At 69.9% G+C, this 55,793-nt stretch carries 50 protein-coding genes (2 of these 50 only partly in view); 31 read left to right on the top strand and 19 right to left on the bottom strand.

Annotated elements, in window-relative coordinates; genetic code table 11:
* The 4 genes in view from ACZ63D_RS02015 to ACZ63D_RS02000 are tightly spaced (at most 57 nt apart) and all read left to right on the top strand, a layout consistent with a single transcriptional unit that may run on beyond the window.
* Positions 1-322, top strand: the 3' portion of a protein-coding gene (locus ACZ63D_RS02015; protein WP_465352423.1) for an isochorismatase family protein. 338 nt of this gene lie to the left of the window's left edge; only the last 322 of its 660 coding nucleotides appear in the window; its start codon lies beyond the left edge, outside the window; its stop codon occupies positions 320-322.
* A gap of 20 nt (positions 323-342) precedes the next feature.
* Positions 343-1,185, top strand: coding sequence for an alpha/beta fold hydrolase (locus ACZ63D_RS02010; protein WP_465352422.1), 843 nt, complete (start codon positions 343-345; stop codon positions 1,183-1,185).
* A 57-nt stretch (positions 1,186-1,242) separates the two neighbouring features.
* The gene (locus ACZ63D_RS02005; RefSeq protein ID WP_465352421.1) at positions 1,243-2,289 is read left to right on the top strand and encodes a 2,5-dihydroxypyridine 5,6-dioxygenase NicX family protein; all 1,047 of its coding nucleotides are present in this window, start codon (positions 1,243-1,245) and stop codon (positions 2,287-2,289) included.
* Positions 2,286-3,044: a maleate cis-trans isomerase family protein gene (locus ACZ63D_RS02000; protein WP_465352420.1), complete on the top strand. Its 759-nt coding sequence runs from the start codon at positions 2,286-2,288 to the stop codon at positions 3,042-3,044. The genes ACZ63D_RS02005 and ACZ63D_RS02000 overlap by 4 nt, the downstream gene beginning before the upstream one ends.
* Before the next feature lie 48 nt (positions 3,045-3,092).
* On the opposite strand, the gene ACZ63D_RS01995 is transcribed toward ACZ63D_RS02000, so the two are convergent.
* Entirely contained in the window at positions 3,093-3,950 is an 858-nt protein-coding gene (locus ACZ63D_RS01995; RefSeq protein WP_465352419.1) for an LLM class flavin-dependent oxidoreductase, read from the bottom strand.
* Positions 3,951-4,037: 87 nt separating this feature from the next.
* On the opposite strand from ACZ63D_RS01995, the gene ACZ63D_RS01990 reads away from it, so the two are divergent.
* Both ACZ63D_RS01990 and ACZ63D_RS01985 read left to right on the top strand, forming a co-directional pair.
* Positions 4,038-4,511: a MarR family winged helix-turn-helix transcriptional regulator gene (locus ACZ63D_RS01990; RefSeq protein WP_465352418.1), complete on the top strand. Its 474-nt coding sequence runs from the start codon at positions 4,038-4,040 to the stop codon at positions 4,509-4,511.
* A gap of 122 nt (positions 4,512-4,633) precedes the next feature.
* Entirely contained in the window at positions 4,634-5,794 is a 1,161-nt protein-coding gene (locus ACZ63D_RS01985) for a toll/interleukin-1 receptor domain-containing protein (protein ID WP_465352417.1), read from the top strand.
* On the opposite strand, the gene ACZ63D_RS01980 is transcribed toward ACZ63D_RS01985, so the two are convergent.
* Genes ACZ63D_RS01980 through ACZ63D_RS01965 form a run of 4 tightly spaced genes read right to left on the bottom strand, consistent with a single transcriptional unit; the run spans position 5,791 to position 14,087 of the window.
* Positions 5,791-8,274, bottom strand: coding sequence for an RNaseH domain-containing protein (locus ACZ63D_RS01980; protein WP_465352416.1), 2,484 nt, complete (start codon positions 8,272-8,274; stop codon positions 5,791-5,793). The genes ACZ63D_RS01985 and ACZ63D_RS01980 overlap by 4 nt on opposite strands.
* Positions 8,275-8,287: 13 nt before the next feature.
* Positions 8,288-11,485 (bottom strand): hypothetical protein, encoded by a 3,198-nt coding sequence (locus ACZ63D_RS01975; RefSeq protein ID WP_465352415.1) that lies wholly within the window; start codon positions 11,483-11,485, stop codon positions 8,288-8,290.
* A complete protein-coding gene (locus ACZ63D_RS01970) occupies positions 11,482-12,639 on the bottom strand; it encodes a pPIWI_RE_Y domain-containing protein (protein ID WP_465352414.1) in 1,158 nt (385 codons plus the stop codon). The genes ACZ63D_RS01975 and ACZ63D_RS01970 overlap by 4 nt, the downstream gene beginning before the upstream one ends.
* Complete coding sequence (locus ACZ63D_RS01965; RefSeq protein WP_465352413.1) at positions 12,636-14,087, bottom strand: PD-(D/E)XK nuclease family protein; 1,452 nt, start codon at positions 14,085-14,087, stop codon at positions 12,636-12,638. Before ACZ63D_RS01965 ends, ACZ63D_RS01970 begins: the two co-directional genes overlap by 4 nt.
* Positions 14,088-14,379: 292 nt before the next feature.
* Between ACZ63D_RS01965 and ACZ63D_RS01960 the strand changes: the two genes are divergently transcribed.
* The 4 genes from ACZ63D_RS01960 (at position 14,380) to ACZ63D_RS01945 (ending at position 19,926) form a co-directional block, all read left to right on the top strand.
* Positions 14,380-17,541: a DEAD/DEAH box helicase gene (locus ACZ63D_RS01960; RefSeq protein WP_465352412.1), complete on the top strand. Its 3,162-nt coding sequence runs from the start codon at positions 14,380-14,382 to the stop codon at positions 17,539-17,541.
* A gap of 269 nt (positions 17,542-17,810) precedes the next feature.
* Complete coding sequence (locus ACZ63D_RS01955) at positions 17,811-18,371, top strand: hemerythrin domain-containing protein (protein ID WP_465352411.1); 561 nt, start codon at positions 17,811-17,813, stop codon at positions 18,369-18,371.
* A gap of 38 nt (positions 18,372-18,409) precedes the next feature.
* Positions 18,410-19,681, top strand: a complete 1,272-nt coding sequence (locus ACZ63D_RS01950; protein ID WP_465352410.1) for an ATP-grasp domain-containing protein — start codon at positions 18,410-18,412, stop codon at positions 19,679-19,681.
* Between the two features lie 14 nt (positions 19,682-19,695).
* On the top strand, positions 19,696-19,926 hold the full coding sequence (locus ACZ63D_RS01945; protein WP_465352409.1) for a DUF2188 domain-containing protein: 231 nt from the start codon (positions 19,696-19,698) through the stop codon (positions 19,924-19,926).
* 7 nt (positions 19,927-19,933) lie between these two features.
* On the opposite strand, the gene ACZ63D_RS01940 is transcribed toward ACZ63D_RS01945, so the two are convergent.
* Complete coding sequence (locus tag ACZ63D_RS01940; protein WP_465352408.1) at positions 19,934-20,824, bottom strand: alpha/beta hydrolase fold domain-containing protein; 891 nt, start codon at positions 20,822-20,824, stop codon at positions 19,934-19,936.
* A 74-nt stretch (positions 20,825-20,898) separates the two neighbouring features.
* Between ACZ63D_RS01940 and ACZ63D_RS01935 the strand changes: the two genes are divergently transcribed.
* Positions 20,899-22,929, top strand: a complete 2,031-nt coding sequence (locus tag ACZ63D_RS01935; protein WP_465352407.1) for a CocE/NonD family hydrolase — start codon at positions 20,899-20,901, stop codon at positions 22,927-22,929.
* A 4-nt stretch (positions 22,930-22,933) separates the two neighbouring features.
* On the opposite strand, the gene ACZ63D_RS01930 is transcribed toward ACZ63D_RS01935, so the two are convergent.
* Entirely contained in the window at positions 22,934-25,318 is a 2,385-nt protein-coding gene (locus tag ACZ63D_RS01930) for a molybdopterin oxidoreductase family protein (RefSeq protein ID WP_465352406.1), read from the bottom strand.
* 121 nt (positions 25,319-25,439) lie between these two features.
* Here ACZ63D_RS01930 and ACZ63D_RS01925 point away from each other — a divergent pair, with 121 nt between their 5' ends.
* Genes ACZ63D_RS01925 through ACZ63D_RS01905 form a run of 5 tightly spaced genes read left to right on the top strand, consistent with a single transcriptional unit; the run spans position 25,440 to position 29,491 of the window.
* Positions 25,440-25,892: a hypothetical protein gene (locus ACZ63D_RS01925; protein ID WP_465352405.1), complete on the top strand. Its 453-nt coding sequence runs from the start codon at positions 25,440-25,442 to the stop codon at positions 25,890-25,892.
* Positions 25,893-25,912: 20 nt separating this feature from the next.
* The gene (locus ACZ63D_RS01920) at positions 25,913-27,115 is read left to right on the top strand and encodes a zinc-dependent alcohol dehydrogenase (protein ID WP_465352404.1); all 1,203 of its coding nucleotides are present in this window, start codon (positions 25,913-25,915) and stop codon (positions 27,113-27,115) included.
* Positions 27,112-27,288, top strand: a complete 177-nt coding sequence (locus ACZ63D_RS01915; protein ID WP_465352403.1) for a hypothetical protein — start codon at positions 27,112-27,114, stop codon at positions 27,286-27,288. The genes ACZ63D_RS01920 and ACZ63D_RS01915 overlap by 4 nt, the downstream gene beginning before the upstream one ends.
* A 59-nt stretch (positions 27,289-27,347) precedes the next feature.
* On the top strand, positions 27,348-28,280 hold the full coding sequence (locus ACZ63D_RS01910; RefSeq protein WP_465352402.1) for a glycosyltransferase: 933 nt from the start codon (positions 27,348-27,350) through the stop codon (positions 28,278-28,280).
* Positions 28,280-29,491, top strand: a complete 1,212-nt coding sequence (locus ACZ63D_RS01905; RefSeq protein ID WP_465352401.1) for a glycosyltransferase — start codon at positions 28,280-28,282, stop codon at positions 29,489-29,491. Before ACZ63D_RS01910 ends, ACZ63D_RS01905 begins: the two co-directional genes overlap by 1 nt.
* A gap of 65 nt (positions 29,492-29,556) precedes the next feature.
* On the opposite strand, the gene ACZ63D_RS01900 is transcribed toward ACZ63D_RS01905, so the two are convergent.
* Genes ACZ63D_RS01900 through ACZ63D_RS01890 form a run of 3 tightly spaced genes read right to left on the bottom strand, consistent with a single transcriptional unit; the run spans position 29,557 to position 32,170 of the window.
* On the bottom strand, positions 29,557-30,447 hold the full coding sequence (locus tag ACZ63D_RS01900; protein ID WP_465352400.1) for a glycosyltransferase family 2 protein: 891 nt from the start codon (positions 30,445-30,447) through the stop codon (positions 29,557-29,559).
* 2 nt (positions 30,448-30,449) lie between these two features.
* Positions 30,450-31,304: a glycosyltransferase family 2 protein gene (locus ACZ63D_RS01895; protein WP_465352399.1), complete on the bottom strand. Its 855-nt coding sequence runs from the start codon at positions 31,302-31,304 to the stop codon at positions 30,450-30,452.
* Complete coding sequence (locus ACZ63D_RS01890) at positions 31,301-32,170, bottom strand: polysaccharide pyruvyl transferase family protein (protein ID WP_465352398.1); 870 nt, start codon at positions 32,168-32,170, stop codon at positions 31,301-31,303. The genes ACZ63D_RS01895 and ACZ63D_RS01890 overlap by 4 nt, the downstream gene beginning before the upstream one ends.
* A gap of 62 nt (positions 32,171-32,232) precedes the next feature.
* Here ACZ63D_RS01890 and ACZ63D_RS01885 point away from each other — a divergent pair, with 62 nt between their 5' ends.
* The 8 genes from ACZ63D_RS01885 (at position 32,233) to ACZ63D_RS01850 (ending at position 40,772) form a co-directional block, all read left to right on the top strand.
* Entirely contained in the window at positions 32,233-33,177 is a 945-nt protein-coding gene (locus tag ACZ63D_RS01885; RefSeq protein ID WP_465352397.1) for an NAD-dependent epimerase/dehydratase family protein, read from the top strand.
* Between the two features lie 435 nt (positions 33,178-33,612).
* Positions 33,613-35,247 carry a carbamoyltransferase family protein gene (locus tag ACZ63D_RS01880; protein ID WP_465352396.1) on the top strand — a complete coding sequence of 545 codons (1,635 nt, stop codon included), beginning with the start codon at positions 33,613-33,615 and terminating at the stop codon, positions 35,245-35,247.
* 21 nt (positions 35,248-35,268) lie between these two features.
* On the top strand, positions 35,269-35,829 hold the full coding sequence (locus ACZ63D_RS01875) for a D-sedoheptulose-7-phosphate isomerase (RefSeq protein WP_465352395.1): 561 nt from the start codon (positions 35,269-35,271) through the stop codon (positions 35,827-35,829).
* Complete coding sequence (rfaE2, locus tag ACZ63D_RS01870; protein ID WP_465352394.1) at positions 35,826-37,199, top strand: D-glycero-beta-D-manno-heptose 1-phosphate adenylyltransferase; 1,374 nt, start codon at positions 35,826-35,828, stop codon at positions 37,197-37,199. The genes ACZ63D_RS01875 and rfaE2 overlap by 4 nt, the downstream gene beginning before the upstream one ends.
* Before the next feature lie 18 nt (positions 37,200-37,217).
* Positions 37,218-37,904, top strand: a complete 687-nt coding sequence (locus tag ACZ63D_RS01865) for an SDR family oxidoreductase (protein WP_465352393.1) — start codon at positions 37,218-37,220, stop codon at positions 37,902-37,904.
* 37 nt (positions 37,905-37,941) lie between these two features.
* Positions 37,942-38,880: a glycosyltransferase family 9 protein gene (locus tag ACZ63D_RS01860; protein ID WP_465352392.1), complete on the top strand. Its 939-nt coding sequence runs from the start codon at positions 37,942-37,944 to the stop codon at positions 38,878-38,880.
* Positions 38,873-40,309 (top strand): UDP-glucose dehydrogenase family protein, encoded by a 1,437-nt coding sequence (locus ACZ63D_RS01855; RefSeq protein ID WP_465352391.1) that lies wholly within the window; start codon positions 38,873-38,875, stop codon positions 40,307-40,309. The genes ACZ63D_RS01860 and ACZ63D_RS01855 overlap by 8 nt, the downstream gene beginning before the upstream one ends.
* Positions 40,209-40,772: a flavodoxin family protein gene (locus tag ACZ63D_RS01850; protein ID WP_465352390.1), complete on the top strand. Its 564-nt coding sequence runs from the start codon at positions 40,209-40,211 to the stop codon at positions 40,770-40,772. Before ACZ63D_RS01855 ends, ACZ63D_RS01850 begins: the two co-directional genes overlap by 101 nt.
* A 375-nt stretch (positions 40,773-41,147) precedes the next feature.
* Here ACZ63D_RS01850 and ACZ63D_RS01845 read toward each other — a convergent pair whose 3' ends face one another.
* Genes ACZ63D_RS01845 through ACZ63D_RS01835 form a run of 3 tightly spaced genes read right to left on the bottom strand, consistent with a single transcriptional unit; the run spans position 41,148 to position 44,673 of the window.
* Positions 41,148-42,197 carry an NAD-dependent epimerase/dehydratase family protein gene (locus ACZ63D_RS01845; protein ID WP_465352389.1) on the bottom strand — a complete coding sequence of 350 codons (1,050 nt, stop codon included), beginning with the start codon at positions 42,195-42,197 and terminating at the stop codon, positions 41,148-41,150.
* A gap of 32 nt (positions 42,198-42,229) precedes the next feature.
* Entirely contained in the window at positions 42,230-43,306 is a 1,077-nt protein-coding gene (locus tag ACZ63D_RS01840) for an FUSC family protein (RefSeq protein ID WP_465352388.1), read from the bottom strand.
* Positions 43,303-44,673 (bottom strand): aldehyde dehydrogenase family protein, encoded by a 1,371-nt coding sequence (locus tag ACZ63D_RS01835; RefSeq protein WP_465352387.1) that lies wholly within the window; start codon positions 44,671-44,673, stop codon positions 43,303-43,305. The genes ACZ63D_RS01840 and ACZ63D_RS01835 overlap by 4 nt, the downstream gene beginning before the upstream one ends.
* Positions 44,674-44,773: 100 nt before the next feature.
* On the opposite strand from ACZ63D_RS01835, the gene ACZ63D_RS01830 reads away from it, so the two are divergent.
* From ACZ63D_RS01830 to ACZ63D_RS01820, 3 genes are read left to right on the top strand one after another with little or no spacing between them, the layout of a single operon-like run.
* Positions 44,774-46,234, top strand: coding sequence for an HAD-IIIA family hydrolase (locus ACZ63D_RS01830; RefSeq protein WP_465352386.1), 1,461 nt, complete (start codon positions 44,774-44,776; stop codon positions 46,232-46,234).
* Entirely contained in the window at positions 46,231-47,232 is a 1,002-nt protein-coding gene (locus tag ACZ63D_RS01825) for a glycosyltransferase family 9 protein (RefSeq protein ID WP_465352385.1), read from the top strand. Before ACZ63D_RS01830 ends, ACZ63D_RS01825 begins: the two co-directional genes overlap by 4 nt.
* A gap of 21 nt (positions 47,233-47,253) precedes the next feature.
* Positions 47,254-48,078 (top strand): SDR family oxidoreductase, encoded by an 825-nt coding sequence (locus tag ACZ63D_RS01820; protein WP_465352384.1) that lies wholly within the window; start codon positions 47,254-47,256, stop codon positions 48,076-48,078.
* Here ACZ63D_RS01820 and ACZ63D_RS01815 read toward each other — a convergent pair.
* From ACZ63D_RS01815 to ACZ63D_RS01805, 3 genes are read right to left on the bottom strand one after another with little or no spacing between them, the layout of a single operon-like run.
* Positions 48,075-48,488 (bottom strand): DUF4383 domain-containing protein, encoded by a 414-nt coding sequence (locus ACZ63D_RS01815; RefSeq protein WP_465352383.1) that lies wholly within the window; start codon positions 48,486-48,488, stop codon positions 48,075-48,077. The two genes, ACZ63D_RS01820 and ACZ63D_RS01815, sit on opposite strands and share 4 nt — an antisense overlap.
* A 27-nt stretch (positions 48,489-48,515) precedes the next feature.
* The gene (locus ACZ63D_RS01810; protein ID WP_465352382.1) at positions 48,516-48,887 is read right to left on the bottom strand and encodes a hypothetical protein; all 372 of its coding nucleotides are present in this window, start codon (positions 48,885-48,887) and stop codon (positions 48,516-48,518) included.
* Between the two features lie 60 nt (positions 48,888-48,947).
* The gene (locus tag ACZ63D_RS01805; protein ID WP_465352381.1) at positions 48,948-49,304 is read right to left on the bottom strand and encodes a hypothetical protein; all 357 of its coding nucleotides are present in this window, start codon (positions 49,302-49,304) and stop codon (positions 48,948-48,950) included.
* A 74-nt stretch (positions 49,305-49,378) separates the two neighbouring features.
* On the opposite strand from ACZ63D_RS01805, the gene ACZ63D_RS01800 reads away from it, so the two are divergent.
* Positions 49,379-49,762 carry a DUF2267 domain-containing protein gene (locus ACZ63D_RS01800; protein ID WP_465352380.1) on the top strand — a complete coding sequence of 128 codons (384 nt, stop codon included), beginning with the start codon at positions 49,379-49,381 and terminating at the stop codon, positions 49,760-49,762.
* Between the two features lie 516 nt (positions 49,763-50,278).
* On the opposite strand, the gene ACZ63D_RS01795 is transcribed toward ACZ63D_RS01800, so the two are convergent.
* Positions 50,279-50,659: an ArsR/SmtB family transcription factor gene (locus tag ACZ63D_RS01795; protein ID WP_354746552.1), complete on the bottom strand. Its 381-nt coding sequence runs from the start codon at positions 50,657-50,659 to the stop codon at positions 50,279-50,281.
* A 113-nt stretch (positions 50,660-50,772) separates the two neighbouring features.
* On the opposite strand from ACZ63D_RS01795, the gene ACZ63D_RS01790 reads away from it, so the two are divergent.
* Positions 50,773-51,864, top strand: a complete 1,092-nt coding sequence (locus ACZ63D_RS01790; RefSeq protein WP_465352379.1) for a cation diffusion facilitator family transporter — start codon at positions 50,773-50,775, stop codon at positions 51,862-51,864.
* Here ACZ63D_RS01790 and ACZ63D_RS01785 read toward each other — a convergent pair.
* Together ACZ63D_RS01785 and ACZ63D_RS01780 are read right to left on the bottom strand one after the other, a co-directional pair.
* Complete coding sequence (locus ACZ63D_RS01785) at positions 51,852-52,346, bottom strand: GNAT family N-acetyltransferase (RefSeq protein ID WP_465352378.1); 495 nt, start codon at positions 52,344-52,346, stop codon at positions 51,852-51,854. The genes ACZ63D_RS01790 and ACZ63D_RS01785 overlap by 13 nt on opposite strands.
* A gap of 60 nt (positions 52,347-52,406) precedes the next feature.
* Positions 52,407-54,017 (bottom strand): amidohydrolase, encoded by a 1,611-nt coding sequence (locus ACZ63D_RS01780; RefSeq protein ID WP_465352377.1) that lies wholly within the window; start codon positions 54,015-54,017, stop codon positions 52,407-52,409.
* A gap of 247 nt (positions 54,018-54,264) precedes the next feature.
* Between ACZ63D_RS01780 and ACZ63D_RS01775 the strand changes: the two genes are divergently transcribed.
* Entirely contained in the window at positions 54,265-55,170 is a 906-nt protein-coding gene (locus tag ACZ63D_RS01775; RefSeq protein ID WP_465352376.1) for a hypothetical protein, read from the top strand.
* 116 nt (positions 55,171-55,286) lie between these two features.
* Positions 55,287-55,793, top strand: partial view of an MBL fold metallo-hydrolase gene (locus ACZ63D_RS01770; protein ID WP_465352375.1) — the 5' portion only. Its footprint extends 393 nt past the window's final position; the window shows 507 of its 900 coding nt (coding positions 1-507); its start codon is at positions 55,287-55,289; its stop codon lies off the right edge, out of view.

Raw genomic sequence — 55,793 nt, 5'->3', positions numbered from 1 at the left:
CGATCCGCGGCTGGAACGGCACGACAGCGACCACCTGATCGTCAAGAAAGGCGCGTCCGCCTTCCACGGAACGGGCCTGGCCGCGCTGCTCGCCGGTCTAGGGGCGGACACGGTGCTGATCTGCGGCGCGACGACCTCAGGCTGTGTGCGGGCCACGGCGGTCGACTCCGTGCAGTCCGGTTTCAACACGCTCGTCGTCCGGGAAGCCTGCGGCGACCGCGCCCGCGGACCGCACGACGCCGCTCTCTTCGACCTGCAAGCCAAATACGCCGACGTGATCGGTCTCGACGAGGGCGTCGCGCTGCTCGCCAAAGCCCGCTGAACCCCGGAAGGAGTTCCCGCATGTCTTCTGTTTCCGACCGGGTGCTGACCCAGTCCGCGCTCGCCGAACTGGCGGACGTTCCGGCGACGAGCGTCTGGGTGCGGTCCGGTTCCGTCCGGCTGCATGTGCTCGACTACGGCCCGGCCGACGGCGTCCCGCTCGTGGTGCTGCCCGGAATCACCAGCCCGGCGATCACCATGGACTTCGTCGCGCGCGAACTGACCGACCTGGTCCGCCCGCTGGTGCTCGACATCCGCGGCCGCGGCCTGTCCGACGACGGGCCGAGCTACGACCTCGACGCTTACGCCGCCGACGTCGAAGCGGTCATCGGCCAGCTGAACCTGTCCGCGCCACTGCTGTTCGGCCATTCGATGGGCGCGCGGATCGCCGCCAAGGCCGCGCGGTCCGCTCGGGGCACGATCCTGGCGGATCCGCCGATGAGTCACGCGAACCGGCCGTATCCGACCACTTTGGACACTTTCGCCGCCCAGCTGGACCAGGCCCAGCGCGGAACCGACGCGGACGAGGTCGCCGCCTCGTGGCCGCGATGGCCGCGCAGGGAACAGGAACTGCGCGCCGGATGGCTGGCGTCGTGCTCCCGGACCGCGATCGCCGCGACGCACGCGGGCTTCGAGTCCGAGGAATTCCTTCCCCTGTGGGAGAAACTCGCCGGACCGGCGGTGCTGCTGTACGGAATGGACAGTCCCGTGGTGACGCCGGAGGACGTCGCCGCGCTGCGGGAAGCCAACCCCGCGCATCCGCTCGTGGGCGTCGAGAACGCCGGGCACATGATCTTCTGGGACGAACCGGAGGCCGCCCTTCGGACGCTGCGTTCGGCGCTGGAAGGCCTGCTCTCGCGCTGAGCCCGGCATGTTTTTCGTACTCGGATAATCCGTATTCGGACAATCAAGGAGGTCGCCATGGACCAGAACCTGTTCAACGACATCTGCTTGCGCCAGCTGACTTTTTCCGGCGTGCACGAGGGGGAGACGGTCGTCGTGCTGACGCGCGGCGCCGAGCGCGCGGAGTACGCGGACGCCTTCCTCTGGGCCGCCCAGCAGCTCGGCGCGGCGACGTATCACATGCGGCTGCCGTCGCCGTCGAGCGCGTCCGGCGCGTGGGCGGTCGGGGACTCCGGCCTTGACCAGCTGCCGCTCGCGGTGGAGGCGCTCAAGGCCGCGGACATGGTCGTGGACTGCACGTTCCTGCTGTTCAGCGAAGAGCAGTTCGCGATCCAGGCCGCCGGCACCCGGATCCTGACCGCCGTCGAACCGCCCGAGCTGCTGGCCCGGCTGATGCCGACGAAGGAACTGCGCGAGCGCGTAGAGATCGGCGCGGAACTGCTGGCCAAGGCCAAGACCATGCGGATCACCAGTCCACACGGGACGGACGTGACCTACCAGCTGGGCGTGTACCCGACGATGAGCGAGTACGGCTACACCGACCAGCCCGGCCGCTGGGACCACTGGCCGGCGGCGTTCGTGTTCACCGGCGGTTCCGACGACGGCGTGGACGGCAAGATCGTGCTCGCGCCCGGCGACGTGCTGCTGCCGTTCAACACCTACGTGCAGACGCCGGTCGAGCTGACCATCGAAAAGGGCTTCATCCAGGACATCCGCGGCGGCGCGGGCTCGTCCGGCCTCGACGCCGACCTGCTGCGCAGCTACATCGAGTCCTTCCACGACCCGCGCGGCTACGGCATGTCGCACGTCGGCTGGGGCCTCGACGAGCGGGCGCACTGGCACGGGCTGACGCAGTTCCCCGGCGGCATGGGCATGGAGCTGCGCAGCTTCTACGGCAACGTGATGTTCTCGATCGGCCCGAACAACGAACTCGGCGGCCCGAACGACACGGCCTGCCACTTCGACATCCCCATGCGCGGCAACAGTCTGTACCTCGACGACGAGCTCATCGTCGACGCGGGCGAGCTGACCGTGAAGGAAATGCGCCCGGCGGCGAAACGATGACCGACCACCACATCGGGATGATCGTCCCGAGCTCCAACCTGACCATGGAAACCGAACTGCCGCGGATGCTGCGCGCCCGCGAGGAGCTGTACCCGGAGGACCGGTTCGTCTTCCATTCCGCCCGCGCGCGGATGCAGCACGTGACGCCGGAGCAGCTGCGCGCGATGAACGCCCAAGCCGAACGCGCCGCCGCCGAACTGGCCGACGCGCGGCCCGGCGTCGTGGCGACCGCCTGCCTGGTCGCGATCATGGCGCAGGGGCCGGGTTATCACTGCACCGCCGAGGATTCGATCACTTCGGCGTTGCGCGCGGAAGGCTCGGACGCGCCGGTGGTCTCGTCGGCGGGCGCGCTGCTGTCCGGCATCGCCGCCCTGGAGGCGAAGCGGGTCGCGATCGTGACGCCGTATATGAAGCCGTTGACGCAGGCGGTTGTCGAGTACCTGGAGGACGCGGGTATCGAGGTGGTCGACGCGCTCTCGCTGGAGGTGCCGGACAACCTGGCGGTAGCGCGGCTGGACCCGGCGGATCTTCTTGCGCACTACCGGAAACTGGACCTATCGCGGGCGGACGCGCTGGTGCTGTCGGCGTGCGTGCAGATGCCGTCGCTGCCGTCGATCCAGCCGGTCCAGGACGCCGTGGGAATCCCGGTGCTGTCGGCGGCCACGGCTACGACGTTCCGGATTCTCAGCGAGCTCGGGGTACGGCCGGAGGTGCCGGGGGCGGGGCATCTGCTGAGCGGGAAGGTGGCTGCCTAGCCGCGGAACCCCGAGGACAAAGCCGGTCCTCGGGGTCCTCTGCGTCGGCTAACGGCGGGCAGCCACCAGTTCGCGAACCCGCGGCGCGACCTCCCGCGCGAACAGCCGGATGGCGTCCGCGGAGTCCACGGACAGGAGGAACGCGCTCATCCCCTGCGTGAGCGCGAGTTCGGCGAGCTGACCGGCCCATTCGGCAGTGCTGCTCGACGGAATTCCCGGCAGGTTGTACAACCGCCGGATTTCGCCGGGGGAGCGGCTTGCCTTGCGGGCGGCCTCGTCGATGAGCGCGTTCGCGGCGGGCAGCCGGTCCGGCGGGACGCGGGTCATGCTCGGCAGCCAGCCGTCCGCGGTGCGGCCGATCAGGCGCAGCATCCGGGGGCCGAGCGCGCCGAGCCAGATTTCCATCCGGTGCGCGGGGAAGGGGCCGGGCGGAGTGCCGGTGAGCCGGTGATGGGTGCCGGAGAAGTGAGTCGGCGGCCCGGATGTCCACAGTGCACGGATGACCTGGATCGCTTCCGTGAGCGCGTCGAAGGCTTCGCCAGGGGTGTACCGCGGACCGCCCTGGGCCGCGATGTCGTCCCAATACGCGCCAGCGCCGAGGGCGAGTTCGGTGCGGCCGCCGCTGAGCAGGTCGAGGCTTGCCGCCGAGCGGGCGAGCACGGCGGGCGGGCGGAGCGGCAGGTTGGCGACGTTGGGGAACACGCGCAGCCGCTCGGTGCGCGCCGCGATGACGCTCAGGACCGTCCACGCGTCGAGAAGATCCGGACGGTACGGGTGGTCGGGGACGCTGAGCAGGTCGAGCCCGGCCGTGTCCGCGGCTGCGGCGAGCCTGGTCACCGCGCCGGGCTCGGCGGTTTCGGGCAGGAGGATGACGCCGAACTGGAGGTCGTGGCCGTAGTCAGGCATGGGTCGCTGGGCCGATGGGGAGAAATCGTGTCATGGCGACATGATTACCTGACGGAATTATATCTGTCCAGCGGGTAGGATCCCGGCATGGACGAACTGCGCCCGCCGACCCTGCTCGCGCTGCCGTCGTACCTGGCCGGGCACGTCGCGCGGATCGGGCGCCGGGAACTGGCCGGCGCGCTCGAGACGCACGGTCTCCGGCTGCCGCACTTCGCCGTGCTCGCCGGGCTTTCCGACTTCGGGCCGCTGGCGCAGCACGCGCTCGCCGACCGGCTGGGTCTCAACCGGAGTCATCTGGTGGGCTATCTGGACGAGCTGGAGCGCCGCGAGCTGGTCGGGCGGGAACGGGACCCGGAGGACCGGCGCCGTCAGCGGGTCGCGCTCACGGAGGCGGGGAAGGCGCTGGCGGGGGAGCTGGGGGCGGAAGCCAGGCGTTCGCAGGACGTGCTTCTTTCGGAGCTGTCCGCGAAGGAGCGCGAGACGCTGATTTCGCTGCTTCGGCGGGTGGTGGTCGCGGACGACCGGGCGCGGTCCGGAGTTGTCGGCTGGCGCGGCCAGTAGGCGGACGCACTCGCACGCGCTCGAATGTATATCGGCGAAGCGTGGCGGTCATCCGCTGCGGTGCGGGCCGACAGTAGTCTGCCAGTGGCGCCATCGCGAAGGTTTGGGAGGAACCTCAGCACATGACGGACAGGAACATCGCGGTCAAGCTCGCGGTAGTCGAGGACAATGGGCGAAGAATCGACACAGCTCCGGAAGAAGCCGCCATTGGCGCGCTGCGCCTCCTTCCGTGGCAGATCCATCCGGTGGAGAAGGCAGCGGACGATTTCGCCGGGTCGGCTGTCTATCTCGTGAAGGTTAGCTACGAACTGGAGCTCGAGCAGGATCTGCCGCCGATTCGGTGGTACGAATTGGGGCTGAAGTTCGGCGACGACGCATCGGTGACCGTTGTGGACGCTGTGCCCCGCACTTCACGAGTTCCGCAACCTGCCGCTGCGTACGATCTCACTCGTTATCTCGAATTTGCTCCGGCGGGCAAGCCGGGACAGGTGCACTTGAGCGAAACGAACGGCGCGGTCTACCGCCACGGGGTGCCCGGTTCGTCGGTTCGGTGGCGGCACGCGTCCGAGCATCGCGACGGGGTCGAACCGGGCTCCAGGTCCGGATGGCTGGCGCTGGTGGTCCCTGACGGCTGCGAGCGCCTGCCTGTCACCCTCTCCGCACGCTTTGACCTGCGAGCCGACTCCGATTCGCCTTATTGGCCGGTGCAGGAGCCGGTTCGCTTCGACTTGACACTGCGCGACGAGCAGCTCAGGCCGCCGCTGACCCCGGCGGCGCCCGGCGGGCGAAGGGCCTTCGACACCGGTGAACCGTCTGCCTTCATCTGCTACGCGCATGATGACGCAGAGCACAAGGAGAACGTGCGGCGATTTGCCGACGTCTTGCTTGCCGAAGGAATCGACGTTCACATCGACCAATACGCAGACGTTCGGCGAAAAGACTGGGGGCACTGGGCGTATCGGAATCTTCGGCACCGGGATTTCGTGCTCGTCATCGCTTCGCCTATGTGCCGGGCCGTGGGTGACGGCGACGCCGCGCTTGAAAAGCATCCCGGTCTGAGAGCCGAGTTCGATGCGCTTCGCACGCTCTACCAGCGCAACCCGGATTGGCGGCCTTATGTGCTCCCGGTCGTGTTGCCGGGGAATTCGGAATACGAGATCCCGCTGTTTCTCGGTCCTGCACCCAACGACTACTACCGCATTGCGGACTACACACCGGAGTGCGTCGCGAATCTGCTGCTGGTCATGCGCAGCACAGAGCGGCGGACCTGGAGCCTCCGCTAGTCGTCCTCTTCGGAGGAGCGGTGCTCCGGGTGGTCGCGATCCGCAGCGAGGCCGAGGTGCAGAGGGCCCGGGGCAAGGGTGCGCCCGTCCCAGGCGATCGGCTGCTCGCACAGCCGTGCGGCAAGCGCGGCCAGTTCGGCCGGGTCCCGGCCGCCGGCGTGGACGACCGCGAATTCTCGTGCGGTGTAGGCGTGCCATGCCGTGCCCAGTTCCTTTTGCAGGTCGTGCGGGAGCGTCCAGCGCGTGTATTTCGTGCCGATCCTGCCGAACGGCGCGGCGAGGGTTATCGATGTTCCGGCCAGCAGCCAGGAGGGAACGCTGGTGTCTTTAAGCCGATAGACTTTTCTGCCCGGGGCAGCGGGCTGTTCTTTGTCCGAGAGAGGTTGCCCCTCGTTTTCGCGGGTGACCGGCCGGCCGAGGTCCTCCATGTCCGAATGCGAGCGGACGACGGAAATTTCTGCGCCGCGGGCCCGCAGCGTGTCGCCAGGCAGTTCGGCTTCTCCTGCCTGAGCGTTGAGCAGGCCCGGCCACACAGACCGGGTCGCCTGAGCATCCACGAAGACGACAACCGGAACCGCTGCGAGGTCACCGGTCACAAGCATCTGAAGCCGACGTTCGACCTCGTCGCGAGTCGCTGCTCCCTTGTTCCCGTACCTTCCGAGGCCAAGCGAGCCGATAGCGCCGGCATGGAAGTCGGTGACGCCGTCGGCAGCGCGCACCCACTTCCGTTGCTTCTCGCTGTAAGCCAGCACCCGCCAGTGCTCAAGATGGTCCGGGTCGGCGAGGACAGCGGTGAGGACCAGGACCAGCGCGGCGGAACCTTCTCCGGTCCGCTGCGTCCTGGCGCTGATGCCGACCAGCAGGTTTCTGCGAGTCAGCCGGACCTTCAGATCGGGGCGCGCGATCGCGGTCCGCATGCGTTCGTCGAGCACGCCGGCGGAGCGCAAGAGATCCCGCAGCGCGGCTCTGGCGGCGTGCTCTTTGGTCGAGGTCGTGCTTGCCCGCGCGCCTTTGGGCAGCACAGCCGGTTCTGTCGCCAGGAACTGAGTAGGGATCCCGCGGTGCGCGAACAGCCGGCGCAGATGCGGTTTCGCGTCCAGCGCGGGCTTCTCGTACTCGCGATGAGCGAGATACTCGGTCTCCACCCATGCGGCGACAAGGGTTTCCGGGTCGGAGGGCAGCCCTAGCTCGTCGAGCGCCTCGGCACGATTGGGCGTCGAATGGTCGAGCAGCTTCGGGCAGTACCGGGCCGCGATCTCGAAGCGCTCGTGCACCGCGGTCGGCGCGTCGCCGCCGCGCGGGCGGACGCCGGTGAGCTTCTCCAGTTCGTCGAACATCCGGTCTCTGGCTTCGGTCGTCCGGTAGAGGCAGACGATGACGAGTTTCTTCGCTCCGGTCGGTCCCACCGCGGCCGCAGTGATGCCTTCCGCGGGGTATTTCTTCACGCGTGGCGGCAATTTGATCGCCGGGTCGGGCTCGTAGACGAGTGGTGTCAGCAAGGGCAAGTGGCCGGTGATGTGCTCGTGCAGACGCGCCATGAACCGCGGGCCGAGGCCACTGCCCAAGGCGTGGAAGTTCGCTGCTCGCAGCTTCGGCCTGAACTGAGACGGCCACTCGCCGCCGGGTTGCGGCACTTCCAGGGGCGCCAGCTCGCACTCGGCGAGGATCGTGGCTATCGCGGGGTCGAAATGGCGGATCCAACGCCGCTCGCCGTTCGCCTGCTCCCAGTGCCCGGTGACCGGCAGGTAGGGGACCGGTGCCTCCCCAAAGTCCCGTTCGACCCATGCTGCCCGGAAATACCTCAGGTCCGGGTCCAGCCGGGAGAGGTGCGCGTCGAAGGCAAGGACGAGGTCTTCGAGACCCGGCCGGGTGGCTAGCCGGACCGTCACGTTGGCCATCGACCACGCAGTGCCGTCCGGGCTCTTGATCAGGTCGTCGCGGTGCCACGCGACAAGCCTGCCGGCAGTGTCCATTCGCAGCTGGATCGAGTGGGCGGGGCCCAGAGCGAGAGGCGCAGCGGCGAGGAAACGCGCAGCCTGCCACGCTGCCACGCGGAAGACCCACGGCGGTGCTTCTGGCGCATGTCCCGGGCGCAGCTCCAGAAAATCGCTGAAAGGGCGGGAGGGTTCCGGCTCGGGGATAAGCCCGGCAAGAATGGGGGCCGCGCCGTTGCGCTCATGGCGTTCCCACGCGCGGACAGCAATGCGGAGACGGCTGTCCAGCGCGTCATCGGGCGTCAGCAGGAGGGCTTTGGCACCGGCCTCGGTGTCGCGGCCGCGGAGCTTGCGCTCGCCGAACAGCCGAACGGGTTTGCCGGTGGCGGCGACCAGACCCGCTGCCAGCGCACCGTAGGTCGGCCGGTCGCCGGGCAGCGTATTCCAGGCTGCCACGAACTCCGAGGTGAGCGGATAGGCGGTCACCGTGCCGAGGAGTTCGTCGACGTGTTTGCGCGGTATGCGGTAGGCCAGCGTGGTCAGCACAGAACTCTCCCCATCAGACATTCTTTGCCGCGTAGTCGAGAAACGCCTGAAGCGTGTCGCCGTAGAACTCGTTCATCCAATGGCGTTGGTCCGGAGTCCAGGCGCGTTCGAGCCGGGTGACGAGCGAGGCGAACCCCGACCCGCGCTTGTCGTGGAAGGCGCCGTCCACAAGGTGCAGAACAGCCGGTGTCCCGCCGCGCCGGGCTCTCCCGACGAGCTGGATGGCTCCCACGATCATCTCCGCGGTCACTGCGAGCTTGACCCGTTCCGGTTGCGCTTGGAAGTACGGGAGGCAGTGGACGATCTTGTCGAGGAACATGCCCGCCGTGCTGCGGCGGTCTTCCATCAGCTTGACCGGTGTCGTGGAAGGTCCCGGATGGTCGGCGAGCGCGGCGGCTTGGATGTGCGCGACGAGTTCGGCGGGTTCGTCGATCACCGGCACGGGGCGCACGATCAGCCAGACCGAGCCGAGGGCCGACCGCGAGCCGGCGCCGATGATGTTGACGCCGCGCTCCACTCGGGCGAGTGGAGCGATCAGGATGTCGGCGTCAGGCAGACTCGGAAACTTCTCCAAACGATCGGCATGCAGTTCCTGCCAGAGCCGGCCGTCGGCGAGTTCGCCGCGCGGCGGGATGGCGAGGCAGATCCTCGGCGGGTGGACGCCTGCCTCCGCTAGCCCTTCGGCAACTTCGCGTCCTGCCGCGTAGGACGTGGTCGCGAGAAGCACCCGGCGCCGATCCGGATCCTCCCTGTCGAGGCGGTCGAACTCGGCGCTGAGGTAGCTGGTCCAGAGCCCGGCGGAGATCTGCCTCACGGCGGCCGACCTTGCCGGCCCCTCGACACCGGAAATCCGCACCGGTGTCCGGGCAGGGCCGGGCACGATCGCCGCGTGCACGCTGACGCGCGCTGAGGAGTCGTCCCGTACCCACCACTTCGGCTTCGTGTGGAGGTGGTGACGCGGGGCCCGGGGAAAATACGACGTCGCCGAAAGGCCCAGGACGATCCGGCGGGTGCCTGCGTGCGCGAGGGCAGTGAGATCGCCTAGCGTGACCACATAGGTGTGCGGATCGCCGCCGAACGCGGCAGTCGAGAGCTTGGCAGGCTGAACGCCCGTGTCGTCGAAGTGTTCGGTGAATGCGAACACAAGACGGCCCAGAGGACCGGTCGGAGTCGCTCGCCACCGGCCGTAGGTGCCGAGCGCGTCCGCGACGGCTTGCGCCGACTCGATCCCCGCGTCGACGAGCTGCGAGTTGTTCGACATCAGCCGGTGCAAGAACAGGCGAAGGCGTTCCAGCATGGTGCGTCGGATGATCCAGTCGGCAAACTCGCGTTGGTCGTCCGCGGACAAGTGCGTCACCAATGCGAGGGCGGCGCTGCGCGCGTCGGCGATCGCGGCTCCCGCGGTGCCGCTGCCGATCAGGCGATCGAGCTGGCGACGGGCCGCTCTGAACTTGGCAGACGCGTCGCGGGGCGGTTCCGGCTCGCCAGGGAACAACGTCGTGAAGGCTGTCTGCTGCTCGTCGGTGAGGTTTGCTGCGTCGGTCGCGAAAAGCTTTTCCATGAGCCAGCTGTCGTGCCGGCGAGGCACGATCCACGCGCGCCCGGGCCCGTACTTGCGTTTGCCTTTGCGAGACCGGGCGGGCCCGAGCCGCTGGTAGGTCAGATGGCTGACGTAGTTCTCGGACAGGTACCGCAGCCCGAAGAAAGCGTCGCGCACGTTTGCGTCTACGTCGTCGTGAAGCGCCCCGTGCGCGCCGGCGAAATCCGTGTCGAGTCGTCGCAGCGGCGTGGCGGTCTGCCTCGCTTCGTCCAAGACCAAGCCCCGTCCGGAGTGCTCGATGGCTTGTTGCTGGAACTCGTCCACCTCGTCGATCACCACGATCTGGCACCGGCGCAGCAGCAGTTCCTCCACACTCAGCCGGTCGTTGCCGCCGTACCCGTCGTCGACGGGTGTCTGGAGAACGCCGAGCAGCAGGTTGGCGTGCGACGTTACGATGACGTCTGCGGTGCAGGCTGCCCGGGAGGCGCTGAAACGGCCGCAGCTGGAACGCCACGGGCAGGCGTACGTCTTGGTGGTCGCGTCGGGACGCGGATCGTGAAGCGACGCACAGGGTTCCCTTCCCGGCACCCACGAGTCGACTGCCTCCGAGCTCGTGGCTACGGCGGCGAGCGCGCATCCGTAGCCGAACCGATCCCACACCCAGTCGCGGTCCGGTCCGCTGGCATCCGGGTGTGCAGTAACCGTCTCGGCCACGTCGATCCGGGAACGCGGTGACGTCAGGGCAATCACTTCACCCTTCTTCTGGAGGGCAGTCGCGGCTGTCTCGATCTGGTGTGCGGCTTTGACGACGTCGGAATTGGTCGGCAGCACGAATGCGACCACGCAGCCAGCGTCGATAGCCCAGCAGGCGAAAACCTCGATGAGCACCACTGACTTCCCGAAACCGGTGTAGGCAAGGAGTTCATTGATCGACCCCGCGGTGAGCTCGAGCCCGGAAACCGCCTCTGGTCCGGCCCCAGAGCGAACCGACCGTTCAAAACGCTCAACGACCTCGACACGGTGATTGCCCGCGACATCGGGGCTGTGGTCCAGGTCCGCGGCCAGCTTTTTGAGCTCTGCGAACGGCACGGTGACCTGGTCGGCTGCCGGTGCATCAACGACGACCGGCATCGGCCGTCCTTTGTCCCGGTGATGTGGCAGCAGGTCGAAACGGAAATTGGTGTACCTGTCCCGGGAAGCCGAGAGGGGCACGCGCACCGTCGAGGTGTAATGGCCAGGCGGTGCTGGACGAAGGCTGCGGGGCCGGGCTGCGAAGAGCTTGTCGAGCTCGCCGAGAGCATTGTCGACGAATGCGGCCAGAGGCATACCGGGATCGAGGAGGACGATGTCGCCGTCGCCGCGTCTGCAGCCGCTGATCTCTCCGGCGGCGAGCATGCGGTCGAGCGACTCTCCCGCTCGGTGTGCGTTGGCGTAGTCGTTGGTGCGTCGCTTGAGCAGCCTGGCGATGCGGAGCCGTTCGGAGACGTCGAGATCGTCCCAACCTGCCCACGAGGTGATGTGGCCGTCCAGCAGATACAGGATGTCGGCGCGGGCGGCTGCCGCCGCGCCGTCGCCGGTTTCGTGAGGAAACAGCCTGGCGGCGAGCCCGACTGCGGCCTTGAACAAGTGCGGGCCTACGCGGGCCTGCCCCGGATCGCCTCGCTCGGTCACGCGTTCGCCCTCCTGCGAAGATTGAGGATCCTGGTGCGAAATCTCGTCTCGGTGGTGACTCGCACGCCGGGCGGCACGGCTTTTTCCAGAGCGTCCAGTTGGTGCTCGTGGGTGACCGGAAGCACGATATCGGCGGTGGGGCGGGTCGCCGCGAGATGATCGACGAGCCGCCCGATCGATTGGTATTCCTTGAGATCCGCCTGGTACTCGTGGTTGCCGACTTTGACGTGCAGGTCGTAGCTGTCGGCTCCCGGCCACAGCTCCACGTCGATCCCCGGTTTGTCGAGTGCTCGGTACAGACGCAGTTCTGCCGCCCCGGGAACCACCACGAAGCGCCAGACTCCGGCGTTGACGCAACGGGCGCCGGCTGCCGGCGCGGCCTTCGGAGTCGCAATGCGAGGGCCGGTGTCGATGCGATCGAGCACAGGCTTGGTGCCGACCGGCTTCCGCCTGATCCGGTACGACGCAGAATGCGGCCGGTACCGGCACCGAACGCGGTCGCCGGCTACGGCCATCGGCCATCGGCACATCGGGCACGGGAACCACCATGCCTCGCTGTTCCGGTCTCGGTGCAGCTGGTCTTCCGAAATTTCTTCGTATCCGTACGGAGCCAGCTTCGCGCCTTCTTCGCTCAGCTGCTCCCGCAGTGCGTCAAACTGCCCGGCTGGGTGCTCGATGAGGAACTTCCGGGAAGCCACATAGTCTTCCTGTCGTCCGGTCGCAGTCATCGCCGCATAGGCTTCCTGCCGGATCTGGTCGGCCCGCATCCGCGTCCAGGTCGGCAACCACGCGGCCCGCCCGATCGCCTCTCCGAGCGGTGCCGAGTACTCGCAGGCCAGATCGTAGACGGCTGCGGTGAGCTGGCCGTTCTCCAGCAAAATCATCTCGGCTGCTTCCGCTTCCGGGCAGTCCTGGAGAAAGGGGAGGTCGCCGAGGCGACGGTGCAGAGCCTTGGCGAGTTCCGAGGGAGTCGACGGGCCTCTTCCTGGCCCGTGCGCGGCCATCACCACGCCGGTCATCCTCGCCACCTCGCGCAGTGCCCCAGGCTGTTCGTGCCGCTTCGACCAAGCGTAAGCCGCACGCACCGCGGCAGCGACGACTGCGCGCCAGGGCGGCAAGGGATCGAACTGGTGGTCGTGCGTCGTGCCGTTCATGCGAGCGGTTTGCGCGCCGACGGGCACCAACGGACGAAACCGCAGTTCCGGCAGGCATTTCCGGGGCGCGCGTGCGGAGCGGTTCCGTCGAACATGGGAGTCGCGAGTTTTGCCAGCTCTGCGCGGGCAGCTGCGAGGACGACCGGGGCGGTCACGTCGAGTTCGGTCAGCACCGGACCGCGGCCGGTCAGTTCTTCCAGCTCGACACGCAGCGGCACGCCGGCGTCGGTGAGGAATCCGGCTGCGGAGAGACAGACAGCCAAAGCCAGTTGCGGGTACTTTCCGAACAGGTTGCCCTGGTGCGGCGATCGGGTGGTCTTCGTTTCGCGGAGTGTCCAGCCCATGCCGTCGTGGTAGAGCAGATCGGTTTTGGCCACGATCAGCGCGCCGGCTTCCGGGTCGGAAACCGCTACAGTCTGCTCGCTGCGCACCTGGGCGTCAGGAGGCAGTCCCGCCAGCGGGCAGACCACAGCGTGGTCGCCGATCATCTGGATCGCCAGGCGGGCTTGAAAGCCGTCGGGGCCCGCCCATTCCGCTGCCCATTGGCCGGGGTCGTCGGGAACCTCCGCGGCCCGGCATTTCCGGCGGGGGACCCGGCCGTGCTGTTCCTCGAGCCATTCGTGCACGTCGCGGCCGCGCCGGGCCTCGTCATTGTCCTCAGCTGCTCGGTCCCGAGGAAAGCGGAGTTCGCTGAACCGGGTGCGCGCGGGGCATTGTGCGTGTTCTCTGCCATCGGTCACTGACCATTGCCGGCGCGTGCTCCCCGAATGTGCCGAGACGCCCAGAATCCCGGGCACGACCGGCACAGCGGGGCAGTCGCCCAGGAGCGAGCAGCTGGTGCAATCGCTCCCGGGACGATAGACGCCGCCCGCGGCGAGCGCGGTCGCTTCGCCGGCGGCGTATTCCTGGTAATGGTGCAGTGCTTCTTCCCGGGAACCGTCGAAGAGGGGCTGAAAAGTTCCGTCTTCGCAGCCGATCTCCACGATCCTGATCCGGGCCGGTGCGGTGAACCGCGAGAGGGTGTACGGCTTCTGGGAGTTCCACCTGTTGCCGAGTACCTCGCTGGCACCGGCGAGGACACCGGCCGCGAAGGCGACCTCCGGGTCCGTTTTCCGGAGCGCGAGCTCGTCGTCCGGCAGTTTGCGCACCTTCGCGCGGAGGACGCGCAGTTCCCGGAGGCCCGCGCCTTCGTACCGCCGACCGGTCACGGTCTCTTCGTAGACCAAGCCATCCGGGAATCGGTGCTGCCTCGCCCACTCCCGGGACACGGGCTCCAGCGCGCCGGCTTCTGTGCCCGGCTCGGCCGCCAACGACGCATTCGCAGCGAGCGCTTGATCGACTGCGTGCTCAGTCCAGCGGGCGAGCTCCGGAGCAGGCTCGGCTCGTCGGTTCCATTTCTGCAGCGCCGCGTTGAGCGGAAGCTGGTCGAATTCAACGAAGTCGAGCACTGTCTTCACCGACGACATCGCCGACGGGCTGGCTGCGGCCCGCGCCGCCCCTCTGGAAATCCGCTCCGGGCATCTGTGCGCGATCCCGCGAACTTCCCAGGAATGAATTCGAACCAATGTTCGAGCATTGCCAGATTCCTGCATTTCAGCTGATCTCGTCATTTCCTTGTCCTCCCCTGACCCGCAACCGAACGGGGCGCCTCGTCGATTCCTGAGTCAGCCCGCACGCTATCGTGAGTCGCCCGCAGATCGCCAGCATTGCTTTCAAGCCGGAAGCCAGGAGGAAACCGCGTTGGTCGAGGCACCCTCTTTCCGCGGCTTGTTCATCGGCCTCGACCACTACCGCGACCCCGCATTCGGCGAGCTGCGTTTCGCCCGCCGGGACGCGGAGGTGCTGGATGCGCTGTTCCGCGACACCTTCGGTGACGACACTGCCACGCTAGTGACCGACGCCGAGGCGACGAAGGCCAGAATGTGGACAGAAATGGGACGGTTGGCACGCGAGTCGACAGACTCGGACGTCGTGCTCGTCTCTTTCTCTGGACACGGCACCCCGACGCGCGAACTCGCCACTCACGATGCCGACGGGGAACGCCTTGCCGAGACCGCGGTGCCGCTCGCGGAGTTCGCCCGGCTGGTCGACCGGATCCCCGTCCGCTTGCTGATCGTGGTGCTCGACTGCTGCTTCTCCGGCGGTGCGTGGAACGAGCGCCTCACCGATGCGACAGCCGTCGGGCACCAGCCCAAGTCCCTCCGGCTGCCTCCGGACGAGTGGGTCGCGCGGACCTCGGGGGGCCAGGAGCGGCTGGATCTCGTCCGCGGGCGCGGAAAGGTCATCCTGGCCGCGTCCGGCGCGGACGAGCGGGCCTATGAAAAAGCAGAATTCGGGCACGGCGTGCTGACGCATCATTTCCTCGAAGCGTTGCTGGGCCGGAACGGGGCCGCGGACGGAGACCGAGTCTCGGTGCTCAGGCTGGTGGACCGCGTGCTGCAGGGCGTGGTGTCGCATCGGAACGGTGTCCTCGGCGTCCGGCAGAATGCCGGGTTCGAAGGGTCGGTCGGCGACGCCCACCTGCCAGTCCTCACCCCGGGACCGCGGTACGAGGCGCTCGGCGGCGTAGCCCCGCGGCGTGCAGCTCCCGCATTGTCCTCGCTCGAATCGCACGGAATTTCCGCCCCGTTCATCGAGCTGTGGCGGGAGCAGGTCGGCATGCTCAACGAAGTGCAGCTGGCCGCCGTCAACGCTGCAGGGATCCTCCGCGGCGAATCGGCACTGGTGAGCGCGCCGACCGGAAGCGGCAAGACGCTGGTCGGCGAGATGGCCGGGATAGCTGCCAAGCACGCGGGCAGACGGACAGTTTTCCTTTTGCCCACCCGTGCGCTGGTCAATGAGCAATACGACCGCTTCCGAGACCAGTACGGACCGCGCGGGATCACCGTGATCCGGGCGACCGGAGACCTGCGCGACCATCTCCCGCAATTCGTCCGGGGCAAATACGACTTCGCCGTGATGACCTACGAGAAGTTCACCGGCCTGGTCGCCGCCGATCCGGGCCTTCTCTCCCGTGTCGGACTCGTGGTCGTCGACGAGATCCACGCTCTTTTCGATCCGAATCGGGGTCCCGGGCTGGAGGCCTTCTTCACGCGGTTGCGGGCAAGCCGGAGCGGGAGCACGATGCCGCAGCTGATCGGATTGTCTGCTGTGCTCGGCGACCCGGAGGGCCTTGCCGACTGGCTGGGCGTGACACCGGTGGTGAGCACCTACCGGGCGACGCCGCTCGTAGAGGGAGTTCTCGGGCCGGACGGCCGGCTGCGGGGCAGCCGGGTCGCCGCCGGTGTCGTGTCGGACGTGGACGAACCGGGATGGCTGGATCCGCCGGTGTCCGAGTCCCGCGAGGAGCTGCTGATCAGCGTCGTCTCCGCGCTGGTAGCCGAGGGGCGTCAAGTGATTGTCTTCCGCGGCACCCGGGACAGTGTGCGATCGACGGCGGCACGGTTGGCTCGAACGGTGCCATCGCGGTCGGCGGACGAAGAGATCGCGGCGCTGCCTCGCGGCGATGCTGGCGTCTTGCACGATCATCTTGTGCAGTGCTTGACCGGAGGCGTGGCATTTCACCTCGCGGATCTGTCCGACGAGCAGCGCCGGGTGATCGAAACGTCTTTCCGCCGCCGGGACAGCGCTATCCGGGCAGTCGTCGCGACCACGACTTTGGCGCAAGGCTTGAACCTGCCCGCCGACGTCGTCCTGATCAACGAGTTGAAGCATCCGACGGATGTCGCCTACTCGGTGGCCGAGTACAAGAACATGGCGGGCCGAGCGGGACGGGCCGGGCACGGCTCGGGCGAGGGGCGAGCGGTCATCCTGACCGAAGGCGGCGCCGACTCCGAGGAAAAACTCCGGCGGTATGTGCGAGCCTCGCCCGAGCCGGGCCGATCGGTCCTTCTCGACGCCCGGATTGACCTCCCCACGCTTGTGGTCACTGCGCTCGCGGCAGAGACCGCAGAACGTGGTCACGCCGACGAGGACGCGGTGGCGGACTTCCTCCGCCGTACTCTTGCGTACCGCCAGGGGCGCATGGCGGGTCGAGCGGAGGTGTTTCCGCGGGCGCGCGTGCATCAGGTGGTTTCGCATCTCGTCGATCGCGGTTTCGTTCAGCGGAGTGCGGACGCTCTCGTGCTGAGCCGGCTCGGCGAGATAGTCGTCCAGAGCGGGATCTCGGCGGCATCGGTGACCGCGATCGCCGATGCGCTCAGTGAGGTGCCTGCCGGCGAGATCAAGGGGCCAGCGTTGTTGTGCGCGGCGCAGCTCGCCGAAGAACTTCAGGACGTCCGGTTTGCGGTTTCCTCCCGCGGCAGGCCGGCAGCCGTTGAGGAGATGCGTGCCTGGCTGGAAGCCGCCGGTGCACCGGGCACGATAGTCCAGCGGCTCTTTTCCCTCCCCGCCGAGCGGGCGCAAGCGGCTGCCAGACGCGCGATCGCGTCCGTGCTGTGGATCAGGGGAAGTGGTTTGCCTGACATCGAACGTGCCCTTCAGACGACGTTGCCGCAGCAACGACGAAATGATCCTGGTCCGGTGATCCAGGCTATGCGCCGGGCGGCCGGAGTGACGGGCGCGGTCATGGAGATCGCGGAGTGCGTCGTGCCGGTCGGGAGGCTCGGCGACCTGCCTGCCGTCCTTCCGGCGCAAGTCGAGTTCGGCGTGGTCGCCGGTCACGTGCCGATCGCGAAGTGGGCTGAGCCCGAGCTGCCGCGGGACGTGTTCGTTTCGCTGCGGAAAGCTGGGCTGACCACGGTCACGGCCGTCGTGGCAGCTGAGGAGCAGGAAGGGGTCAGAATCCTGGGCGGGAACGCCGCGCTCTGGGAGGCTGTGCGTGCGGCGGCTGGCGCGGCCGAGGCGGAAGCAGCTGAGCCAGGGTTGTTCGACGTCGCGTCGCCGACAGAAGAACCTGTCTAGTGCGCAACCGTGCTGACGGCTTGGGACTGTTCATGAGTCTGCGCACCCACACTCTCTGAGTTTTGCGGCAATGATCCCGGCTATTTGTCGGGGATCGTGATGCCTATGTCTGCTCCTGGCGTTGCTGATGGGTGGGTTCCGGCGGGGTTGTGCCGGGCCAGGCCGTCTGCCAGGCGGACCCGTCTCTTCGCGCCTCTACCGGACGCTCCGGTGATTGCCCTGCCGCGCAACGGGTAACCGGAGGTTTCCCGACACCCGAAGGAGGCAGCATGGCCGCACCCACCCGGAGCGATCTCGTCACCGTGATCACCGACGACCATCGCGACGTCGAGCGGGTGTTCGCCGAGCTCGAGAGCGAACCCGCGGCGGGCAACCGGAAAGACCTGGTCGACCACGTGATCGCCGAGCTGGTCCGGCATTCGGTCGCGGAAGAGCAGCTGATGTACCCGGCCGCGCGCGAGCACCTCGACGACGGCGACGAGATCGCCGACCACGAGATCGAGGAGCACGCCGAAGCGGAAAAGCTGATGAAGCGGCTGGAGGGCGGGAAGCCCGGCGAGCCGGAGTACGAGGAGCTGCTGGCCCAGCTTATCGCGGACGTCCGCCACCACATCAAGGAAGAGGAAACCGATCTCCTGCCGCGGCTGCGGGACGCGTGTTCGGCCGAGGAACTGGACCGGCTGGGCGAGCGGGTGCTGGCGGCGAAGAAGATCGCGCCGACCCGGCCGCATCCGCACGCGCCGAGCAAGCCGCCGGCGAATCTGGTCCTCGCGCCCGGCGCGGCGTTCGTCGACAAGATCCGCGACGCGCTGACCGGGCGGAAGAGCTGAGCAGGCGGAAGAAGCAGACTGGACGGAAGAACGCAACGATGACAGACGACGTGTTCGTGCTCGGCCTCGACGACAAGAACGAGCGCATCCTGAAAAGACTCCCGTCGGCGGCCGGGCTGCGGTTCCGCCCGTTGCTCAGCCCGGACGAGCTGCAGCACGGCGAGATCGATTTCCCGGACCTGATGAAGAAGGCCCGCCAGCAGCTGGACGATTTCGACGGCGAGCCCGCCGCGATCGTGAGCTACTGGGACTTCCCGGCCGCCACCATGGCGCCGCTGCTGTGCGAGGAGCACGGCCTCCCGCACGTGCCGCTCCCCGCGGTGCTCAAATGCGAGCACAAGTACTGGAGCAGGCTCGAACAGCGGAAGGCGATCGACGAACTGCCGTCGTTCGGCATCGTCGACCTGGACGGGGATCCGCAGCCGCCGCCGGGGGTGGACTTCCCGATGTGGCTCAAACCGGTCAAGGGATTCTCGTCGGAACTGGCGTTTCACGTGCGGGACAAGCAGGGTTTCGCGGAGTCCGTCGAAAAACTGCGGGAGGGCGTCGGACGGGTCGGCGACCCGTTCGAGGACGTGTTGCGCCAGGTCGAGCTGCCGCTCGAGATCGCCGAGGTCGGCGGGGCCGCGTGCCTGGCGGAGGCCGAGCTGCACGGCGTGCAGGCGGCGGTCGAGGGATACGTCTGGAAGGGCGAGGTGCACGTCTACGCCGCGCTGGACTCGGTCGATTTCCCCGGCCGGTCTTCGTTTCTGCGGCACCAGTACCCGTCGCAGCTGCCGGACGAGACGGTCCGGCGGATGTTCGACATCGCTGAGCGCGTGATGCGCCAGGTCGGCTTCGAGAACGGCACGTTCAGCATCGAGTTCTTCTGCGACCTGCAGTCCGGGCAAGTGTGCCTGCTGGAGATCAACCCGCGGCACTCGCAGTCGCACGCGGAGCTGTTCGAGCTGGTCGACGGCGTGGCCAACCACGAAATCATGGTGCGGCTCGGGCTGGGCCAGGAACCGCGATTCCCGCGCGGCCGCGGCGAGTACCGCATCGCCGGACGCTGCTACCTGCGTCGTTTCGACGGTGACGCGGTGGTGACGCGGATCCCGACCGAGAGCGAGATCGCCGCGCTGTGCGAGGAACTCGGCGGCACGACGATCGCGATCACGCCGGAGGAAGGCCAGCGTCTTTCGGAGCTGCCGGAGCAGGACAGCTACTCCTATGAGCTCGCGGAACTGATCATCGGCGCGGGCACCGAGGACGAACTCGAGGAGAAGTACCGGAAGTGCGAGGAACGGCTGCACTTCGAGTTCAAGGACTGAGGGGAGGACAGAAGGTGGACGGCGACGTCGAGACGCTGTACGAGAACCAGCTGTGGAAGAACCGCATCGAGGGGCACCAGCGGGCGGCGAACACGGCGAAGTCCCGGGAGGAAGCGGTGAAAACGGGACGGCATATGGCGAAAGCTCGACGGTCTGTCCACATTGTCCGCAATGAGGACGGGACAGTGGCACGCCGCGACGACTACCGGACAAGTCGTCGCGGAGTGCCGCTGCCGCGGGAATGACGCGCGGTCACCGGCGCAGGATGCGTTCGATGTGGTTGCGGGCCTGGCGGCCTTCCGGGATCTGCTGCATGAGCCAGTTGTGGAACATGCCGGGGTATTCGGCGTAATCCACGTCGATCCCGGCGTCGCGGGCGCGGGCGGCGAAGCGGCGGGCGTCCGGGAGAAGGACGTCTCGGGTGCCGATGAACAGGCTGAACGGGCCGAGTCCGGTCAGGTCGGCGTACAGCGGGCTGATCCGCGGGTCGTGCGGATCGGTGCCCTCGGCATACATTTTGCCTGCCTCGCGCAGGCCGGTGATGCCGAGCATCGGGTCGTGTTCGTCCAGCACCACGGAAATCGGGTCTTCCAGCGTCACGTCCAGCCACGGCGAGATCAGAATGGTCTGCTTCGGCTGAGGCTTGCCCTCGTCCCGGAGTCGCTGCGCGACGGCCAGTGCGAGCGCGGCACCGGCGGAATCTCCGGACAGGACGGTGTTTTCCGCCGGTTCGGCGCCGAGCGTCTGCTCGAACGCGGCGTACACCATCGGAAGCGTTTCCACGTTGCTGTGCCGCGGGACGAGCGGATAGATCGGCAACGTGACCGTGCAGCCGAGCCGGTGCACCAGGTCAGCGGCGAATTCCCAGTGATGCGATTCGATTTCTTCGACGTAGCCGCCGCCGTGCAGATGGAACACGTGCAGATTGGCGTTCGTGCGCGGCCGCACGGTCCAGCACGCGAACCCGTGCACCTCCCGGTGTGCCAGATCGAAGTTCTTGCGCAGCTTCCGCGGCGGCCGGGCTTGCGACGGCCGCTGGTGGCGGTGCAGGCGCTGGTGCAGCACGCGGGCGTCGTCATAGAACGCCTTCTGCCTGGTCGCGCGCAGATAAGCCTGATACAGCTGGGCTTTCATGCTGATCATGCGTGCCGGGTACCCGTTTCACCGACTTGGGGAACACCGTTTCGGGTGGCGCGTCGGGCGGGTACCCGGCAGACATGATCACGCGCGCTCTTCCTTCGCTGCCGTACGAGATCATGGAGGACGAGGACGTCCGCATCCCGGTTTCCGACGGCACCCGGCTGGCGGCGCGGATCTGGCGGCCCGCCGGATCGGAATCGCTGCCCGTGCCGGGAATCGTCGAGTACATCCCGTACCGCAAGCGAGACCTGACCTCTGTCCGCGACTCGATCCACCACCCCTATCTCGCCGGGCACGGCTACGCCTGCGTGCGCGTCGACCTGCGCGGTTCCGGGGAGTCGGAGGGCGTGCTCGCGGACGAATACCTGGAACAGGAACAACAAGACGCCGAGGACGTGCTGGCCTGGCTGGCCGATCAGCCGTGGTGCGACGGGCGCACCGGCATGATGGGGCTGTCCTGGGGCGGGTTCGCCGCACTGCAGGTCGCCGCGCGGAAGCCGCCGAGCCTCGGCGCGATCGTCATCTCCTCGTTCACCGACGACCGGTTCGCCGACGACATGCACTACATGGGCGGCTGCCTGCTGTCGGACAACATCGCCGAGTCCGGAACGATGTTCGGCGAGGCCACGATGCCGCCCGATCCAGCTTTGGTGGGGGATCGCTGGCGCGAGATGTGGCTGGAGCGGCTGGAAAACTGCAGTCTGTGGGCCGAACAATGGCTGCGGCATCAGCGCCGCGACAGTTATTGGCGGCACGCTTCGGTTTCCGAGGATTACTCCGGCGTGCAATGCCCGGTGCTCGCGTCGAGCGGCTGGGCCGACGGGTATTCCAACGCGGTGACCCGGCTGTTGTCGCATCTCGAGGTGCCGTGCCGCGGGCTGATCGGGCCGTGGTCGCACAAGTACCCGCACCTCGGCGAGCCTGGTCCGGCGATCGGATACTTGCAGGAGGTCGTGCGCTGGTGGGATCACTGGCTCAAGGACGTCGACAACGGGGTGATGGACGGCCCAGTCCTGCGTACGTGGATGCAGGAGAGCGTGCCGCCGTCGACGTCCTATGAGGACCGTCCCGGACGCTGGGTCGGGGAGGCGGAATGGCCTTCCCCGCATGTCCAGCCGACGGAGTACGCCTTGGCGCGGCACCGTCTCGCGCAGCCTGGCGAGTCGGTGGCCGAGGAGTCGTTGAGCGTCGCGTCGCCGTTGTCGGTCGGGCAGTTCGCCGGGAAATGGGCTTCGTACAGCGCGCCGCCGGACCTGCCGTATGACCAGCGGGAGGAAGACGGCGGTTCGCTCGTGTTCGACACGGACGTGCTCACCGAGCGTTGCGAGATCCTCGGCGCGCCCCGGGTGCGGCTGCGGGTTTCGGCGGATCAGCCGGTGGCGATGGTGGCCGCGCGGCTCTCGGATGTCGCACCGGACGGCCGGGCGACGCGGGTGACCTACGGTCTGCTGAACCTCACGCACCGGGATGGTCACGAGGAACCGAAACCGCTCGCTCCGGGCGAAGAGTGCACTGTGGACTTCGAGCTCAACGGGGTGGCGCAAGCGTTTCCGGCCGGGCACCGGATCCGGCTCGCACTGTCCACTTCGTACTGGCCGCTCGCCTGGCCGCCGCCGAAACCGGTCACGCTTTCCGTGCGGACCGGGGCGAGCGCGCTGACCTTGCCGGTGCGGCCGACCGGCGAGCCGGACGAGGTCGCGCCGGATGAGTTCGGCGAGCCGGAGGGGACTCCGCCGCTGCCGACCACGCAGGTGAGCCAGCCGGAACAGGAGTGGACGGTTTCGCGGGATCTGGTCGAGTACCGCTCGGCGCTGGACGTGGTGAAGAACTCCGGCACGATCCGGTACGACGACATCGGCCTGGAGATCACTCGCGACGTGCACGAACGGTACACGTGGGTGGCCGACGATTTCTGTTCCCCGGCCGCGGAAACGTCGTGGACGGTGACCTTCGAGCGGGACGACTGGCGGGTCCGGACGGACACGTACACGCGGGTCAGCTGCACGGAGGAGGAGTTCGTGATCGACGCCCAGCTGGACGGATACGAGGGGGATCGGCGGCTGGTGTCGCGGAACTGGCATCGCCGGGTGCCGCGCGATCTGCTCTGACCGGTTACTCGACGAGCTGTTCGGACACTGTCCGGTCGCCGAGCGGAGTGGGCTCCGGCACCGTCCCGTCGGAGACCTTCCGTAGCGCGGCAGCGGCCGTTTTGAACAAGGGCTGCTTCGACGCCGGGTCCCAGTCCGTGATGGTCAGCTCGTTGGCCGCGCGAACGCCGTCCGCGCCGGTCGGGTCGGCGGTGTCCCAATACCCGTAGTGAAAGGGCAGGAACAGCACCCCTTCGCGGATCCCGCACGGGCGGGCTTTGGCCTGGACGCGCCCGCGCGGGGTGCGGATTTCGAGCAGATCCCCCTCGCTGATCCCGGCGCGTTCGGCGTCTTGGCGGGACAGTTCGGCCCGGACCTCCGGGGCGGCCGTCTCCAGTTGCGGTGCGCGGCCGGTCTTCGTGCGGGTGTGGAAGTGGTACAGGGTCCGGCCGGTGATCAGAGCGAACGGGTAGTCGGCGCTGGGCGGTTCCGTGGGCACGAGGTACTCGGCGGGTTTGAGCATGGCTTTGCCGTCCGGGTTGTACTTCCGGTATTCCTCCGGCTTGACCGGTTCGCCGGTCTGCAGATCTTTGCCGTATTCCTCGCAGTAGTCCGGATCGGCGAAGAACTTGCCGTCCGCGTACAGCCGCTCGGTGCCGTCCGGACGGGCTTCGTCGCACGGCCATTGGACGCCGCTGACCACGCGCAGCTTCTCATAGGACAGTCCACTGTAGTCACAAGGACGTCCGGCGGAAGCTTTTTGCCAAGCCTGGTAAGCGGATTCGGCGTCGTGCCATGGCGGGAAGGCTTCGCCGTCGCGGTCGCGCAGGTCCATCCGGCTGGCGTAGTCAAGAAAGATGTCCAGGTCCGGGCGGGCTTGTCCGGGCGGGTCGACCGCTTTCTCGGACAGATGCACGGTGCGGTCGGCGTTCGTGAAAGTGCCGGTTTTCTCGCCCCACATCGCGGCCGGCAGTACGACGTCGGCGAATTCCGCGGTCTCGGTGCGGAACGCGTCCTGCACTACGAGGAAAAGGCTTTCCTGGCCGAGGATGCGCCGGACCCGCGTGAGTTCGGGCAGCGACACCGCAGGGTTGGTCGCGGAAATCCACCAGAACCGCAGGTCGCCGCTCTCTGCCAGGTCGAGCATCTTCATCAGGTGGGTTGGCGGGCCGTCATGCGGGATCTGCTCCATCGGCACGTTCCACAGTTCGGCCAGCTCCGCCACGTGCGCGTCGTTGTTCCAGTTCCGGAATCCGGTGAGATCGCCGTCGGCACCGCATTCGCGGGTGTTCTCGGCGGTCGGCTGCCCGTTCATCTGCAGCACGCCGCAGCCGGGTTTGCCGAGCATCCCGCGCAGCAGCACGAGGTTGTTCACCTGCACCGCGGCGGCTGTCGCCTGGTGCGATTGGTAAAAGCCTTGCAGCACCGTGCACAGCAGGCGATCCGTGGTGCCGACAAGCCTCGCGGCGGAACGGATCTCGTCGGCCGGTACTCCGCAGATCGACGCCGCGCGCTCGGGCGGGTAGTCGCGGACGACCTTGACGAGATCGTCGTATCCCACGGTGTGCTGGCCGATCCACGCGTCATCGCACCAGCCGTGGAGGATGACCTCGTGCAGAATCCCGTTCATCAGTGCGACATTCGTGCCGGGCAGCGGGGCCAGATGCAGTTCGGCGGCCTCCGCGACCGGGGTTTTCCGAGGGTCGACGCAGAGCAGCCGTGGCGGTCGGGGACCCGCTAGCCGGTCGAGGACGCGGGACCACAGCACGGACTGCGTCGCGGCTACGTTGTGCCCGAAGAGCGCGATGACGTCGGCATGGTCGATGTCGGTATAGGAGGAAGGTTGGCCGTCGCAGCCGAAACTCTCCTTGAGGGACTCGCCCGCGGTCGCGGTGCAGAGCCGGGTGTTGCCGTCGAGGTGGTTCGTGCCGAGTGCGCCGCGGGCGATCGCGGCCAGCGTGTAGTACTCCTCGGCGAAGAGCTGCCCGCTGGTGTAGAAGCCGAGCGAGCTGGGTCCTTCGGCGTCGAGCACTGCGCGGGTGTGCTGGACGATCCGGTCCATCGCTTCGTCCCAAGTGGACTCTCGGAGCACCCCGTCGTCGCGGACCAGCGGGGTGTGCAGCCGGTCCGGCGCGTTGTTGGCCTGCCAGCCGAAGAGATCCTTGGGATCGAGCCGGCCGCGGTTGACGCGGTCGTCGGCCCGCCCGCGGACCCCGGCGATCCGGCCGTCCTTCACCGCGATGTCGAGACCGTCGCCGTTCGAATGCAGGACCGCGGCGGTGCGCACCCAGCGGTCGACCGCACCGACTTTCAAGCCGTCGGCGAGATGGCAATCCACGCGCACCGGCCAGTCCTCGCCCGGTCCGTACGGCGTGCGCGTGCCCCAGGGTTCGGCGATCCCGTCCCGCACGCTGTCTCCTTCTTTCGGTCGACCAGCGTGGATACCCCGGAAAGCGGCGGCCAAACTCCGGGTTTCGCCCTCGGCCCCTCGGGTACGCGCCGGAAGAGACGTGCGAAGGAGGTCCTGGCAGATGACTGAGCAGCGGATGCTCGTAATCCTGGACGAAGGTGCCCGCGGCGAGGCCCCGCCCGGCTGGCGGCAGGCGGCTCCGGAGCACCACGTCGTGCACTGCCCGCCGGACCAAGCCCCCGCACTGCTCGAACAGGCGACCGGCGCCAAACCGCTCGCCGACGTGGTGGCGGGCGGCCAATTGGTGCCGGTCGCGTTGAGGCTGGCCGAGCGATACCCGGACGCGGTGCGGTCGGTGCTGCTCGTCGGGCCCGACCCGGAGGGCAACGGCCGTGCGTCCGGCGAATGGTTCGCCGCGCACGGCACCCGCGTCGCCTCGGTCCGCGAGGCCGGGGTCGAGGTCGAACTGCTCCCGCACGGTCCGGCCGGCGCTCCGCTGACCGAACCGTCGGTCGCCGCGGCGCTAGCGGCAGTGCTCGACCGGCTTCCCGCGGTGCGCCGCCCGGACTGGTGACTTGAGAAGGAGAGAACGCGATGAAGGCTGTGGTGTGGCACGGAACCGGGGACATCCGGCTCGACGAGGTGCCCGACCCGAAGATTCTCGAACCCAGCGACGCGATCGTGCGGATCACCCGCAGCGCGATCTGCGGCACTGACCTGCATCTGGTGCGCGGCACGATGCCCGGGATGCAGGAAGGCACCGTGCTCGGGCACGAGGCGGTGGGCGTGGTCGAAGAAGTCGGTCCCGCAGTGCGCGGGTTTTCGCCGGGCGACCGGGTGGTGATCCCGTCGACCATTTCCTGCGGCACGTGTTCCTACTGCCGCTCCGGCTACTACGCGCAGTGCGATCGCGCGAATCCGAACGGCCCGTCCGCGGGCACCTGCTTCTTCGGCGGGCCGGAATCCACCGGATCGGTCGACGGCCTGCAAGCCGAGTACGCCCGGGTCCCGTTCGCCATGACGTCGCTGGTGCGCATCCCGGACGCGGTGAGCGACGACCGGGCGATCCTGCTGTCCGACATCTTCCCGACCGCGTGGTTCGGCGCACGGCTGGCCGAGGTCGGCCGCGGGGACAGCGTGCTGGTGCTCGGCGCCGGCGCGGTCGGCCAGTTCGCGATCGCCTCGGCGAAACGGCAGGGCGCGGGCCGGGTGTTCGCGGTGGACGGCATCGCGTCCCGGCTGGACAAGGCACGCGAACAGAACGCCGAGACGATCAACTTCAACGAGGACGACCCGGTCGCGTTCGTCCGCGAGCTGACCGGAGGCATCGGCGTGGACCGGGTGATCGACGCGGTCGGCGTGGATGCCGAACGGCCGAAGACCGGCCCCGCGGCGCCCGCGGAGACCGCGCGGTTCGAGCAGGAACGTGCCGAGGTCGCGCCGGACGCGTCGCCGGAGGGGGACCTGTGGGTGCCCGGCGACGCGCCGAGCCAGGCCGCCCGCTGGGCGGTGGACGCGGTCGCCAAGGCGGGGACCATCGGCGTCATCGGGGTCTATCCGCCGGGGTTCGAGGGCTTCCCGTTCGGAACGGCGATGAACAAGAACCTCACCATCCACATGGGCAACTGCAACCATCGCCGCTACCTGCCGGAGCTGCTGGACCTGGTGCGCACGGACGTCGTCGACCCGACCGCCTTCATCACCCGCCGCGAAGAACCGACGGCGGCGATCGAGGCGTACGAGTCGTTCGACCGGCGCGAGGACAGCTGGCTCAAAACCGTCTTGGAGGCGGCATGACCGACGAACGAGACCCGGAACAGAAGACGGCGAACCCGAGCCGCGCCCAGGTCGACCGCGACGAAGAACGCCCGCCCCGGCGGCCCGAACCGGAGAGCCCGCTGGAAGACGAGGAAGGCCGCTCGAAGCGCGGGCATCCCCAGCTGGGCGACAATTTCCGCGGCGAGAGCTGAGCGGGGTACCCGGTAGCCTGTCTGGTTTAACGTCGAATTCGCGCGGCAAGCCAAGGCCCATGAGGATCTTGCTCTGGCACGTGCACGGTTCGTGGACGGACGCCTTCGTCCGCGGCGGGCACGAGTACTTCGTCCCCGCGAGCCCGGACGGTGCGCTGTGGGGATTGGGCCTGGCCGGACGCGACTGGCCTTCGGTGACCGAGGTCCCCGTCGACTGGCTCGCCCACGCCCGGCCGGACGTGGTCGTGCTCCAGCGGCCGGAGGAAGCCGCGTTCGTCCGGCCGCAGCTGGGCTCGCGGGTGCCGATGGTGTACGTCGAGCACAACGCGCCCCGGCACGGCGCCGCGGATTCCCAGCATCCGATGGCGGGGCAGGACGAGGTGCCGATCGTGCACGTCACCTCGTACAACGCGCTGATGTGGGACAACGGGATCGCGCCGGTGGTCGTCATCCCGCACGGCATCCCGGACCCCGGCGAGCGCTACACCGGCGAACTGCCCGCGGGCGCGGCGATGATCAATGAACCGCGCCGCCGCGCTCGCGTGACCGGGGCCGACCTGTTGCCCGCGTTCCGGGAAATCGCGCCGGTGAACGTGTTCGGCATGGGCACCGACGGCCTGCCCGGCGGACAGGGCGACGTCCGACCGCCGCGGCTGCACGACGAACTGGCCCGGCACCGCGTGTATCTGCACACCGCGCGCTGGACGTCGCTCGGGCTTTCACTGCTGGAAGCGATGCACCTGGGCATGCCGATCGTCGCGGTGGCCTCCACGGAAGCGCCTTCGGCGGTGCCCCCGGACGCCGGGGTGTGCTCGGCCGACATCGAAGTGCTCGCGCGGCGGTTCCGCGAGCTGGTGCATGAACCTGATTACGCCGTGCTGGCCGGAAAAGCGGCCCGTGAACACGCGCTGGCGCATTTCGGTCTCGACGCGTTCCTGGCGCGCTGGGACCGCCTGCTCGCCAAGACGGTCCCCGCCGCGGAAGGAGTCTGATGAGGATCTCGATGGTGTCCGAACACGCCAGCCCGCTCGCCGCACTGGGGGAGGAGGACGCGGGCGGGCAGAACGTCCACGTCGCCGACCTTTCCGCGGCGCTGGTGCGCGCTGGTCACGACGTGACTGTCTACACGCGACGCGACGACCCGGACGCGCCCGCCACGGTGGAGACGCCCGCGGGCTATCGGGTCGTGCACGTCCCGGCCGGCCCCGCGCGCCGGTTGCCGAAGGACGAGCTTTTGCCGCACATGGGGAAGTTCGGGAGCTGGCTGCGCGACCGGTGGAGGGAAGAACCGCCGGACGTGGCGCACGCGCACTTCTGGATGTCCGGCGTGGCGACAGTGCTCGCCGCGCGCCAGACCGGCGTGCCGACAGTGCAGACGTTCCACGCGCTCGGCGTGGTGAAGCGGCGGCATCAGGGCGACGCCGACACGAGCCCGCCGGAGCGGATGAAACTGGAACGGATGGTCGGCAAGCAGGTCGACCGGATCGTCGCGACGTGCTCGGACGAGGTGTTCGAACTGGCTCGCCAGGGGGTGCCGCGGCAGCGGATCTCGGTGGTGCCGTGCGGGGTCGACCTCGACCGGTTCGGGGCGGGCGGCCCGGTCGCGCCGCGGACCGCGCCGAAGCGGCTGGTTTCGGTCGGGAGGCTGGTGCCGCGCAAGGGTTTCGACCTGGCTATCGCCGCGTTGCCGCGGGTGCCGGAGACCGAGCTGGTGATCGCGGGCGGACCGGCCTCGGGGGCGCTTTCCCAGGACCCGGAAGCGCGGCGGCTGCGACAGCTGGCGGAGCGGCTCGGGGTGGCTGACCGGGTGCGGCTGGTGGGTCAGGTGAGCCGGGCTGAGATGCCAGGTTTGCTGCGTTCCGCGGACGCGGTGCTGTGCACGCCTTGGTACGAGCCGTTCGGGATCGTTCCCCTGGAGGCGATGGCGTGCGGCGTGCCCGTGGTGGCCGCCGCGGTCGGCGGTTTGACGGACACGGTGGTGGACGGGATCACCGGACGGCTGGTGCCGCCGCGCGATCCGTCCCGGCTGGCGACCCGGTTGCGGGCTTTGCTGGACGAGCCCGCTGAGCTGGAGGCGCTGGGGACCGCGGGCCAGGAGCGGGTCCGGGCACGGTACTCGTGGGACCGGATCGCGGCGGAGACGGTGCGGGCCTACGAGAAGGCGGTGCCAGCGGCGGCATCCGACTGGGCCGCGGTGCGCTGACCGCGAGCCAAATCTGTCCGTGAGGGGAGCCCTGAGGGAATCAGATTCCCTCAGGGCTCGGACCACTATCCGGTGTAGCGGCGCGCGGCCGAAGTGCGCTGGGGTTCCTCCAGCAACCGCAGGCCGTGCTCGACCTCGGCCGGGACCACTGCCCGTTCCCGCAGGACCCAGGGCAGTCCGCGCAGGCACTCCGCCACCGCGGCGGCCGTCGTCCGGTCCCGGGGAGCGGAAGCCAGCACCGCGGCTCCCCGCCGGAACACCGAACGCCACGGACGGCGCAACATCAGCGTCCACAAGGTGTTCCGGATCCCCAGCCCCCGCCGCCGGCGCGGGTCGCGCAGCTTCGACGGGGCGTGGTGGATCACGACGTCCTCCCGCCAGCACATCCGCCAGCCGCGCGCGGCGAGGTCGAGCGCGAGCAGTTCCTCCTCCCCGCCGAGCCACATCCGCGGCGAGAACCCGCCGACCTCGCGGAACGCCCGCACCCGGAACATCGTCAGCCCGGCCATCACCCCGAGCAGCGCCGGGCCGGGCAGCCACTCCGGGCCGGGCACCGGCGAAAACCGCATTTCCGGCGTGATCGGGTCCTCCCGCAGGTCCGGTTCGACCAGGCAGCGGCCGGTCACCGAGCCGAGGCCGGGGTGCGCGTCCAGCACGTCGGCGGCGCGGGTGAGCGAGCCCGGTTGCCAAGTGGTGTCGTCGTCGCAGAACGCCACGTACGGCGTCGTCACCTCGCGCACCGCGATGTTCCGGCCGGCCGCGCCGAGATTCCGGTCGAGCTTGATGAGCCGCAGCCGCGGGAAGTCGCGGGCGACGAGGTCGGCGGTGCCGTCCGTGGAAGCGTTGTCCACCACCAGGATCGGCGGCTGCTCGGCCAGCGCGACGAGGTGCGCGAGGGTTTCCCGCAGCTGGTCGCGGCGGTTGTGGGTGATCACCACGACGGACGTCCGGTCCATGCTCATCCTTCCGTCAAACGGGCTTGGCGTTCGATCGCGGCGGGCAGCACCCGGCGGCGGGCCAGGGCTTGCGGAAGCCGGGCCGCGGCGGCGGCCAAGGCGGCGAGCAGATGTGGTTGCCGCCGCGTGCGGGCGAGGAGCCGTCGCAGCTGGGCCGCGCATACGTCGGCTGGCCGTCGTTGCCAGCCGATGAGCAGCTGATTCCGCGCCTCGGCTCGCTTCCGCCAGCCCGAGGACGGCCGCGAGGCCGACGGATGATGGTGCGCCACCACGTCTTCCGCGTAGCAGAGCTGCCAGCCCGCCGCGGCGAGGTCGTAGGACAGCAGTTGTTCCTCGGCACCGAAGTGGAGCATCGGGCTGAACCCGCCGACCTGCAGGAACGCTGACCGGCGCACGATCGCGGAGCAGGCGAGGAAGCCGAGGACCAGCGGGCCGGGCGCGTCTGGCGGAGTCCCGAGCGGACTGTGTGCGAGGGCTGGCGTGATCGGGTCTTCGCGTTCCTCCGGGCCGACCAGCGTTCGTCCGGTGAGGAGCCCGAGGCGCGGGTGGGCGTCGAAGAGCTTCTCGGCGCGGCGGAGGGCGTCAGGAGCCCACCAGGAGTCGTCGTCGCTGAACGCCACGTACGGGGTTTGTGCCGCGATGACACCCTGGTTGCGTGCCGCGGCACCGTGATTGTGCGGGCTCCGGATGACCCGGACCTGCTCGAAGGAAGCGGCGATCTCGGCGGTGTGATCGACAGAACCGTTGTCCAGCACGATGACCGGCGGTGCCGGGTCCACTGTGGACAAATGGCTGAGGGTGCGGGCCAGTTCGCCCGCCCGGTTGCGGGTGGCCACGACGACGGTCGTCCGGTTCACGGCGTTTCCTCGAGTGCGCCGACGAGTTCTGCCAGCGGTCCGGGGAACGGGTGGTCCGCGGCGGCGCGGGCGCGTCCTTCGGCGGAACAGCACCACTCGAACCAGGTGTCGAGGTCGGCTCGGGTGGCGTCCGCGGGCAGGACGGCGGGCCAGCGCAGCGCGGCCGCCTGGGAGGTGACCTTGCCGCCGTGCGCGACCGGGTCGACGGCGAGCACCGGGACCCCGGCCTTCAACCCCAGGGCGAGGCCGTGCAACCGGGTGCTGACCAGCACGTCAAACCGGGACAGCGTGCTCACGAACTGGTCCGGCGTCGCGCAATGCCGCCAGTCGTCGGTGGCGAGGCGGGTGTCGAGCGGGACGCGGCCGCAGTCGAGGCCGCGCAGCCATTCGGCCAGCGTCGAGTGCACTGTGTCGTGCCGCCGGTTCGCGCCGTACTCGGGCTGGTCGGGCGCGAGCACCACGCCGACGACCGGCGGCGAGCCGATCCAGCCCGCGAAGGAAAGGTCGGCGGCACAGGCGTCGCCGTCGTCCCGGGGAAGCACCACGTCGAAGCCGGTGACTGCCGGGTCTGCCGGATCGGGAACGGACACGCCGATCGCCAGCCTCCGGCAGTGCGGGTAGCGGCGATGAAGTTCCTTCAGTTGCGGTCCGTGCAAGGGGCCGCAGGCGAAAACGACGTGGGTGAACGCGTCCGGCGCGGCGTCGTCCAGGTGCGGGCCTTCGGGGTGGAACGCCGGGCTCCACGCGGTCAGGTGATCGACTCCGGCTTGGGTCAGGACATCGCTCACCGCGCGTAAACTCAGGACGTCCCCCGCGGTGGCCTCGCCGTGCTGGAAACTCGCCCAGCCGGTCAGGAGTACTCGCATGTCCGGCGGTTACCCGTGAGTCGCGGGGGTTAACGCGGTGCTGCGCGGGTATCCGGCGCGGCATGGCTTTCTCCCACGCGGTAGTCACCGGCGGAGCCGGATTCGTAGGCGCGCGGCTGTGCGCGAAACTGCTTGAAGAAGGCGCGAGAGTGACCGCAGTGGACAATCTCGCGACGGCCCGTCCCGGCTCGCTCGACGCCGTCGCCGGGCATCCGCGGTTCGAGCTGCTGGAGCACGACGTGACCGAGCCGATTCCGGTCTCCGGCGCGGTCGACGCGGTGTTCCACCTGGCTTCTCCGGCGTCGCCCCGGGACTATTTCCGACTGCCGCTGGAAACCCTGCGCGTGGGCTCGGCAGGCACCGAAAACGCCCTCGCCGCGGCGCGCGGAGCACGGTTCGTTCTCGCGTCCACCAGCGAGGTGTACGGCGATCCGCTGGAGCATCCGCAGCGCGAAACCTATTGGGGCAATGTGAATCCGATCGGCCCGCGGAGCGTGTACGACGAGGCCAAGCGGTACGCCGAGGCGTTGACCAGCGCGATGCGGCGCGGCGAAGGCGCGGACACCGGGATCGCGCGGATCTTCAACACCTACGGCCCGGGGATGCGAGCGGACGACGGGCGGATGGTGCCGTCATTCATCACCAAAGCGCTCGCGGGAGAGCCGCTCGCCATCGAGGGCAGCGGACGGCAGACGCGGTCGTTGTGCTTTGTGGACGACACTGTCGACGGATTGCTCGCGTTGGCGCGGTCAGGCCATTCCGGACCGGTGAATCTCGGGAACCCGCACGAGCTTTCGGTGCGGGAGATCGCGGAACAGGTGATCGCGATCACCGGATCGGCTTCGCGGATCGTGCACGTCGACGCGGCGGTGGACGATCCGCGGCGGAGGTGCCCGGACATCTCGCTCGCGCGCCGGGAGCTGGGCTGGGAGCCGCGGGTTCCGGCGGGGGAGGGGCTGCGGCGCACGGTGGAGTGGTTCGCGGCGCGGCGGGTGGCGGCGGCGTGAACGCGGGGATCGCTTCTTGAGCGGTGGGGCGTTGTGCGGCCGCGGGTTGTCGGGGGTGGACAGTCCGCGGTGGATGCTGGGCTGCCTCATAGGTGACGGGGTTTTCCGTGGCGGGTCTGTGGGTTGCGAGGGCGGGTCGTCGGTCTTGAGCGGTGGCCGCGCGTCTGTGTGGCTTCTGTGTGGACGTCCACAGCGGGCGCTGACCGAGCGGACTCTTCCGTGTCTAGCCAGCGAGTCCGAGAAGTGGACGGGTTGGCGGCGGCCCATGGCGTGCTTAGCGGCAGGCCAGTTGGCCGCCCGGGCGGGGAGCGTCGCTTCGGTGAGTAGCGACGTCCTGGGCTTTTCCGCCGATTCGTTTATCCCCGACTTCGCCGGGTAGTGCTCCCGGGACGGCGGACCACCCCGGTCCGCCCCGGCGGAGGAAGGGGTGAGCGGGTGCGCTTCCTGGGAATCAACGCGGTGTTCCACGATCCCGCGGCCGCGCTCGTCGTCGACGGCCGGATCGTCGCGGCGGCCGAGGAAGAGCGGTTCAGCCGGCGCAAGCACGGCAAGCAGGCGGTGCCGTTTTCCGCGTGGGAACAGCCGGGGCAGGCCGCCCGCTGGTGCCTGGAGAAGGCCGGGCTCACCGCGGCGGACCTCGACGCGGTCGGGTTTTCCTACGATCCGGACCTGGTCGAACCCGGTCTCGCCGGACACGACCCCAGCGGCGAGGAACTGCGCACCGAATTCGCCCGCCGGGCCCCGAAATTCCTCGCCAGCGAACTGCCCGGACTGGACCAGGAGAAGGTTCGGTTCGTCCGGCACCACGTCGCGCACGCGGCGTCGGCCGCGCTCGCCGGGCCGCCGGGCGACACCGCGGTGCTGGTCGCGGACGGCCGGGGCGAAAGCACGTCTTACCTGGCAGGCGAATACCGCGACGGACGGTTCAAAGAGCTTGCCGCGCAAAAGCTTCCGCATTCGCTCGGACTGTTCTATGAGGACCTCACCGAACACTTGGGCTTCGCACGATCGAGTGACGAATACAAAGTCATGGCGCTGGCGTCCTATGGCGGGCCGGTGCATCTCGACTATCTCCGCGAGCGCGTCTACGTGACCGGTGACGGGGGATTCCGCACCGAGTTGATCGACTGGTCAGCCCTCGCGCCGCGCTGTTCGCCGGGCGAGGAACCGACGCGCCGGCACGCCGATCTCGCCGCCAGCGTGCAACGGGTGCTGGAGGAAGTGCTTCTCGACCTCGCCCGCTGGCTGCACGACCAAACCGGGCACCGGACGTTGACTCTGGCCGGGGGCATCGCGCTCAACTGCGTCGCCAACAGCCGCCTGTACGCGGAAAGTCCTTTCGACTCAGTGTGGATCCAGCCCGCCGCCGGAGACGCGGGGACCGCGCTCGGAGCGGCGCTCCAGCTGGCGGCCGACGCGGGCGAGCGGATCGAGCCGATGTCGGACGCCGCACTCGGTCGCGAATGGACCGACGACGAGCTGGAAGCCATTCTGCGGAAGGCGAAACTGGACTACGAACGACCAGACGACGTCTCGGACGCGGTGGCTGAGGCGCTGGCGGACGACCAGATCGTGGCCTGGTTCCAAGGGCGCGCCGAATTCGGTCCTCGGGCGCTCGGCCATCGCTCCTTGCTCGCCCATCCCGGCCGCGCCGCGAATCTGGAGCGGCTCAACGACGTGAAGGGCCGCGAGCAATTCCGGCCGGTGGCGCCGATGGTGCTCGCCGACCGCGCGGCGGAGATCTTCTCTCGCGGGCCGTTCCCTAGTCCCTACATGCTTTTCGTGCACAACGTGGCCGAATCGTGGCGCGAACGGTTGCCCGCGGTGACCCATGTGGACGGTACTGCCCGGGTGCAGACTGTCGATCCGGCGGACGATCCGCGGACCGCGCGGGTGCTCGCCGCCTTCGCTGACCGCACCGGGCTTCCGGTGGTCGTCAACACGAGCTTGAACACCGCGGGGCGGCCGATGGTCGATTCTCCGCGCGACGCGTTGGAGTGTTTCGGATCGGCTCCGGTGGATGTTCTGGCGTTGGGGCCGTTCCTGGTCCGGCGTCACCGGAACCGCTGATTTTTCAAGGGAGGTGCCGTCATGGCAGACCACTTCGCCGAATTGTGTTCGGCCGCGCAGCGACTGCGTTTCGCCACCCCGCGCATCGCCGCGTGGGGTGTCCATCTGGCCAGTGTTTTCGAGAACGGCGGGCGGTTGCTCGCGTGCGGCAACGGCGGGAGCGCCGCCGAAGCGCAGCACCTGACCGGCGAGCTGGTCGGCCGGTTCCGGCGCGAACGCCGTCCACTGTCGGCGATCGCGCTGCACGCCGACACCTCGGCGCTGACCGCGATCGGCAACGACTACGACGAAGCCGAGCTGTTCGCCCGCCAGGTCCGCGCACACGGGCGGCCGGGTGACGTGCTCGTCTGCCTGTCCACCAGCGGCACGAGCCTCAACGTCGTCACGGCGGCGAAGGCGGCCCAAGAGCTGGGTGTGGCCACTTGGGCGTTCACCGGGCCAGCACCGAATCCGCTCGCCGCCTTGTGCGACGACGCGGTGGCGGTTGACGCGCCGAGTGTGGCCACGGTGCAGGAGCTGCATCTGGCACTGGTGCACGCGTTGTGCGAAGCCCTGGACGACGCGCTCGGAGTGCCCGCGTGAAGCCGCTGGTAGTGGTCGGCGACGTGGTCCTCGATGTGGACGCCGAGGGCGTGGCCGAGCGGCTGTGCCCGGACGCGCCCGTCCCCGTCGTCGACGTGACCAGCCGATGGCTGCGGGCGGGCGGAGCGGGTCTCGCCGCGCTGCTGGCGGCCCGGTCGGCCGCTGAGGTGGTCCTCGTGACCGCGCTCGGCGACGATCGTTCCGCCCGTACCCTCGCCGGATTGCTCGAACCGGAAGTGACGCTGGTGCCGGTCCCGCTGGAGGGCGGCACAGTGTCGAAAACCCGTGTCCGTGCGGGCGGGCAATCGTTGGTGCGCTTGGATTCCGGCGAAGGCACTGCCTCGGCCGACGTCCTGCCGGAACGGGCGGAGCGGGCGTTGCGCGACGCTGGGGCCATCCTGGTGGCCGACTACGGCCGGGGCATCACGCGCATCCCGCGGCTGCGGGAGGTGCTGACCGAACTGGCGGGCCGGATCCCGGTGGTGTGGGACCCGCATCCGCGCGGGACCGAGCCGGTGCCGGGAACTCGGCTGGTCACGCCGAACGCCAGCGAAGCCACCGCGGTGGTTCCGGACGCGCTCGAGATGCCGGGCCTGCTCCGGGAACGCTGGAAGGCCCAAGCGATCGCCGTGACGGTCGGCTCCCGGGGAGCCCTGGTGGACGACGGCAAGTCGGTGCGCAGGATTTCGGTGCCGGAAGGCGCGAAGGTCAGCGGCAGCGCGACGGATGCCTGCGGAGCGGGAGACCGGTTCGCGGCGGCTGCGGCGGCTGGGTTGCTGGACGGCGTGTCGGTCGCCGATGCAGTGCGCGCCGCGGTCGAGGCGGCAGCCCGATTTGTCGCCGCGGGCGGGGCCAGCGCACTGTCCGTTGAGGAAAGCCGGATGTCCATTGAGGACTCCAAGGCACCGGATTTCTCCGCGGGGAATGCTTTCGCGGTAGCGGAACGAGTCCGCGCGGCGGGCGGCCGGCTCGTCGCGACCGGAGGTTGTTTCGATCTCCTGCACCCCGGCCACGTCAGCCTGCTCCGCCAGGCACGGGCACTGGGCGACGCGCTCGTGGTGTGCGTGAATTCCGACAGTTCCGTGCGCCGGTTGAAGGGACCGAGCCGTCCGCTGCTGTCCGCGCAGGACCGGGCCCGGCTGCTGACCGCACTGTCGGCAGTGGACGCGGTGGTGGTCTTCGAGGAATCGTCCCCGGTCGCGATCCTGGAACGGCTGCGGCCGGACGTCTGGGTGAAGGGCGGCGACTACGCCGAGGCGGAGCTGCCCGAACGGACAGTGGTCGAGCGGTACGGCGGCGAGGTCGTGCTGGTGCCGACCCTGCCCGGCTATTCGACGACGAGGCTGGTCGCCGCCGCGGCCGGCCAGTGAAGCTTCGAGGGGAGTCTCATGCGTTCTCTTGGCAATGTCCTGATCACCGGCGGCGCGTCCGGTCTGGGCGCGGCGACGGTCGAGGCGGTCCGCGCGGAAGGCGGCACCCCGTGGGTGCTCGACCTCGCCCGGCCCTCCGACGGGGTGGAATTCGCGCAGGTCGACCTCTCGGACTCGGCCGCGGCCGAGGAGGCCGTGCGCGAGGTGGCCGAACGAGCCGGTGGCCTCGACGGCGTGGTGACCGCCGCGGGGATCGACGCGTGCGGTCCGCTCGGCGAAGTCCCGGCGAAGGACTGGGAGCGGGTCGTGCACGTGAACCTGCTGGGCACGGTCGCCGTGGTGCGGGCCGCGCTGCCGTACCTGGAACGGTCGCACGGCCGGATCGTCACGGTGTCGTCGACGCTCGGCATCAAGGCCGTCAGCGACGCGACCGCTTACTGCGCCTCGAAATTCGGCGTGGTCGGGTTCACCCGGGCGCTCGCGGCGGAGCTGGCCGGCCGGGTCGGGGTGACGCTGCTCGTGCCCGGCGGGATGTGGACCCGCTTCTTCGACGACCGGACGGAGCAGTACCGCCCGCCCGCGGACGCGAAGCTGAACCGGCCGGAGCACGTGGCCGGGACAGTGGTGTTCGCGCTCGGCCAGCCGGCGGACGCGGAGGTCCGGGAACTCGTGGTGTGCGCTTCGGAAGAGGGGTCGTGGCCATGAGGGGGCTCGGCGAACTCGCCGGGGGAAGGGACCGGCCATGAGCGTGCTGGCCCTCCGCGCCCTCGGCATCGGCGACCTTCTCACCGCCGTCCCCGCGCTTCGCGGCCTGCGCCGGGCTTACCCGGAAGAACGGCTCGTCCTGGCCGCGCCGGAATGGCTGCGGGACCTGGTCGAACTGGTCGACGCCGTGGACGAACTGCTGCCCACCCCCGGGCTCGGCGCGCTGCACTGGCCGGGCCCGCCGCCGCGGCTGGCGGTGAACCTGCACGGCAACGGCCCGGAAAGCATCCGCGACCTGATGGCCGTCCTCCCGGGTTCGCTGCTCACGCACCGGAACCCGGCGGTCCCGGAAATCCCTGGGCTGGACTGGACGCCGGGCATCCACGAGGTCGACCGCTGGTGCCGGCTGATCGAGTACGGCCAGTGCCCAGCCGACCGCCGGGACCTGCGGATTCCTCCGCCGCCCGGGCCGAGCCCCGCGCCGGGGGCGGTCGTCGTGCATCCGGGCGCGGCGTTTCCCGCCCGGCGCTGGCCGCCGGAGAGGTTCGCGGAGGTGGCGCGCGACCTGGCCGCGGCCGGGCATCGGGTGGTGATCACCGGCGCGGCTGCCGAGCGGGAGCTGGCGGAAGAAGTCGCGACCCGTGCCGGACTGAGTGCCGAGGCGGTGTTCGCCGGACAGACCGGGTTGGCCGAATTGGCCGCGCTCGTGGCCGACGCCGCCCTGGTGGTGTGCGGGGACACCGGCGTCGGGCACCTCGCGACGGCCTTCGGCACGCCGTCCGTCCTGTTGTTCGGCCCGACGCCGCCTCGCTGCTGGGGTCCGCCGCCGGACGTCCCGCAGCATGTCGTGCTGTGGGTCGGCGACGTCGGCGACCCGCACGGCACCGAGCCGGACGCGGGATTGTTGTTGCTCAGCACCGATCGCGTGCTGGCGGCGGCTCAGTCGGTGTTGCGTCAGGGGGTGTCGCATGGCTGAGCGGATCGGCGTCCTCGGCGCGGGCTACGTCGGGCTGACGACGGCAGCCTGCTTCGCCGCAATGGGGCATCAGGTGTCCACTGTAGACATTGACGAAGCCAAGGTTTCCCGGCTGCGCGCTGGAAAAGTCGACCTCGCCGAGCCAGGTCTGCCCGAGCTGGTCGCGGATGGGCTCCGAGTCGGCACGCTGGTCTTCTCCGGAGATTTCGCCGCGGTCGCCGACTCGACGATGGTGTTCCTGTGCTTGCCGACGCCACCGGGCGAGGACGGCAGCCCGGACCTGAGCGCGCTCCGCAGCGCGCTCAGCGACCTTGGGCGAGTGCTCGCGCCGGACACGATCGTGGTGACGAAGTCGACCGTGCCGGTCGGGACCGCGCAGCGGATCCCGGAGTATCTCGGCCGAACTGACCTGCCGGTGGTGAGCAATCCGGAGTTCCTGCGCGAAGGCCATGTCGTGCACGATTTCCGGTGTCCGGACCGCGTGGTCGTCGGCGCCGACCCGCCGGATTCGCCCGCCGCGGACCGGGTCGCGCAGCTCTACGCGCCGACCGGAGCGCGGGTGGTGCGCACGAGCAGCGCGAGCGCCGAGCTGGCCAAATACGCCAGCAACGGTTTCCTCGCGGTGAAGGCGTCCTACGCGAACACCCTCGCCGAGCTGTGCGAACAGTGCGGTGCGGACGTTCGCGACGTCGCCGCGGTGATGGGCCTCGACCCGCGGATCGGCCCGCACTTCCTGGCTCCCGGCCCGGGCTGGGGCGGCTCCTGCCTGCCAAAGGACGCCAGCGCGCTGTTGCGGGCCGCGGATGCGGCGGGCGTCGAATTCGGCCTGCTTCGCGACGCGGTAAGGGTGAATACCCGGCAGCGCACGCGCATGGTCCGGGCGATCCGGACGGCGGCGACCGGGCGTCCGGACGGCCCGCTGGACGGCGTCCGGATCGGCGTGCTGGGGCTGGCGTTCAAGGCAGGCACCGGCGACGTGCGCGATTCCCCGGCCGTCGCGGTCACGGCGGAGCTGGTCCGGCAAGGCGCGGAGGTCACCGCGTACGACCCGGCGGTTCAGTCCGAAATGGACGGAGCGACCGTCGTGGACGATCCCTATCTGGTCGCGAAGGACGCGGCCGTGCTGGCCGTTCTCACCGAATGGCCGGAGTTCCGCGATCTCGAATGGCCCCGGCTCGCCAAGGCGGCGGACCGGACGGTCGTGGTCGACACCCGAAATCTGCTCGATCCGACCGTGCTCGCCGAGGCCGGGTTCGCCCGGATCGGCGTCGGCACCCCGATGGAGGTTCCTGATGCGTGTTCTCGCCCTCGGCTGCACCCTCAAGCCCTTGCCGGACCGCTCCAGCAGCGACCTGATCGCCCGGCAGCTGCTCGAACTGTTCGCCCAGCGGGGGGTGACCGGCGAACTGGTCCGGGTGGCCGGCCATGACGTGCGCCCCGGCGTCGAGGCCGATATGGGCGACGGCGACGGATGGCCGGAGATCCGGCGCAAGGTCGCGGAGGCGGACATCCTGCTGATCTCGACGCCGACCTGGGTCGGGCACATGTCGAGCATCGCGCAGCGGGTCCTGGAACGGCTGAACGCCGAACAGTCCGAGACCGACGACGAGGGCCGCCCGGCGATGTTCGGCAAGGTCGCCGTCGTCGCGGTCGTCGGCAACGAGGACGGGGCGCACAAGATCACCGCGGACCTTTTCCAGGCGCTGAACGACATCGGCTTCACGATCCCGGCCCAGGGCGGCACGTACTGGAACGGCGAAGCGATGAAGGGCGGCGACTACCAGGACCTGGACGAGACGCCGGAAGCGGTTGCCTCGACGAACGCGACGCTGGTGCGGAACGCGGTGCATCTGGCGGAGTTGCTGGGGAAACAGCAGTATCCGGCTTCGTGAGTGCGGTTTGACGCGGAGCGGGCTTTGCCGTCTCGCCCGGGTCGCGGGCGGCGCGAATGCTTCGCGGCGGACTCGGTCTCGCTGGGCAGGGGAAATTCCCGCTGGGACGGCCGGGCTGCTACGCGGGACGGCCCGGCCGGGCCAGGAGTTCTGCTCGGGTCGGGCTGTCGCGGGTGGTGTGCTTGCTGTGCGGCGGGCTCGGTCTTGCTGGACGGGCGAAATCCCCGCTGGGACGTCCCGGCCGGGCGAGTAGTTCTGCTCGGATGAGGCTGTCGCGCGTGGCGTGCCTGCTGTGCGGCGGGCTCGGTCTTGCCGCACAAGCGAAATCCCCGCTGGAACGGCCGGGCTGCCGCGCAAGACAGCCCGGCCGAGCCGTCACGGCCGCTGCCCGGCCCCGGTCGCGATCTCGTGCCCGCGATGCTCGTCCGGGGCCAGCGGCGGAGTGTCCCCGCCTTCCCCGCGCCGGAGCCCGTGCAAGAACTCCCGCACCGTCGCCTCCGCCGACCACTCCGGCTGCCAGTCCAGTTCGGACCGGGCGCGCGAGGTGTCCATCACCGGCAGGCGCAGCACCGTGTCGAACAGCCCGGGCGTCGCGGGCACCAGGCGCAGCCGCCACACCGCCGCGAGCGCGGGCTTGACGAGCCCGGCCGGGACCGGCACCCGGCGGGCGCGCAGAATCCGGGCCAGCAACGCCGGGTCGACCACCGGGTCGGTCGCGATGTTGAACGCGCCCGACACCGGCCGCACCACGCAGCGCCGGATGGCGTCGGCGAGGTCGTCGGCGTGCACGACCTGGAACCGCAGGCCTGGGATGTCCGGCACGACCGGCACCAAACCCGGCCGGAGCAAGCTGCCGGGCACGAACGGGCCAGCGAACAACCGTCGCTGCTCGGTCGAAGCCGTGCGCTGGAAGACGAACCCGGGCCGTACCCGCACCACCCGGATTTCCGGATGCGCCCGCTCGAAGGCGTCGAGAAGCCGCTCCACGTAAGCCTTTTCGCGCGGGTAGGCAGCGCCGGGCCAGCCGTGCGTCGGCCACTCCTCGGTGACCGGACGGTCGTCGGCGGCGGGGGAGTAGGCCCCGACCGAGGACGCCACCACGAGCGTCGACACTCCGGCCGCCGCGGCGGCCTCGAACACCCGCAGAGAGCCGCGAACGTTCGCCTCCCAGGTGAGGTCCGGGCGATGGGTCGGCTGGAACAGCCACGCCAAGTGGACGACCGTGTCGGCGTCACGCAGCACAGGGGTCAGCTCGTCGCGCGCCACGTCGACGCCGACGTACTCCGTTTTGGGCGGCGGAATGCCCGCCGGACGTCGTTCGAGGCCGGTGATGGCCGAGATGTCCGGGTCGGCCGCGAGCGCGCGCACTGTCGCGGTGCCGATATTGCCGGTCGCGCCGGTCACTGCGATTCGCCGGGAAGTCATCTCGGCCGGGTACCCGGCCGAGACCGGGCCAATCAATGCTGGTCGAGCTGCCGCAGCAGGCGGCGGACCGGCAGTGCCATCGCGCCCAGCCCGAGCGTCGCCGTCACCCCGTCCTGCGAGGACACCAGCCGGTCCTCGACCTGGCAGACCAGCTCCCGGCAGCGCTCCAGATCCGGCTTCCCGCCGGGAACCGCGGCGACCCGCACCGCCTCCGCGAGTTCCCGCAGCAGGTCAGCGAGTGCTTCGCGGGCTTGCGGCCACGGGTAGACGAACGGCTCGCGCCCCTCCGCGGTCGTCCGCACCGCCTCGACCAGCTGCTCGACCGGCGGCCACAACGCCCCCAGCGTCCGCAGCGAGGCCTCGTGCTGCTGCCCGGAGTGCTGGCTTCGCCTGCGCAGGTTGAGGAACCGGCCTTCCCGGGTGATCCCGGACGCGTCCTCGGCGGCGCGGGCGAGACTACGCACGTCGCTGACTTTGCCGAGCCATTCGTCCAGTTCCTCCGGCGGCTCGTCGGACCGCACCAGTTCTGCGGTGTCTTCCAGCAATCCGGCGAGCGCGGAAGCAAGGCGGTCGGCCGCGGCGGCGACGCGTTCCCCATACAGCGGCGGGAAAATCAGCACGTTCACCGCCAGCCCGATCGCGCCGCCCAGCGCGGTCTCCAGCAACCGGTCGCCGAGCAGTTCCGAGCTGCGCGCGGTTCCGTAGGTGACCAGCAGCATCCCGGTTACTCCGACCCAGACGCCGGAACCGCCCAACCGCCGCCACGAACCGATCAGCAATCCGACGAAGACGACGATAGCCAGCGTCACCGTCTGCTCCGGCACCAGCTGCGCCACGCCCGCGGCGAGCAGCACCCCGAGCGTGACCGAGCCGACCTGCTGCGCCCAGCCGAGCAAGCTCCGGTAGACGGTCGCTTCCACCAGGAAAACCGCCGCGTAGGGCGCGAGAAACGGCTGGGACAACCCGATCACCTGGGTCGCCAGCAGCCAGGCCGCGACAGCGGCGACAGTCGCCTTGGCCGCCTGCAGCGCGGTGCGCCGCTCGCTTCCGGGCACGCGGATCGCGCGGGCCGCCCAGCCCAGCGGCGTGCGATCGAGTTTAGGCTTCACGCGCGTACGGGCGCGCCCAGGTGGACGAGCTTCGTCTGAGTCATCTCGTCGAGCAGTTCAGGTCCGTAACCGTAGCCGGACCCGCTCCCGCGCCGCGGGTGGGCCGCTCCGCCGGGAGCGCCGCCGAAGACGGCGTTGACCTTGACCGTTCCGACCGGCAGTTCCCGCCACGCGTGCTGCGCGTTCTCCATCGACGCGGTGAGCACGGTCGCGGCGAGCCCGTAGTCGTCGTTCGCGGCCTCGGCCAGGCCGTGTTCGAAGGAATCCACCACGCACACCGGGGCGACCGGGCCGAAAGTTTCCTCGCGCAGCACCCGCATCTCGCTGGTGCAGCCGGTGAGCACGGTCGCCGGGTAGTGCGCGCCCGGTCCGGAAGGGACTTCGCCGCCGGTCCGCAGCTCAGCGCCCAGCGACACGGCGTTTTCCACGTGAGAGTGCACGTGGTCGCGGTGCCGGGTGTCGACCAGGGGAGCGAGCGTTCGGCCGCGGGCGCGCTCGACCAGCGCTTCGGTGAACGCCTCGGCGATCGCGCGGTGCACGTAAATCCGTTCCACCGCAACGCAAATCTGACCGGAATTCGCGAACGCCCCGAGTGCAGCTTGTTCGGCGGCCCAGCGCGGGTCGACGTCCTCGTCCACGACGAGCGGATCGTTGCCGCCGTTCTCCAACAGCGCCTTCGCGCCGGTCGCGGCCGCGCTCGCGGCGATCGACCGGCCGGTGGCGGTGCTGCCGACGTGTGCGAGGACGTCCACGTCGCTCCGCGCGGCCAGCACCGCGCCGATCCGGCCGTCCCCGTGCACGGTCTGCACCACACCTTCGGGGAAAACTCCAGCTAGGACTTCGCCGAGCAGCGTTCCGGTGTGCGGACACCGTTCGCTCGGCTTGTGCACCACGGTGTTTCCGGTGGCCACGGCTGCGCCGAGGAGACCGCACGAGACCGCGACCGGGTCGTTCCACGGGGTCAGCGCGACCACCACCCCGCGCGGTTCCGGGACCATCAGATCGGTGGCGGCGAAGTCCCCGAGCAGGCTGCGCCCGCGATGCACCGGGCCGAGTTCGGCGTACTGGTCGAGGGTTCCGGCCCCGGCGAGCACGCCCTCCCTGGCTTCATCGAGCGGACGGCCGGTCTCGCGCCGGTTGATCTCGGCGAGGTCGTCGGCGTGCGCGCGCAGCCGTTCGGCAGCGGCCCGCAGCGCCGAGCCGCGCTCGGCGGCCGGGGTCCGGCTCCAGCCCGGCTGCGCCCGGTGCGCGAGGTCGATCGCGGCGTCGAGTTCGTCCGGGCTGGCCATCGGGACCACCCCGATCGGGCTGCCGTCGGCCGGGTCGGTGATGGCGAGCGTCGCGGCCCGGTCGTCGAGCGTGGTCACTAGTGCACCTCCTGGGTAGTCGGTCGCGCTGCGGGTACCCCGGGGCACGCGCTGTCATGCGTTCCGTTTGTCCGCGCGGACGAGGGGTAAACCGGCGCGGGTGAACACTTTCCCGGACTACACCGTGGTGATTCCGACGACCGGCCGCCCCGCGCTGCGGACCCTGCTGGAGACGCTCGCCACCGCCGAAGGCCCGAGCCCGGCCGAGGTGATCGTGGTGGACGACCGTCCACAAGGGACCACGCTGGACGTGCCCGAGGGCGTCCGGGTGCTGCGTTCCGGCGGCCGGGGCCCGGCCGCCGCGCGGAATGTCGGCTGGCGCGCGGCGAAGTCGGACTGGATCGCTTTCGTGGACGACGACGTGGTCCTCGCGCACGACTGGCCCGCCCAGCTGGCCGCCGACCTGACTGGGCTGCCGCCGGAAACCGCCGCTTCGCAGGCCAGGATCGTGGTCCCGTTGCCGGAGGACCGGAAGCCCACTGACGACGAACGCGGAACCGCCGGGCTGGAAACCGCGCGGTGGATCACCGCGGACATGGCTTACCGGCGGTCGGCGCTGGTCGAGTCGGGAGGTTTCGACGAACGCTTCCCGCGCGCGTTCCGGGAAGACTCCGACCTGGCCCTGCGTGTCGTGCTGAAAGGACACCGCATCGAACGCGGCGAGCGCGTCACGACCCATCCGGCGCGCCGTTCGGGCTTCTTCGCCAGCGTGCGAGCCCAACGAGGCAACGCGGACAACGCGCGGATGCGGTACAAGCACGGCGTCCTGTGGCGGCAGCGAACCGGGGCTGGCAGCGGCATGCTGGGACGGCACGCGCTGACTGTCGCGACCGCCGTCGCCGCTCTTGTCCCTCGGAGGCGTCGCCTCGCCTTGGCTGCTTGGGCTGGGTTGACCGGTGCGTTCGCTGCTCAGCGCATGCGTTCCGGGCCAGCCACGCCCAACGAAATCGCGCGCATGCTCGTGACGAGCGTGCTGATCCCGCCCGCGGCCTGCTACCACCGGCTTCGCGGGGAAATCGCCGCCCGGCGTTCGCGCTCGCCGCAGGCCGTGCTGTTCGACCGCGACGACACGCTGATCCACGACGTCCCTTATCTGTCCGACCCCGAGCGGGTCCGGCCAGTCGACGGAGCGGTCGAGCTGGTGCGCGAGCTCCGGAGGAAGGGCGTCCGGGTGGGGGTGGTGAGCAATCAGTCCGGCGTCGCGAAAGGACTGATCGAACCGGTTCAACTGAGCGCGGTGAACGCCCGGGTGGACGAGTTGTTCGGCGAGTTCGAGACCTGGCAGGTCTGCCCGCACGACGCCGGCGACGGCTGCGGCTGCCGTAAACCGTCCCCGGAACTTGTCCGACGCGCGGCGAAAGAGCTGTCGGTCGATCCCGAACGGTGCGTGGTCATCGGCGACACCGGCGCGGACGTCGACGCTGGTCTCGCGGCCGGAGCGCGTGCGGTGCTGGTTCCGACCGCTCGCACGCTGCCCGCCGAAATCGCTCGCGCGCGGCGAGATGCGCTGGTCGCGCGAGATCTCGCGGACGCGCTGCGGCAGGCCGGGGTCGTCAGGTGAAGCGGGTTTTAGTGGCCCGGCAGGACAACCTCGGCGACGTCCTGCTGGCCGGACCGGCGATCCGGGCGATCGCCGCGCAGGCCGAGCACGTCACGCTGCTCGCCGGACCGCACGGCGCGGCGGCCGGGGAACTGCTGCCGGGTGTCGACGAGGTGCGGGTTTTCCGCGCGCCGTGGATCGACCCCGAACCGCCGCCGCTGACCCCTGAATCAGTCGGCGTGCTCGTCGAACAGCTGACCGGGTTCGACGCGGCCTTCGTGTTCACCTCGTTCCACCAGTCGCCGTTGCCGCTCGCGCTGGTGCTGCGGATGGCCGGGGTGCCGTGGATCGGCGCGATCTGCGACGACTATCCGGGCAGCCTCCTCGACCTGCGCCACCGCGTGCCAGGCGACCCGCCGGAGGCGCTGCGGATGCTGTCACTCGCCCAAGCCGCCGGGTGTGCGCTGCCTTCCGGCGACGACGGGCGGCTCGCGATCCGCCGTCCGCTGCCGGACGTCTCCGAGCTGACCGGAACCGGCGAGTACGTCGCGGTGCACCCGACCGCTTCGGTACCGGCGCGCAGCCCCTCGCAAGTCCACAGTGGACGAATCGTGGACGCGCTTGCTGAAGCAGGACACCGGGTGGTCGTGACCGGCGCGAAACCGGAGGGAATGAATGCCGACGTCGACCTGAGCGGCCGCACGACGCTGCCCGAGCTGGCCGCGGTACTCGCCGGTGCCGAAGCCCTCGTGGCCCCGAATACCGGCCCGGCTCACCTGGCCGCGGCCGTCGGCACCCCCGTGGTGTCGCTGTTCGCGCCGGTAGTGCCCGCCGCGCGCTGGGCCCCGTTCGGGGTTCCGGCGGCGTTGCTCGGCGACCAGCACGCGCCGTGCCGGGGCAGCCGGGCGCGGATCTGCCCGGTCGCCGGACATCCGTGCCTGGACGGGATCGACCCGGCCGAAGTCGTTGCCGCGGTGGAGGAATTGGCCAAGAGGCCGAGCCGCCGGACAACTGTGTGAAGCTCGAAGAAAGGAGAAAACATGGTGGACCCAGCACCCTTGCCCGAGGACGCCGACGGACCGCGCACGGCGATCGTGACCGGCGCGGATTCCGGCATCGGCCGGGCAGTGGCCGTCGCGCTCGCCGGCGGCGGAGTGGACGTCGGAATCACTTGGCACACCGATAAAACCGGGGCGGAGGAAACCGCGGCCGAGGCGCGCGAGCAGGGCGCGACCGCGCACGTGCGGCAACTGGACCTGACCGACCTGCCCACCGCAGCGAGCGTCGTGGACGACCTCGCCGAGTCGCTCGGCGGCGTCGACGTGCTGGTGAACTGCTCCGGGACCGGCAGCAGCGAGCTCGCGATGGACATGGATTTCGACACCTGGCGTCGCGTGGTCGACGTCGACCTGCACGGCGTTTTCCTGTGCTCGCAACGCGCCGCGCGGCACATGATCGACGCCGGGCGAGGCGGGCGGATCATCACGATCACCAGCGTCCACGAACACGTGCCCCGGGTCGGCGCGGCCCCGTACTGCGCGGCGAAAGCCGGTGCCGGTGCGCTGACCCAGGTGCTCGCGCTCGAACTCGCCGAACACGGGATCACGGTCAATTCCGTGGCGCCCGGCGAAATCTCCACCCCGATGACCGGCCAGACCGATGTCGATCCGCGCGAGCAGAAGCGTCCCGGAATCCCGTTGGGCCGCCCCGGTCACGCACGTGAAGTCGCCGCGGCGGTGGCTTTTCTGGCCACCCCCGCGGCGGGCTACATCACGGGTGCGTCCCTGGTGGTCGACGGCGGGCTGATGCGCATGGGCGCTCAGGCCGGAACGGCGTTCCCGGACAACAGCTGGCGTCGTCCTTAAGCGCGTTTTTCGCGGCTGCCGCTGAGCGCGACGACCAAGGCGGCGAGCGCGGTCAGGCCGTGCAGCCAGTTGTCCGCCCAGTTGAGGTTCACCGGGTCTTCGCGTGCGGTGCTGAACGCCGTCGCCAGGATCCCGTACGCGGTCAACCCGGTGAACGCGACGAACAGCACCCAGCAGTACGCGACGGCACCGGAAAGCTTGCGTGCGGCCAAAAGACCGAGCAAACCGAGTGCCGTGTGGACGATGTTCAGCACCGTGCTGGAGCTGAACAGCCAGACGACGCGCGTGGTGTCGTGCCCGGCGTGGGCGGTTTCCGGCACGAAGAACCCGGCGATGCCGAGGACCAGGTAGATCAGCCCGAGCACGGCGACGACCGGACGGGCCCAGGAACGGGTGGTGACCGTCGGCATGGGGAACTCCTTTCCGCGGCGGCCGGATTATTCTTCGCGCAGCGATTTCGCGACGGAGCCGCCTGCCTCGTCCGCCTGTTCGCCAGGATCGGGATCGGCCCGGCGCTGCGGCAGATCCTCGTCCGGGGCCGCGGCTCGAGCGGCTTCCGCCCGGGCGAGCGTCTCGTCGTCGGGCGGATTCGGCACGGGCTGGACGTCCGGCCTTTCTTCCGCGAGCCTTTGTTCGAGCGGCTCGCCCTCGCGCACCTCGGCGGGCGTGGTGGCCCGCTGGACCGCCGGGCTCCAGCGTTCGGGCGGTTCGACGCCGCCCTCCAGCGGGTCGACCCGCAGTTCGTCCTCGTCGAGAGACTCGGACTGGTCGAGCGTCTCGGGTTCAGCCGGATCGCTGTCGGGCATCATGCTCCCTTCTCCGTGCGGCTTCGCTCGCCGGGTACCCGCCTGAAACGGGGCAAAACGGAGTCAAGCGGCGGCGAGATCGCGGATCGCGGCCTGCGCCTGCTGGATTTCCTGTCCGGCCAGGAGCGCGGTGAAGTGGGCGACCGAGATGCTGTGCGCCGCCGAGGCGACCGCGTCGCAGGCTTCCTGCGCGTCGCCGGAGAGATGCCGCACGCGACCGCCGAGCAGTGCTTGTTCGAGCTGTCCGCACAGATCGGGAAGGAGTTCGGAGAGGTCGTCGGCGAGGAGGCTCAGCGAACCGAGCGTCCGGTAGAGGTCCGCGGGGGATTCGTAGCCGCCGGCACCGGCTTCGCGACGGAGCCTGCGCAGCGCGGTCTGCGCCTGCTCGGCCGGTGCGGGAGACGTCGCTGAATAGTCCATGGAACGGCTGATACCCGATGGTGGCACGGTTAACCGGGACGGTTGCCGACGGTTGCTCCGGGTATCCGGGACCGATGAACGAGATCGTGGAACTCATCCGGCGGCGGGCCTGCCTCGCCGAGTCACGCGACGCCGAACGCGTCGCGCACGCGGTGCTGCGGACGCTGTCCGGGCGGCTTTCCCCGGAAGCGGCGGCGAGCCTGGCCGTGCAACTGCCGCCCGAACTGGCCGAAGACCTGCGCCCGGGCGGCGGCCGAGGGGAACCCTTCGAGCTGGAGGGTTTCGTCGGCCAGATCGCGGCCCAGGTGAGCTTGACGGACCCGGAGGCGGTGCACCAGGCCGGGGTAGTGCTAGAGGTGCTTGGGCGGGAGACGGTGAAGGTCGCGGACGAGGTGTGGTCGGTGCTCCCGGATCCGTTGCGGCGCTTGGCGGAGGCGGACCGGCTTCGGGTCGCTTGACGCGGCTGGTTCGGGCGCGGCGGGCCCGGATGGTGGTGCGGGAGCCGTTGCGGTGCCGGGCGGATGCGGGCTGGTTCGGGAATAGGTGAGACGCCTGGTTCGGGTGTGGTGGTGCGGCGGCCTGGGGTGGGAGGATGAGCTTGGGGGTGCGAGATTCGTTGCGGCGCCGGGCGGATGCGGACCGGATCGGGAATAGGTGAGACGTCTGGTTTGGGGTGCGGCCGCCCGGGTGGGGGATGGGCTTGGTGGGCTGCGGGATCCGTTGCAGTGCCGGGCGGATGTGGACCGGCTCGGGTGGCGTGGTGCGGCGGGCCGCGGTGGTGCTGGATGGACTTGGCGGGCCTTGGGCGCGGTGCGGTCGGATCCGCTGTGGCACCGGGTGGCGGCGACCGGCTCCGGGATGCCTGAGGCGGCTGGTCGCGAGGTCGGCGGGCGGGCCTAGCCGGGTCGTAGAGGCAATGTCGCCGGGTCTGCGGCGGCACCTGGTAGAGGCTCACTTCGGGGCGGCGGAAAAGCTCAGGCGTTCCGCATCCGCGGCCGGTGCGGCTGGGCGTGGCCGCCGGGTTCGCTCGGGATGTCGCGGTCCACGTGGTCGGCGTGGTGCAACGCCTGCGCCAGCAGCCCGCGGACGTGCTCGTCAGCGGCGGAGTAGTACACGAACGTCCCCTCGCGACGGCCCTTCACCAGGCCCGCGAGCCGGAGCTTGGCCAGATGCTGGCTGACCGCCGTCGGTGCCGCCCCGGCCAGTTCGGCGAGGCAGGCCACCGACGATTCTCCCTGCAGGAGCGCCCATAGCACCTTGATCCGCGTCGGGTCGGAGAGCAGGCGGAAGCTTTCCGCGGCGAGGTGGACCTGCTCGTCGGAGGGCATGTCGAAATCCGGCAGGGAGGAGTGCATGCCCCGATGCTACCGGCCCTTCCTGGTTACCTGCGCATCTGCGCAGGTATGCTGGCAATCGGCCGGTGCGTTCGCCCGGCCGCGAGAGCGTCCGAGCACCCCGGGAGTCGTTGATGGCCGAGCCGCGTCGAGAACGTCCGCAGCCAGAGGGCGTGCACGGTCCCGCGCGGGCTTCTGGGCTGGGAGCGGGCAACGAGCACGGCGCTGGGCACGGTCACGGGCATGCGCACGGTCACGACGAACCCACGACCTGGCGGCACCGGATCAAGCACTTCCTCACCCCGCACAGCCACGACAGCGCCGACCGCCTCGACACCGCCCTGGAAACTAGCCAGCGCGGCATCCGGGCGCTGATCTGGTCGTTCGCCGCCCTGTTCGGCACCGCCGTCATCCAGCTGGCCCTGGTCGCGGTCACCGGCTCGGTAGCCCTTCTGGGCGACACCATCCACAACTTCGCCGACGCTCTCACCGCCTTGCCGCTCGGCATCGCCTTCGCTCTGGGCCGCCGAGCCGCGACCCGCCGCTACACCTACGGCCTGGGCCGCGCCGAAGACTTGGCCGGAGTCGTCGTGGTGCTGATCATCGCCGGATCGGCCGCACTGGCCGCTTACGAAGCGATCGACCGCCTGCTGAACCCGCACCCCGTGCAACAGCTCTGGGTGCTCGCCGCGGCGGGAGTGGTCGGGTTCGCCGGAAACGAACTCGTCGCCCGCTACCGGATCACCGTCGGCCGCGAGATCGGCTCAGCCGCCTTGATCGCCGACGGCCTGCACGCCCGCACCGACGGCTTCACCTCGCTGGCGGTAGTCCTGGGGGCGGCCGGTGTCGCCCTCGGCTTCCCCGCGGCCGACCCGGTGATCGGTTTGCTGATCACCGTCGCGATCCTGTTCGTCCTGCGCGACGCGGCAAAGGAAGTCTTCCGTCGGCTGATGGACGCCGTCGACCCGGCGACCGTCGAACTGGCCGAGCGGACGGCCGCGGCGGTGCCCGGGGTGGAGGGCGTCCGGGAGGTCCGGATGCGCTGGATCGGCCACAGCCTGCGCGCCGAACTCGCCATCCAGGTAGGCAATACGCTCACCGTCGAGCAGGCGCACGAACTGGCGCATGGCCTGGAGCATCGGCTGATCGCCGAGGTACCCCGCCTGACCGCGGCGGCGGTGCACGTCGAACCGGCGATCGGAGCGGAGACCGTTCACCTCGGCTGACGGCGGGGCTCAAGCGGTGCGTGCAAGGTGAGTTCGAACGGGCTGAATCCCCGCGCGCGATAGAACCTGATCGCGGATTCGTTGCCCGCATAAGCCGTGACGCCGACCTGATTCGCTCCCGATTCCCTGGCCCACGCGAAGAATTCCTCCACCAAACTCGTTCCGGCACCGGTTCCCCGGTGTGCGGGATCGACGCGCATGCTCTCCAGCACGCCGACCACCGCCGTCGGGCGGAGCGGGTCGGCGCGGCGGATTCGGCCGATCAGGTGGCCGATCGCGGCACCTGCGGCAGAGAAAGCCAACAAGCACAGCGAATCCTTGTGGCGCAACAGATCCGCATAGTAGGCAGCGCCTTCGCGAAGCGGCCAGGTGACGTCCATGTCCGGATCGCGCTGCCCGCCGTCCTCGACGAACAACGCCGCGGCCGAGGCGACGAGCTGCGGAACGGATTCGGGCGTGGCACGAACAACGACAGCATTCATTCCGTAAACGCTAGCGATGCGATTTATCCGGCAAATATCGAATTTCCGGCGATGAAAAACCTAAGCCGACCAGACCCGCTCCCCGCCGACCCACGTTTCCCGTACCGGCACCCGGTCCAGCGCCTCCGGATCCACCTCGAACGGGTCCTCCGCCAGCACCGCGAAATCCGCCAGGAATCCCGGCGCGAGCCGTCCCTTGGTCGTTTCCTCGCCGGAGGCGTAAGCCGACCCTGTCGTGTAAATCCCCAGCGCCTCCTCGACCCTGATCCGCTGCGAAGGCCCGAACAACTGCCCGTCCGGGGCCCGGCGCGTCACGCAGCTGCGCAGCGCGTACAGCGGCGGGAACGGCCCGCACGGATGGTCGGACGAACCGGCCACGGCGACCCCGGCCTCCAGCATCGAGCGGTGGGCGAACATCCGCTCGACGCGTTCCGTCCCGTAGTACTGGGTCAGCTTGTCTCCGTGCGCGGCGGCGTAGTTCGCGAACGGCACCGCGACCATGCCGTGGTCGCGCATCCGCTTCAAGATCTCGTCATCGATGATGGAACAGTGTTCGATGCGGTGTCGCGGGTCCTGCCGCGGGTGGGCGGCTTGGGCCTGGTCGACGGCGTCCAGCACGCGGCGGATCGCGCGGTCGCCGTTGGCGTGCACGCACACTCGCCACCCGGCGTCGTGCACGTGCCGCACGATGTCCGCCAGTTCGGCGGCGCTGACGCGCTCCAGGCCGTGGCTGTCGGTGCCTTCGATGGGCTGTTCGACGAGGCAGGTCCCGCCGTTGACGGCGCCGTCGGCGAAGGTTTTGACCCCGCCCAGGCGCAGCCGGGTCTCCGGGGCGAGCGGCTCGCCGGGGAGGGTGCGGAAGTAGTCGAAATGGTCGTAGGCGGCCAGGGCGTTCACCCGGAGCGTGAGCTGGTTCTGCTCGGCCAGATGGCGGAGCACCTGCCATTCGGTGCGGCCGACCAGTGCGTCGCCGACCGAGGTGATGCCCGCGGCGTGCAGGGCGGCGGCGTGCCGGGTGAAGGCGGTGGCCAGTACCTCGGTGGGCGGGTCCCGCACGATGGTGGGGCGCGGGGTGAAGGCCGGGAACGCCAGGTCGTAGAGGGCCTGGTCGTGGATGACGCCGTCGAGGCGGCCGGCGGCGTCGCGGCCGAGGTGGCCGCCGGGCGGGGGTTCGCTGGCGTCGGCGAGGCCGGCCAGCGCGAGGCCGGGGGAGTTGAGGACGCCCGCGTGCAGGGTCACGTGCACGACCAGGACCGGGTGGTCCGGGCAGGCCTCGTCCAGTTCGGCGCGGGTCAGTTCGCGGCCGCCGTTGCTGCGGAACGAGTCGTAGCCGCAGCCGATGACCCATTCGCCGGGCGGGGTCGCGGCGGCTCGGTCGCGCAGGGCCGCGGCCAGGTCGGCGGTCGAGCGGATCCGGGACGGCGAGAGGTCGACCTGCAGCGATTGGGCGGCGACGACGGTCGGGTGCTGGTGGGCATCGTTGAACCCGGGTATGACGGTGGCGTCGCCGAAATCGTGCAGTTCCGCGGACGGGAACTCAGAGCGCAGATCGGCGACGCTGCCGTGCGCGACGACCCATTCGCCGCGCATCGCGAAGGCAGGCGGTTCGGCGCCGTTCATGGTCACGACGCGCCGGGCGGTGACGATCTGCACGGATTCCGGTGCGGACACGAGATTCCCTCCAGGGTCGACGGCTGACCGGGCGGCGCTGTGTCCACAAAGGACGGTGTGGCTACGGTGCCGCGCTGCCGATTCTAGGGGCGGCGCGGGCTCGGGCGCAGCGTCGAAGCGGGTTGCGGCAAACGGGTGATCTGGGTCCCACCCGGGCGAACTCCGGAATGAGAACCGGCTCCGCGGCGGTGTATACGCTGGAAGCACAGGGCACCCGGCCCGGTTCCCGCGGCGGCAGGAGGCTCGCATGTCCGGCATCGGTGCGGCGCGGACCGCGCTCAGCGCCGCGGCGGAGCCGTGGGAAATCCAGGTCGGCCGCGACCTCGCCGACCGGCTCGACACCAAACCGCCTTCCCGCTGGTCCCGCCCGGGCGCGGCGGCCGAAGACCTCGCGGACCTGGTCGGCCCGGGCGAGGTGGTCCTGGCCCCGTCGGCGACCCGGCCCTCGGGCGACGGCGTGGTGTGGACGCCGGAGCAAGCGCTGGGCGCGGGTGCGCGCGGGGTGGCGCTGTGGGCCGACGACCTGCCGTATCCGCGCATCGTCGGCGCCATCCCGTATCCGGAGCTGATCGCGGCCGAGCACGCGATGGCCGGGAAGCACGCCTGCCTGGTGCTGACCGGCGTCCGCACGACGCTGGTTTTCCGTTATCGCTCCTGGGCGTGGCCCGCGGTGGCCGACCTCCTGACGCACGTCCGGTCGCGCGCGCATCGCCCCGGCGCGGCGGAACCGGCGCACGCCGGGCCGCCTTCCCTCGGCTGGGAGCGGCTCCCGGCGTCGCCGTTGGTGGCACTCGGGCATTCCCGCCACACGCGGTACCTCGGCGCGGAACCGGAACTCCCGCGGCGCTGGCTGTGGCAGCAGTCCCGGCCCGCCGCGTTCGTCGTGCTGACCCCGCAAGAGCTGGTCGTCGTGCGGCATGTGCAGGGACGACGGCCGTTGACGCTCGGCGTGCAATTGCTGGCGGTGGCCCGAGACCGGATCACCGGTCTCGCCCGCCGCGGCGATCGGCTGCGCATCGCCGCTCCGGCGGGCAGGCACGAGGTGGACCTCGGCGCCGAGCTGGCGGAGGAAGCACGGCTGAGGTTCGGGCCGATGCTGCGCGGGGACGGGCGGCGAGCGGCGCGGAAGACGGCGAAGGCTCCGCAAGCCTGATCGGTTTGCGCCGCGGAACCCGGGGCGAACGCGCTTTTTCCGCCCGCCTTGTCACAAACCGGGAGCCCGTCCGGTCTTAGCCGACGATCTGGCTGTGCTACTCCCGAGGAGAACCCATGAGCTTGGCCCCTTCCGCCCGTCTCGACGAGGCGGTTCCTTCCCGGTACGCGCTGAAAGTCGGCGACATCGACGTGCTGGTGATCAGCGACGGCATGCTGCCCATCACCGCCGAAACGCTGGCCACCAACGCCGACCGGGCCGACCTGTCGGCCTGGCTCCGCGAAATGTTCCTGCCGCCGGAGATGATCGACTGGCCGCTGAACGTCGCCGTGGTGCGCAGCGGCGGCCGGACGATCCTCGTCGATTCCGGCCTGGGCACCGAATTCCCCGGCTTCCCGCGCGCCGGGCAGCTGGCGACCCGGCTCGTCGCGGCCGGGATCGACCCGGCCTCGGTGACCGACGTCGTGCTCACCCACCTGCACATGGACCATATCGGCGGGCTGCTCGTCGAGGGGCTGCGCGGCCGCCTGCGCGAGGACCTGCGGGTGCACCTCGCGTCGGCCGAGGCGGAATTCTGGCAGGCACCCGATTTCTCCCGCACTGTCATGCCGGAGCCGATCCCG

This window comes from Amycolatopsis sp. NPDC104775 (assembly GCF_055583325.1).
Note: the sequence above shows the minus strand (reverse complement) of the source record. Positions and strands in the feature narration are given on the sequence as shown.

What these genes read in the sequence shown, in the direction of transcription:
- ACZ63D_RS01815 (WP_465352383.1), bottom strand. Translation starts at nt 48,488, where the DNA reads ATGCCGACGGTCACCACCCGTTCCTGGGCCCGTCCGGTCGTCGCCGTG.
- ACZ63D_RS01785 (WP_465352378.1), bottom strand. Translation starts at nt 52,346, where the DNA reads ATGAATGCTGTCGTTGTTCGTGCCACGCCCGAATCCGTTCCGCAGCTC.
- ACZ63D_RS01810 (WP_465352382.1), bottom strand. Translation starts at nt 48,887, where the DNA reads ATGATGCCCGACAGCGATCCGGCTGAACCCGAGACGCTCGACCAGTCC.
- ACZ63D_RS01885 (WP_465352397.1), top strand. Translation starts at nt 32,233, where the DNA reads ATGGCTTTCTCCCACGCGGTAGTCACCGGCGGAGCCGGATTCGTAGGC.
- ACZ63D_RS01795 (WP_354746552.1), bottom strand. Translation starts at nt 50,659, where the DNA reads ATGCACTCCTCCCTGCCGGATTTCGACATGCCCTCCGACGAGCAGGTC.
- ACZ63D_RS01800 (WP_465352380.1), top strand. Translation starts at nt 49,379, where the DNA reads ATGAACGAGATCGTGGAACTCATCCGGCGGCGGGCCTGCCTCGCCGAG.
- ACZ63D_RS01805 (WP_465352381.1), bottom strand. Translation starts at nt 49,304, where the DNA reads ATGGACTATTCAGCGACGTCTCCCGCACCGGCCGAGCAGGCGCAGACC.
- ACZ63D_RS01900 (WP_465352400.1), bottom strand. Translation starts at nt 30,447, where the DNA reads ATGGACCGGACGTCCGTCGTGGTGATCACCCACAACCGCCGCGACCAG.
- ACZ63D_RS01915 (WP_465352403.1), top strand. Translation starts at nt 27,112, where the DNA reads ATGACCGACGAACGAGACCCGGAACAGAAGACGGCGAACCCGAGCCGC.
- ACZ63D_RS02000 (WP_465352420.1), top strand. Translation starts at nt 2,286, where the DNA reads ATGACCGACCACCACATCGGGATGATCGTCCCGAGCTCCAACCTGACC.
- ACZ63D_RS01820 (WP_465352384.1), top strand. Translation starts at nt 47,254, where the DNA reads ATGGTGGACCCAGCACCCTTGCCCGAGGACGCCGACGGACCGCGCACG.
- ACZ63D_RS01925 (WP_465352405.1), top strand. Translation starts at nt 25,440, where the DNA reads ATGACTGAGCAGCGGATGCTCGTAATCCTGGACGAAGGTGCCCGCGGC.
- ACZ63D_RS01950 (WP_465352410.1), top strand. Translation starts at nt 18,410, where the DNA reads ATGACAGACGACGTGTTCGTGCTCGGCCTCGACGACAAGAACGAGCGC.
- ACZ63D_RS01995 (WP_465352419.1), bottom strand. Translation starts at nt 3,950, where the DNA reads ATGCCTGACTACGGCCACGACCTCCAGTTCGGCGTCATCCTCCTGCCC.
- ACZ63D_RS01940 (WP_465352408.1), bottom strand. Translation starts at nt 20,824, where the DNA reads ATGATCAGCATGAAAGCCCAGCTGTATCAGGCTTATCTGCGCGCGACC.
- ACZ63D_RS01910 (WP_465352402.1), top strand. Translation starts at nt 27,348, where the DNA reads ATGAGGATCTTGCTCTGGCACGTGCACGGTTCGTGGACGGACGCCTTC.
- ACZ63D_RS01855 (WP_465352391.1), top strand. Translation starts at nt 38,873, where the DNA reads ATGGCTGAGCGGATCGGCGTCCTCGGCGCGGGCTACGTCGGGCTGACG.
- ACZ63D_RS01890 (WP_465352398.1), bottom strand. Translation starts at nt 32,170, where the DNA reads ATGCGAGTACTCCTGACCGGCTGGGCGAGTTTCCAGCACGGCGAGGCC.
- ACZ63D_RS01905 (WP_465352401.1), top strand. Translation starts at nt 28,280, where the DNA reads ATGAGGATCTCGATGGTGTCCGAACACGCCAGCCCGCTCGCCGCACTG.
- ACZ63D_RS01955 (WP_465352411.1), top strand. Translation starts at nt 17,811, where the DNA reads ATGGCCGCACCCACCCGGAGCGATCTCGTCACCGTGATCACCGACGAC.
- ACZ63D_RS01860 (WP_465352392.1), top strand. Translation starts at nt 37,942, where the DNA reads ATGAGCGTGCTGGCCCTCCGCGCCCTCGGCATCGGCGACCTTCTCACC.
- ACZ63D_RS02010 (WP_465352422.1), top strand. Translation starts at nt 343, where the DNA reads ATGTCTTCTGTTTCCGACCGGGTGCTGACCCAGTCCGCGCTCGCCGAA.
- ACZ63D_RS01775 (WP_465352376.1), top strand. Translation starts at nt 54,265, where the DNA reads ATGTCCGGCATCGGTGCGGCGCGGACCGCGCTCAGCGCCGCGGCGGAG.
- ACZ63D_RS01985 (WP_465352417.1), top strand. Translation starts at nt 4,634, where the DNA reads ATGACGGACAGGAACATCGCGGTCAAGCTCGCGGTAGTCGAGGACAAT.
- ACZ63D_RS01935 (WP_465352407.1), top strand. Translation starts at nt 20,899, where the DNA reads ATGATCACGCGCGCTCTTCCTTCGCTGCCGTACGAGATCATGGAGGAC.
- ACZ63D_RS01920 (WP_465352404.1), top strand. Translation starts at nt 25,913, where the DNA reads ATGAAGGCTGTGGTGTGGCACGGAACCGGGGACATCCGGCTCGACGAG.
- ACZ63D_RS01970 (WP_465352414.1), bottom strand. Translation starts at nt 12,639, where the DNA reads ATGAACGGCACGACGCACGACCACCAGTTCGATCCCTTGCCGCCCTGG.
- ACZ63D_RS01845 (WP_465352389.1), bottom strand. Translation starts at nt 42,197, where the DNA reads ATGACTTCCCGGCGAATCGCAGTGACCGGCGCGACCGGCAATATCGGC.
- ACZ63D_RS01990 (WP_465352418.1), top strand. Translation starts at nt 4,038, where the DNA reads ATGGACGAACTGCGCCCGCCGACCCTGCTCGCGCTGCCGTCGTACCTG.
- ACZ63D_RS01790 (WP_465352379.1), top strand. Translation starts at nt 50,773, where the DNA reads ATGGCCGAGCCGCGTCGAGAACGTCCGCAGCCAGAGGGCGTGCACGGT.
- ACZ63D_RS02005 (WP_465352421.1), top strand. Translation starts at nt 1,243, where the DNA reads ATGGACCAGAACCTGTTCAACGACATCTGCTTGCGCCAGCTGACTTTT.
- ACZ63D_RS01865 (WP_465352393.1), top strand. Translation starts at nt 37,218, where the DNA reads ATGCGTTCTCTTGGCAATGTCCTGATCACCGGCGGCGCGTCCGGTCTG.
- ACZ63D_RS01875 (WP_465352395.1), top strand. Translation starts at nt 35,269, where the DNA reads ATGGCAGACCACTTCGCCGAATTGTGTTCGGCCGCGCAGCGACTGCGT.